General features: G+C 30.9%; 47 protein-coding genes and 1 other RNA gene (1 of these 48 only partly in view). 2 read left to right on the forward strand and 46 right to left on the reverse strand.

The features are described 5' to 3' along the window. The 31 genes from yajC to RRB46_RS01940 all read right to left on the reverse strand — a co-directional run. A protein-coding gene (gene yajC / locus RRB46_RS01790) for a preprotein translocase subunit YajC (RefSeq protein ID WP_296126451.1) crosses the window boundary here: on the reverse strand, positions 1 to 226 show its 5' portion. The gene continues 35 nt to the left of window position 1, outside the view; the window shows 226 of its 261 coding nt (coding positions 1-226); it begins with the start codon at positions 224 to 226; its stop codon lies beyond the left edge, outside the window. Further along, positions 226 to 1,344 (reverse strand): tRNA guanosine(34) transglycosylase Tgt, encoded by a 1,119-nt coding sequence (gene tgt / locus RRB46_RS01795; RefSeq protein WP_311537268.1) that lies wholly within the window; start codon positions 1,342 to 1,344, stop codon positions 226 to 228. The genes yajC and tgt overlap by 1 nt, the downstream gene beginning before the upstream one ends. An 8-nt stretch (positions 1,345 to 1,352) precedes the next feature. After that, a complete protein-coding gene (gene queA, locus RRB46_RS01800) occupies positions 1,353 to 2,375 on the reverse strand; it encodes a tRNA preQ1(34) S-adenosylmethionine ribosyltransferase-isomerase QueA (RefSeq protein ID WP_311537269.1) in 1,023 nt (340 codons plus the stop codon). Beyond that, positions 2,376 to 3,383 carry a Holliday junction branch migration DNA helicase RuvB gene (gene ruvB, locus RRB46_RS01805; protein ID WP_311537270.1) on the reverse strand — a complete coding sequence of 336 codons (1,008 nt, stop codon included), beginning with the start codon at positions 3,381 to 3,383 and terminating at the stop codon, positions 2,376 to 2,378. Between the two features lie 10 nt (positions 3,384 to 3,393). Then, positions 3,394 to 3,981 carry a Holliday junction branch migration protein RuvA gene (gene ruvA / locus RRB46_RS01810; RefSeq protein ID WP_296126443.1) on the reverse strand — a complete coding sequence of 196 codons (588 nt, stop codon included), beginning with the start codon at positions 3,979 to 3,981 and terminating at the stop codon, positions 3,394 to 3,396. Beyond that, on the reverse strand, positions 3,981 to 4,475 hold the full coding sequence (gene ruvC / locus RRB46_RS01815) for a crossover junction endodeoxyribonuclease RuvC (RefSeq protein ID WP_296126545.1): 495 nt from the start codon (positions 4,473 to 4,475) through the stop codon (positions 3,981 to 3,983). Before ruvC ends, ruvA begins: the two co-directional genes overlap by 1 nt. Before the next feature lie 28 nt (positions 4,476 to 4,503). Further along, positions 4,504 to 5,217 (reverse strand): hypothetical protein, encoded by a 714-nt coding sequence (locus tag RRB46_RS01820; protein WP_296126441.1) that lies wholly within the window; start codon positions 5,215 to 5,217, stop codon positions 4,504 to 4,506. 183 nt (positions 5,218 to 5,400) lie between these two features. Further along, positions 5,401 to 6,144, reverse strand: coding sequence for an HAD family phosphatase (locus RRB46_RS01825; RefSeq protein ID WP_296126439.1), 744 nt, complete (start codon positions 6,142 to 6,144; stop codon positions 5,401 to 5,403). Beyond that, the gene (locus RRB46_RS01830; RefSeq protein ID WP_311537271.1) at positions 6,137 to 6,538 is read right to left on the reverse strand and encodes a hypothetical protein; all 402 of its coding nucleotides are present in this window, start codon (positions 6,536 to 6,538) and stop codon (positions 6,137 to 6,139) included. Before RRB46_RS01830 ends, RRB46_RS01825 begins: the two co-directional genes overlap by 8 nt. An 11-nt stretch (positions 6,539 to 6,549) precedes the next feature. Next, positions 6,550 to 7,020, reverse strand: coding sequence for a metallophosphoesterase (locus tag RRB46_RS01835; RefSeq protein ID WP_296126436.1), 471 nt, complete (start codon positions 7,018 to 7,020; stop codon positions 6,550 to 6,552). Continuing rightward, on the reverse strand, positions 7,001 to 7,597 hold the full coding sequence (gene rdgB, locus RRB46_RS01840; RefSeq protein ID WP_296126435.1) for an RdgB/HAM1 family non-canonical purine NTP pyrophosphatase: 597 nt from the start codon (positions 7,595 to 7,597) through the stop codon (positions 7,001 to 7,003). The genes RRB46_RS01835 and rdgB overlap by 20 nt, the downstream gene beginning before the upstream one ends. Before the next feature lie 49 nt (positions 7,598 to 7,646). Next, entirely contained in the window at positions 7,647 to 9,131 is a 1,485-nt protein-coding gene (locus tag RRB46_RS01845) for a hypothetical protein (RefSeq protein WP_296126433.1), read from the reverse strand. Further along, positions 9,115 to 10,581: a HAMP domain-containing sensor histidine kinase gene (locus tag RRB46_RS01850; protein ID WP_296126432.1), complete on the reverse strand. Its 1,467-nt coding sequence runs from the start codon at positions 10,579 to 10,581 to the stop codon at positions 9,115 to 9,117. Before RRB46_RS01850 ends, RRB46_RS01845 begins: the two co-directional genes overlap by 17 nt. Continuing rightward, on the reverse strand, positions 10,572 to 11,267 hold the full coding sequence (locus RRB46_RS01855; protein WP_297688875.1) for a response regulator transcription factor: 696 nt from the start codon (positions 11,265 to 11,267) through the stop codon (positions 10,572 to 10,574). The genes RRB46_RS01850 and RRB46_RS01855 overlap by 10 nt, the downstream gene beginning before the upstream one ends. Then, a complete protein-coding gene (locus RRB46_RS01860) occupies positions 11,260 to 12,159 on the reverse strand; it encodes an ROK family protein (RefSeq protein WP_296126428.1) in 900 nt (299 codons plus the stop codon). The genes RRB46_RS01855 and RRB46_RS01860 overlap by 8 nt, the downstream gene beginning before the upstream one ends. 8 nt (positions 12,160 to 12,167) lie before the next feature. Then, positions 12,168 to 13,070, reverse strand: coding sequence for an RluA family pseudouridine synthase (locus RRB46_RS01865; RefSeq protein ID WP_311537272.1), 903 nt, complete (start codon positions 13,068 to 13,070; stop codon positions 12,168 to 12,170). A 55-nt stretch (positions 13,071 to 13,125) separates the two neighbouring features. Then, complete coding sequence (locus tag RRB46_RS01870) at positions 13,126 to 13,671, reverse strand: DUF6648 family protein (protein WP_296126424.1); 546 nt, start codon at positions 13,669 to 13,671, stop codon at positions 13,126 to 13,128. Positions 13,672 to 13,703: 32 nt separating this feature from the next. After that, the gene (locus RRB46_RS01875; RefSeq protein ID WP_296126422.1) at positions 13,704 to 14,132 is read right to left on the reverse strand and encodes a hypothetical protein; all 429 of its coding nucleotides are present in this window, start codon (positions 14,130 to 14,132) and stop codon (positions 13,704 to 13,706) included. Beyond that, positions 14,129 to 15,082: a TIGR01212 family radical SAM protein gene (locus tag RRB46_RS01880; RefSeq protein ID WP_311537273.1), complete on the reverse strand. Its 954-nt coding sequence runs from the start codon at positions 15,080 to 15,082 to the stop codon at positions 14,129 to 14,131. The genes RRB46_RS01875 and RRB46_RS01880 overlap by 4 nt, the downstream gene beginning before the upstream one ends. Continuing rightward, complete coding sequence (locus RRB46_RS01885; RefSeq protein WP_296126415.1) at positions 15,082 to 15,435, reverse strand: DUF1292 domain-containing protein; 354 nt, start codon at positions 15,433 to 15,435, stop codon at positions 15,082 to 15,084. The genes RRB46_RS01880 and RRB46_RS01885 overlap by 1 nt, the downstream gene beginning before the upstream one ends. Further along, positions 15,432 to 16,820, reverse strand: coding sequence for a hypothetical protein (locus tag RRB46_RS01890; RefSeq protein WP_311537274.1), 1,389 nt, complete (start codon positions 16,818 to 16,820; stop codon positions 15,432 to 15,434). Before RRB46_RS01890 ends, RRB46_RS01885 begins: the two co-directional genes overlap by 4 nt. Positions 16,821 to 16,829: 9 nt before the next feature. After that, positions 16,830 to 17,576, reverse strand: coding sequence for a peptidylprolyl isomerase (locus tag RRB46_RS01895; RefSeq protein ID WP_311537275.1), 747 nt, complete (start codon positions 17,574 to 17,576; stop codon positions 16,830 to 16,832). A gap of 2 nt (positions 17,577 to 17,578) precedes the next feature. Further along, positions 17,579 to 18,376 (reverse strand): S1-like domain-containing RNA-binding protein, encoded by a 798-nt coding sequence (locus tag RRB46_RS01900; protein WP_296126544.1) that lies wholly within the window; start codon positions 18,374 to 18,376, stop codon positions 17,579 to 17,581. A 9-nt stretch (positions 18,377 to 18,385) separates the two neighbouring features. Further along, entirely contained in the window at positions 18,386 to 19,225 is an 840-nt protein-coding gene (locus RRB46_RS01905; protein ID WP_296126406.1) for a YitT family protein, read from the reverse strand. Between the two features lie 206 nt (positions 19,226 to 19,431). Beyond that, a complete protein-coding gene (locus RRB46_RS01910; RefSeq protein WP_311537276.1) occupies positions 19,432 to 20,325 on the reverse strand; it encodes a kanamycin kinase in 894 nt (297 codons plus the stop codon). Between the two features lie 27 nt (positions 20,326 to 20,352). After that, positions 20,353 to 22,059: a phosphoenolpyruvate--protein phosphotransferase gene (gene ptsP / locus RRB46_RS01915; protein WP_296126400.1), complete on the reverse strand. Its 1,707-nt coding sequence runs from the start codon at positions 22,057 to 22,059 to the stop codon at positions 20,353 to 20,355. Between the two features lie 68 nt (positions 22,060 to 22,127). After that, positions 22,128 to 22,388, reverse strand: a complete 261-nt coding sequence (locus RRB46_RS01920; protein WP_265212348.1) for an HPr family phosphocarrier protein — start codon at positions 22,386 to 22,388, stop codon at positions 22,128 to 22,130. 62 nt (positions 22,389 to 22,450) lie between these two features. Then, entirely contained in the window at positions 22,451 to 23,455 is a 1,005-nt protein-coding gene (locus RRB46_RS01925) for a LacI family DNA-binding transcriptional regulator (protein ID WP_311537277.1), read from the reverse strand. Positions 23,456 to 23,502: 47 nt separating this feature from the next. Then, the gene (locus RRB46_RS01930) at positions 23,503 to 23,946 is read right to left on the reverse strand and encodes a DUF948 domain-containing protein (RefSeq protein WP_106460191.1); all 444 of its coding nucleotides are present in this window, start codon (positions 23,944 to 23,946) and stop codon (positions 23,503 to 23,505) included. Positions 23,947 to 23,964: 18 nt separating this feature from the next. Continuing rightward, positions 23,965 to 24,570 carry a YtxH domain-containing protein gene (locus tag RRB46_RS01935; protein WP_296126389.1) on the reverse strand — a complete coding sequence of 202 codons (606 nt, stop codon included), beginning with the start codon at positions 24,568 to 24,570 and terminating at the stop codon, positions 23,965 to 23,967. A gap of 274 nt (positions 24,571 to 24,844) precedes the next feature. Next, positions 24,845 to 25,687, reverse strand: coding sequence for an RluA family pseudouridine synthase (locus RRB46_RS01940; RefSeq protein ID WP_311537278.1), 843 nt, complete (start codon positions 25,685 to 25,687; stop codon positions 24,845 to 24,847). A gap of 40 nt (positions 25,688 to 25,727) precedes the next feature. On the opposite strand from RRB46_RS01940, the gene RRB46_RS01945 reads away from it, so the two are divergent. Continuing rightward, entirely contained in the window at positions 25,728 to 26,513 is a 786-nt protein-coding gene (locus RRB46_RS01945) for an NAD(+)/NADH kinase (RefSeq protein ID WP_296126386.1), read from the forward strand. On the opposite strand, the gene RRB46_RS01950 is transcribed toward RRB46_RS01945, so the two are convergent. From RRB46_RS01950 to RRB46_RS01990, 9 genes are all read right to left on the reverse strand, one after another. Continuing rightward, a complete protein-coding gene (locus RRB46_RS01950; RefSeq protein WP_311537279.1) occupies positions 26,514 to 28,037 on the reverse strand; it encodes a penicillin-binding protein 2 in 1,524 nt (507 codons plus the stop codon). Further along, positions 28,024 to 29,295, reverse strand: a complete 1,272-nt coding sequence (locus RRB46_RS01955) for an FtsW/RodA/SpoVE family cell cycle protein (protein ID WP_311537280.1) — start codon at positions 29,293 to 29,295, stop codon at positions 28,024 to 28,026. The genes RRB46_RS01950 and RRB46_RS01955 overlap by 14 nt, the downstream gene beginning before the upstream one ends. Beyond that, positions 29,288 to 29,791, reverse strand: a complete 504-nt coding sequence (locus RRB46_RS01960; protein ID WP_265212356.1) for an FHA domain-containing protein — start codon at positions 29,789 to 29,791, stop codon at positions 29,288 to 29,290. The genes RRB46_RS01955 and RRB46_RS01960 overlap by 8 nt, the downstream gene beginning before the upstream one ends. Positions 29,792 to 29,885: 94 nt before the next feature. After that, a complete protein-coding gene (locus RRB46_RS01965) occupies positions 29,886 to 31,580 on the reverse strand; it encodes a phospho-sugar mutase (RefSeq protein ID WP_311537281.1) in 1,695 nt (564 codons plus the stop codon). Next, positions 31,570 to 33,477, reverse strand: a complete 1,908-nt coding sequence (pulA, locus tag RRB46_RS01970; protein ID WP_311537282.1) for a type I pullulanase — start codon at positions 33,475 to 33,477, stop codon at positions 31,570 to 31,572. The genes RRB46_RS01965 and pulA overlap by 11 nt, the downstream gene beginning before the upstream one ends. Then, entirely contained in the window at positions 33,464 to 35,719 is a 2,256-nt protein-coding gene (locus tag RRB46_RS01975; RefSeq protein ID WP_311537283.1) for a glycogen/starch/alpha-glucan phosphorylase, read from the reverse strand. The genes pulA and RRB46_RS01975 overlap by 14 nt, the downstream gene beginning before the upstream one ends. Positions 35,720 to 35,727: 8 nt before the next feature. Continuing rightward, a complete protein-coding gene (glgA, locus tag RRB46_RS01980; protein ID WP_311537284.1) occupies positions 35,728 to 37,158 on the reverse strand; it encodes a glycogen synthase GlgA in 1,431 nt (476 codons plus the stop codon). 2 nt (positions 37,159 to 37,160) lie between these two features. Continuing rightward, positions 37,161 to 38,285, reverse strand: coding sequence for a glucose-1-phosphate adenylyltransferase subunit GlgD (gene glgD, locus RRB46_RS01985; protein ID WP_297688888.1), 1,125 nt, complete (start codon positions 38,283 to 38,285; stop codon positions 37,161 to 37,163). 1 nt (position 38,286) lies between these two features. Further along, positions 38,287 to 39,420, reverse strand: a complete 1,134-nt coding sequence (locus tag RRB46_RS01990) for a glucose-1-phosphate adenylyltransferase (protein ID WP_106460179.1) — start codon at positions 39,418 to 39,420, stop codon at positions 38,287 to 38,289. 147 nt (positions 39,421 to 39,567) lie between these two features. On the opposite strand from RRB46_RS01990, the gene ssrA reads away from it, so the two are divergent. Continuing rightward, positions 39,568 to 39,923: a transfer-messenger RNA gene (gene ssrA / locus RRB46_RS01995) on the forward strand. Positions 39,924 to 40,067: 144 nt separating this feature from the next. Here ssrA and RRB46_RS02000 read toward each other — a convergent pair. The 6 genes from RRB46_RS02000 to RRB46_RS02025 all read right to left on the reverse strand — a co-directional run bounded on the left by RRB46_RS02000 (position 40,068) and on the right by RRB46_RS02025 (position 43,026). Continuing rightward, complete coding sequence (locus RRB46_RS02000; RefSeq protein ID WP_311537285.1) at positions 40,068 to 40,967, reverse strand: hypothetical protein; 900 nt, start codon at positions 40,965 to 40,967, stop codon at positions 40,068 to 40,070. Between the two features lie 16 nt (positions 40,968 to 40,983). Further along, positions 40,984 to 41,175: a hypothetical protein gene (locus RRB46_RS02005; protein WP_311537286.1), complete on the reverse strand. Its 192-nt coding sequence runs from the start codon at positions 41,173 to 41,175 to the stop codon at positions 40,984 to 40,986. A 179-nt stretch (positions 41,176 to 41,354) separates the two neighbouring features. Further along, a complete protein-coding gene (locus RRB46_RS02010) occupies positions 41,355 to 41,726 on the reverse strand; it encodes a hypothetical protein (RefSeq protein WP_311537287.1) in 372 nt (123 codons plus the stop codon). A 61-nt stretch (positions 41,727 to 41,787) separates the two neighbouring features. After that, on the reverse strand, positions 41,788 to 42,063 hold the full coding sequence (locus RRB46_RS02015; protein ID WP_311537288.1) for a hypothetical protein: 276 nt from the start codon (positions 42,061 to 42,063) through the stop codon (positions 41,788 to 41,790). A 332-nt stretch (positions 42,064 to 42,395) separates the two neighbouring features. Continuing rightward, positions 42,396 to 42,797 carry a type II toxin-antitoxin system HicB family antitoxin gene (locus tag RRB46_RS02020; RefSeq protein ID WP_265213384.1) on the reverse strand — a complete coding sequence of 134 codons (402 nt, stop codon included), beginning with the start codon at positions 42,795 to 42,797 and terminating at the stop codon, positions 42,396 to 42,398. A 46-nt stretch (positions 42,798 to 42,843) separates the two neighbouring features. Then, positions 42,844 to 43,026, reverse strand: coding sequence for a type II toxin-antitoxin system HicA family toxin (locus tag RRB46_RS02025; RefSeq protein WP_265213386.1), 183 nt, complete (start codon positions 43,024 to 43,026; stop codon positions 42,844 to 42,846). Positions 43,027 to 43,341 lie beyond the last annotated feature (315 nt).

Genomic DNA, 43,341 nt, shown 5'->3' on the forward strand with positions numbered 1-43,341 from the left:
TGGTGATATAGGATATCTTTGCTCCTTCACCACTAATTATTGTAATAAGATTTTTATCAATATTTGTAACGTAACCTATTATTCCAGATTTGGTGATAATTTTATTAGATTCTTTTAGATTATTTTCTATATATCTATTTTTTTCTCTTTCTTTCCTATATTCTTTCACATTTGTATAATAAAAACCTACAGCTAAAAGAATTAAGATTAAATATTCTAATTTCATCAGTAACCATATTTACTATAAAATTCTTTCTTATAGTCTAGGAAAGAATCATTCATTATAGCTTCCCTTATATTTTCACACATTTTTAGTAAGAAATATAGGTTATGGTAGGATAGAAGTCTTGCTCCTAGAATTTCATTGGCATTTATTAGATGTCTTATATAAGCTCTTGAATGGTTTGAGCAAGTATAGCAATCACAATCAGGATCAAGTTTAGAAAAATCTTCCTTATAAGTCGCATTTTTCACTACCAGTCTGCCCCTAGATGTAAGTGCTGTACCATTTCTTGCAATTCTTGTTGGAAGGACACAATCTGCCATATCAATGCCAGCTTGGAATGATTCAAATAAATAATCAGGGGTACCTACGCCCATATTATATCTTGGCTTATCTTCTGGTAATAAAGGAGTTGTGAAATTTAAGATATCAATCATCTCTTCCTTAGTTTCTCCAACAGATAGGCCACCTATAGAAAATCCGTCAAAGTCCATTGCTGTTGTTTCTCTTGCAGATATTTCTCTTAGGTCTTTAAACATTCCACCTTGGACTATACCAAACAGTGATTGGTCAGAATGGGAGTGCTCTTTATGATAATCAAGCCCTCTTTTAGCCCATCTAAGGGTTCTTTCCATTGAATTTTTCACATAATCATAATCAGCCCTTGCATCTACACATTCATCAAAACTCATCATGATATCAGAATGTATGGTATTTTGAATTTCTATTGCCTTTTCAGGTGTAAAGAAGTGTTTTGATCCATCTATATGAGACCTAAACATAACTCCTTCTTCACTTATTTTTCTATTATCAGCTAGAGAAAATACCTGAAATCCACCTGAATCTGTAAGTATTGGTCTATCCCAATTCATAAATTTATGAAGGCCACCAGCTTTTTCCATTATGTCCATACCTGGCTTTAGATATAAATGATAGGTATTACCTAAGATAATTTTTGCTTCCATTTCTTTTAAGTCATCTACAGTCATTGTTTTTACAGTACCTAGAGTTCCTACTGGCATAAAGATAGGAGTAGGAATATCTCCATGGGCTGTATGAATCACACCAACCCTTGCATTTGTGTATTTATCTTTTTTAATTAATTCGTATTTTAAAGGCATCTTTCCTCCTATTTTATGAACATACAATCGCCGAATGAGAAGAATCTATATTCTTTATTAACTGCTTCATTGTAGGCGTTTAATATAATTTCTCTGCTTGTGAAGGCCGCTATTAACAATATTAGAGTTGATTTAGGTAGGTGGAAATTTGTTATAATCGCATCTACTACCTTAAATTCAAAACCTGGATATATAAAGATATCTGTCCAACCAGAATCCTCACAAACTTTATTATTTTTCTGATAAACTGATTCCAGAGTCCTAATAGATGTTGTTCCTACCGCTATAACTCTGTTTCCTTTATCTTTTGCATCATTTATGATATCTGCAGTCTCTTGTGAGATTGTGTAAAATTCTGAGTGCATCTTGTGGTTTGTTGGATCATCTTCACTTACAGGTCTAAAGGTTCCCAGGCCTACATTTAGGGTAAGATAAGCTAATTTTATGCCCTTTTCTTCTATTCTTTGTAGAAGATCTTTAGTAAAATGTAAACCGGCTGTTGGTGCTGCTACAGAACCAGGGTTTTTAGCGTAAACTGTCTGATAATCTTCATTATCTTTTAGTTTTTCCTTTATATAAGGAGGGAGTGGCATATTGCCAAGCCTATCTAGGATTTCATTAAATATTCCTTCGAAATAAAATTCTACAATCCTATTGCCATCTTCCTTTATATCTATAACCTTGCATGATAATTCTTCGGAAAATACAACTTCTGTTCCTATTTTCATTTTCTTTCCAGGTCTAACTAGGACTTCCCACTTACTGCCTTCAGTATTATTTAGTAAAAATACCTCGATTTTCTCAGACTTACCTTGTCTTGCCCCAAATAATCTAGCTGGTATTACTCTTGTATCATTCATTACAAGGACATCACCTTCTTTAAGATAATCGATGATATCATAAAAATACTTATCGCAAGTTTTTCCAGTTTTTCTATCTAAAACCATCATCCTAGCTTCATCTCTTTGGGATGAAGGATGTTGGGCTATTAATTCTTCTGGTAAATAATAATCAAATTCGCTTGTTTTCATTTAATCCTCATATTTTAAGCCATAGTGCTCGTAGGCTTTTCTTGTTAAAACTCTTCCTCTAGGTGTTCTTGATATAAATCCTATTTGTAATAAATAAGGCTCATAAACATCTTCTATTGTTACATTTTCTATACCAGTTGATGCTGCTATTGTGTCTACTCCAACTGGTCCACCCCCGAAATTATCATAAATGGTGTAGATTATTTTCTTATCCATATTGTCAAGACCCATCGGATCTATTTCAAGTAGCTCAAGACCCTTTTTACTTGTCTCATAGTCAATTTTTTCATCTGCTTTTACTATTGCATAATCTCTTACTCTTTTTAAGAGCCTATTGGCAATCCTAGGAGTTCCTCTAGATCTTTTAGCTATCTCTACAGCTCCCTCATCATCTATTGGTATATCTAGTATATTTGCTGATCTTTTTACAATAGTTGTTAAATCTTTGCTATTATATAAATTTAAAGCAAGTAAAACACCAAACCTATCACGGAGAGGAGCTGATAGCATCCCAGCTCTGGTAGTTGCTCCAATTAGGGTGAATTTCTCTAAGTCTATCCTTATCGATTGAGCATTTGGACCCTTTCCTACAATTATATCCAAGACAAAGTCTTCCATAGCAGAATAGAGGATCTCTTCTACAGAGCGATTAATCCTATGAATTTCATCTATAAATAAAACATCACCTTGTTGAAGATTTGTAAGTATACTTGCAAGATCCGATGGCCTTTCTATAGCCGGACCACTTGTAACTCTTAGATTTACTCCAAGTTCATTAGCAATAATTGTCGATAGAGTTGTTTTACCAAGTCCTGGAGGTCCTTGTAAAAGTACATGGTCAAGAGGTTCTTGCCTTGAAAGGGAAGATTTAATAAATATATCCAATTTTTCTTTTACCTTATCTTGCCCTATATAATCACTTAGCCATTTAGGCCTTATAGAATTTTCAAGGCCTATATCTTCAACTTGTTCATTACTTCCTACAATCCTTTGATTTTCATCATACATAAAAAATCACCTATATTAGCCTTTTTAAACTCTCTTTTATCAGTGCTTCAAGACTTAAATTTTCATCTTTTAATTCTCTTAAAACCCTTGCTATTTCGTTATCTATATAGCCTAAGTTTTTAAGTGCCTGTCTTGCCACTTCATAATCATTAGTAAAATTATCTTCAGTTTTGCTAGCAGGTATCTCTGGAATTGCCATCTTTTTAACCTTATCAACTAACTCCAAGATAATCCTTGATGCTGTCTTTTTACCAATCCCCTTAGCCTTTGTTAGCTTGTCAATGTCATTATTTACTATCGCAAGTTTTATTTCATCTGAAGATATTGATGAAAGCATGCCAATCGCGATCTTTGGTCCAATACTTGATACAGATATCAAGAGTAAGAACATCTCTAATTCTTCCTCAGATTCGAAGCCAAAAAGAGATATATCATCCTCTCTTACCTGCATTGAAGTATATATTTTATATTCATTATTTATTTTAATATTAGCAAGAGTTGTAAGTGAAGAGTTTATAAAATATCCTATGTTATTTGCTTCTAAAATAAAGCCATCATCACTTATTGCCCTTACATCACCTTTTATATAAGAAATCATTATTTCATCCTAAACTGTTCTTTAAATCTTTGACTAAGTACATGACAGAGAGCTACTGATAAAGCATCAGCAGCATCATCTGGTTTTGGTATAGACCTTAGATTTAGTAAACTTGTTATGGTCATTTGCATCTGCTTTTTGCTTGCTCTACCATAACCAGTAATCGCCTGCTTGATTTGAAGAGGTGTATATTCATAAATATCTATATTGTTTTGCTGAGCGCAGAGAACTTGAATTCCCCTTGCATGTCCTACAGTTATAGCAGTCTTAACATTTTGATTGAAAAACAATTCCTCAATTGCAAACTCATCAGGCTTATATTCTTTAATAATATTATCCAAATTATCATAGAGAATCTCTAATCTTTTTGGAGTATCTGTCTTTGACGAAGTTGTAATAACTCCGTTTTCTAATACTTTAACTTTATTTCCATTAAATTCAATAACACCATAGCCCATGATGGCTATGCCTGGATCTATTCCTAAAACTATCATAAACAAAATAAAAAGGGCTACTTAAGCCCTATTGATACCTTTCAAATACTTCTCTTATCAAACCCCTATAATAATATTCAGCATAAATATCAACCATGGACCTAGAAAGGTAGTTAATTGTTTTTTCATATATTTTTTGGGTTTGTTTTATTGTAATATCTTCTGTAAAAATACTCTCCCTATTGAAAGTAAGCTGTTTATTTGTAGATAAATCTAAATGATATATCTTATCCTTCAAAACTAAATCAGAAAAATTGTAGACATCTTCTTTAATTTTTGCTAGCAAGGCTTTATTGTCAAATATCGATGATTTGAGATTATCACCAATTTCAACCATAATCTTATCTTCTCTATTATAAAAATAATTCCTGCCTTCAATTAAATATTCTACACCCAGGGCTTCAATCATCAGTAATTCGAGTTTATCAACATCTTTTTTAGTGTTGAAAGCCCTATACTGAGCTTTGATTGAAATCAAATATTCATATCTGTCGATGTCCTTACCGATATTTCTACTTAAACTATTGATTATCTCATCAATATCTACTAAGTTCCAAAAATATTTTTTAAGATTCCTAAAGCAGTAGTCCTTAGCATAATAAGAATGCTTAGAAAAATTAGCTAGACATCTATCGTACAATAAAGACATAAGTGTATTAAGTGAGTATACATCTTTATCAACAAGATAATTATATTCAAGTTTTTCAATTATTGGAAAAGATTTACTTAATTCTGCCTTCATCGTCCTACCTCAGTTACTATTTTACCATAAATTAAAAGTCTTTTATTTAGATATATTTTTCAAGGAAATAAAAAAAGCTAAAATTTCAGTAAAAATATACATAATTCATTAATTATTGTATATAGGTCTAGTTGTTTTAGCTTTTTAAAAATATCTTATTTAAAAAAATTCACAAGATTTTTTTTAGAATTTAGTAAAATCTACTTTTAAATCATTTAGTTTAAAAGAATAATTTACATCCTTCCTTTCGATATTAATCACTGACTTTTTTCTCAAATCCACATCCTCATATAATTTTTCAATTAATTCAAAGGATGGGTTTATAGCGTGTGGGTTGCCTACTAGTTGAAACATTGTAATATCGCCATTTGTATCACCATAAGCATAAGAATTATCAAGGTCAATATCATATTTTTCTTTAAGAATATTGACAGCTGAAAACTTACTTTTGCCATCCCACATAGGTAATACTTTACCTGTAAATTTATTTTTTTCATCAAATTCATAGATTGTTGAAATAGATTCTGTCGCATTATAAAGCTTTGAAAATCTATCCACCAAAAAGTTTGGAGAACCTGAAATGAAAAATATTAAATATCCATCTTGATAGTGCTTATTCACAGCATTTTTGGTAATATTATAAATTTTATTTTTATTTTCATTTATAACTATTGTAGAATATTTATCTATTATTTCTTTATCCAAGCCAATCATAGATCTCTGGTATGCTAGGGCTGACTTGTCTAAGTAGTCCTCATAGGCTCCCTGTCTATTTTCATACTTACTATAAAGTGGACCAATTTCTTCAGTCCAAATTTTTTCATTCAAAATACCATCTTCAACTAACTTCAAAAAATGCTCTATTAATAGTGAATTTCTAAAGAGTGTACCGTCAATATCAAAGAAGGCTGCTTTTTTCTTAGTCATTTAAGTTATCCTTGTCCCTACGTCTTCTAGCTTTAAATTGTTTTTGCTTGCCAATACTTTCTTTAACAATCTCATTGTTAAGACCTAAATTACTTCTTATTGAAATAAATAAATCTATTATAAAACCTGTAGCTATTCCAACAATAGCAGTAGTCATCAAAAATATAGCTATCCATGCTGTATTTAGTCCCATTGGGCTTGTAAATATAGCAATTGAATATATACCTACCAAAATTGATACTAAACCAATAATAATAGATGGAAGGTATTTTAGAATTTTTCTGTTGTTTATAAAGTAAATAATTATAGTTATGATCACATTCATCAAGACTAAAATCGGCAAAATAAATAGGCTTGATGAAAATTCACTTATTAAATTAATTAGACCTGACATTATTACTCCTTTTATAAAGATATCTTCTCAATATCCATTTTTTCTTTATCAAGGGTCATAAGCATCATGCTAGCTTGCCCATCTCTAGGTAGGCTTACAGAACCTGGATTTAAAAATAATATACCTGATTCTTTTATTTTAGTATAGGTATGGGTATGGCCAAATATTACTAGATCGCACGATTTATCAATAGCTTTAGCTAAAAGCCCCCTAAGTGAGAAGTCAACTCCATTTTTGTGACCATGGGTTAAAAGTATTCTTATTCCTTCTAAATCAATTATTTTCTCATAAGGTTCATTGGTAAAGAAGTCATTATTTCCCTTTACAACATAATAGGCTACTCCAGTTTCGTATCCTATATATTGACAATCTTCCACCCCATCTCCTGCATGAAGCATAAGGTCTATATCTCCTCTTTCAATAATAAAATCAGAAACTTTACTATAGCTTCCATGTGTGTCGCTAGTTATTAAGATTTTCATAAGTATTTACCAAAAACTTTTTAAATTCTTCTACTGCTTTTGCCCTGTGACTAATTGTATTTTTAAATTCTATGTCCATCTGTCCAAGTGTTTTTGAAAATTCATCAACATAGAATATCTTATCATAGCCAAAACCACCTGTCCCATATTCTTTATCAGCAATCCTTCCATCAAGCCTACCTTCAAAATAATAGTCTTTTCCATTTTCATCTATAAAACAAACGACTGTTAAGAAGTAAGCTTGTCTGTCGAACTCATCTTCTAGCTCGGATAAAAGTTTATCTCTATTATCCTTATCACTAGCATTATTTCCGGCATACCTATGAGAATATAAACCTGGTCTGCCATCTAAACTTTTTACAAAAAGTCCTGTATCATCAGAAAATACTTTCTTTCCAGTTAACTTATATAATTCAAGGGCTTTCTTATAAGCATTTTCCTTTAAAGTATTACCATCTTCAATAGGGTCAAAACCCTCAATTCCTATATCTTTAGGCAAAAGTACATTTTCATGATCTAGCAATAGCTTAACTTGCTCTAATTTATTTATATTATTGCTCGCAAATAATAGTTCCATATAATCTCCTATTAACATGATAACAAATATCATTGACTTAAGTCAAAATTTATTTTTCTATGATTAAATTATATTTATTAAAGGCTTCCTCTAGGTCTAAGGCATTTGATCCTAGATATTGGTCTACACTTATAATGGTGGCTGGCATTCTTGTAGCTATTGCATAAACTGGTGATTTTTCAATTAATCCGTCCTTTATTCTGTGGATTAAAATTTCATCGGGAGTCTGTATTGCTATATACCTCTGATTAGCTAATACTACATAATCCTTAAACTGAGTATTGATATTATAAACCTGATCTCTTGTTATAATTGAATTTGTTGGATTTAGTAGTGAATCTCCTATTGCAATATCTAAATTGAAGAAGTTTTGAACAAAACTATCTCCTTTGCCAGCAAAAATTGATGATTGAAATGCCCAATAACCCTGGTTTCTTATTATACCAAAATTTGTGTTATCAAAAGGGATTTTTTCTGTATTTGCATCTGGAATAGCTTTTTTTAACTCTTCTTTAACTTTTTCCCTAAATATCTGATCACTTTGCTCTTCACCAGTAAATTCCTCAAGTGAAATATACTGCTTGCTAGCTATATTGTCTGTTTCCATAAGAGCGTATTTTCTGATTGGATTTTCATTATTTTTGTTAGTGTAATCAATAGATATAAAATCTTTGGAAACAAAATTTATTCTTGTGTTTAAATCTATATCTTTGAAAGTATATTTTTGTAATACATCATCAGAATCTTTATTATTTTCCAATTTGATTGGATAAGCTTTAATTTCATCATAAATATCTGTAAAATTATTTATATCTGAACTTACCTTCCAATATTCATCTTGGTTTTTAATGAAGATATTTTCACACTTCATATATTTTATAGTGTCATCAGGCTCTACCCTTATTAAATATGTGTAATACTTATATAAAGGTTTATCACTTTCTGGATCTATCCTCTCCCTTACCCCTAGAAGCAAGGAAAGGTCTTCAGCTATATCTTCACCCGTCTCTGTTGTAGTTCTTTCCTTAGAGGCTAATTTAGCGTAAGAATCGACCACTTTAGAGTCAACCTTATCTGATATTTTTTTTAGAGATATTAAGTTCTCATCTTTAATTAAAAATAAATTATTTTCATCAGTTATTATCAAATCTCTAGAGAATAATTGACCCTGGGATGCATTGATTACAATTACATTCCTATCCTTAAACTCAGGCCTTGTTTGTATACCTCTATTATTTAAATAATCAGATAGTTTTACAAATTTTGAACTAAAGCTAGGTGGAAAGGCATAAGAACCATTTATAGCAACTAAATTTTTATTTATATATAATTTATCACCTATATTTATTTTACCAGAACTATCTTCAGAAATCTCACCAGCAATCTCAACCACTTCCCATGTTCCTTCGACTATTGGAGAGTCTTGTTTGGGAGTTTGAATGAGATCTGTGAGGTCATTTTTGTTAGAATTAATGCAAGAACTTAGTAAAATCATACTTAGGCTTAATAAGAGAAATTTAAATATTTTTTTCATCTTCTACCCTCGGTAATACTACAGTTACAACTGTACCTACTCCATATTTGGATTTGATAATTAACCTACCATCATGAGCCTTAACTATTTCTTCACAGATTGAAAGTCCTAGGCCAGTTTGAGATTTCGATGATGAACCTTTAAAGAATTTACTAGCTACAAAGGCGATTTCGTCTTCTTTTATTCCTTCTCCATCATCCCTTATGCTAATTTCTATCTCATCTTCGTTTAAGTCAATTACTATGTCAATATTTCCTGCCAAATCAGTAAATTTGATAGCATTATCGATTATATTTATAAAAACTTCTTTCATCCTGTTTTTATCAGCATAAACATATAAAACCTTATAAAAACTGGTAAAGCTAAAGTTAATCCCATCTGATTGGGTCCTTGGGTAAAGCTGAGTGTGAACTTGTTTTACAAGCTCAACAATATCTATCTTTTCCTTATCATATTTGAAATTACTTGACGATAGTCGAGAGAAATCTAATAAGTCTTCAACCATCATTGATAGTCTATCTCCTTCAGATTCGATTATTTTAAGACCTTGGCTTACCATGTCAGGATCTTTTTGTATAGCTTCTGATTGTAAGGTAATTGCCCAACCCTTTATGGATGTTAGTGGTGTCCTAAGTTCATGAGATACAGAAGATATAAATTCATTTTTCATATCTTCTCTTTTCACTATATTTTCACTTAGGAGGTTTAGGGTTTGTGCTAATTCACCTATTTCATCATTACTTGAAGCATCTGCTTTTATAGTGTAGTCTCCTTGGGCCAAAACCTCTGATACACCGATTAGTTTTTTTAATGGCCTAACATATCTGTTAGCAGCTAAAAATGATAATACAAAGGCAGCAGCACTTATAAAGACACCAAATAAAAAATAAAATAAACTATCCTGATTAATTTGTCTATTAACCCTATTCATAGAACTAGTTAATCTTAAAATACCCACTTGCTGGTCTGATGCCTTAAGGGGATAGGATACAGATAGGACTTGCTCTTTTGAATCAACATTTACACCCTTAAAAATTCCAGTTGAGCCGTCTTTAGCTTCAATTACATCATCATTTTCAATTACTTTTCCAATCATCGAAGAGGCAATTGAATCAAATAAGACTACTCCTGAATTATCAAGTATTTGTACCTGGCTATCATTTTGCCTATAAAATAAGTTCTTATCCCCTATGATTACCTCTTCAAGGTCATAGCGAGACATATAAGATGAGTATTGTAGTTGACTTATCCTAGCCTGGTTTTTCATAGATGATATAAGTGATGACTCATAATAATTTTTAATTGAGTTATAGGCAAATATTTCAAAACCAATTACCGTTGTTAAAACAAAAAGCATAATTATCTTGATAAAAGTATATTTAATACTTTTAGATTCAATTATGTCTTTAGTTGTTTTTTTAGTTGTTTTAAATTTTTTTCCTATTTCCATCTATATCCTGTGCCCCAAACAGTCTCAATAAACTCTGGCTTTGCGGGGTTCTCTTCTATTTTTGCCCTAATCCTTCTGATATTTACATCAACAATTTTAGTGTCATTGCTATAATTATCACCCCAGGTTTCTTTCATTATTTCATCCCTAGTCATGGCTTTGCCCTTATTTTTAATAAAATATTCCAAAATAGTAAATTCTGTAGGCGTCACATCTATTTCAATGTCATCTTTATAAAAAGTTTTAGAATATATATCAAGAGTAAATGGCCCATCTTTTAAACTTTTGTTGTTTTCACTTTCAGTTGAGACAGGATTTAAATTTACCCTTCTCATAAGAGATTTAACTCTCAATATTAATTCTTGAGGATTGAAAGGCTTGATTATATAATCATCAGCGCCTTTTTCAAGCCCTAAAATCTTGTCAATATCTTGACTTTTAGCTGATACCATAATAATTCCTGTCATAGGATACTTATCTCTGATTTTTTCACATACCTCAAGTCCGCTGATTCCAGGTAACATGATATCTAGTATTGCAACTGCTGGATTTTCTTCATCAACTAATCTTATGGCTTCTTCACCACTAGAAGCCTCGATTGTTTGATAGCCTTGATAATCAAGGTTAATTTTCATAAATTGTCTAATAGGATCTTCATCATCTAGAATTAGTATCTTATTATTCATCAGTCATCCTTTCAAAGGCGATTTTGGCTGCACCTATGACTCCAGCATCATTTAAAAACTTGGCTGGAAGTATTTCGATATTATATGGCTTGTTGCAATAATTTTTGAAATTATCAATCATGCCATCCCACCAAATATCTTTTGAATGTATGATGCCACCGCCAATTACAATTGCATCAGGATCGAAAATATTTCTTAAAGATGTTAATAGATAAGCTAGATTCGATTGATAATTCTTAAGAACTTCCATAGCTTTTTCGTCAGTATCAATCCTGGCAAATATTTCCTTACCTTCTAATCTTTTACCTGTAAGTCTAAAATAATCTTCACTTATAGCTGGACCTGCACAATAACTCTCAGCACACCCATATTGGCCACAAGTACAGTAATTTCCACCTGGATGAAGCATAATATGACCAAGCTCTGCCCCTTGGAAATGTGCCCCAGTTAAAAGTCCGCCTTCTTTTGTATAGATAGCCCCTCCTAAGCCAGTACCTAAGGTAATCATTACTACATTATCATAAGATTGGCATGCACCTATCCATTTTTCTGCAACTAAGGCAATATTTGCATCATTTTCCACAAATACTGGTACATCTACAAATTCTTCAACAGCTTTTTTTAGATTTAAACCTGTCCAGCCTGTAATATTTCCAGCAAAGGTTACAATACCATTTTCAGAATCAATAAAACCAGGTGTTCCAATTCCTATGGCACTTGCTTGCTTATAGTCTATCGCATAAATTGATTTTTTAATGTTATTTAATACAACTTCTCTACCCTCAGATGCCTGAGTATCAGTTGTATACATGTCTAATATAATTCCTTCTTCATTTACTAAGCAAGTATTAATTTTTGTTCCACCAACATCTATTCCTATTACTTTTGTCATAATTCTCCTCACATAGCCATTATTTTTTCTGATAAATCTATTATATCAGTATATTTTCTTGAAACTACTTCTAAACCTCCCAAATATTCTAAACCTTCGATTTTAGGAAAAATAATTTTATAAGCAAGTAAAACTTGATTACCAATATTATATTTTTCCTTCATAATCTTATTCACAGATGGATTTCCATATTTGCGATCTCCAATAATTGGAGTCCTATTCTCTTTAAGTGAAAACCTAATTTGATGGGTCCTGCCTGTAATCAATTTACACTCTAGTAGAGAGTAGTTATCATTTGATTTTAGAGGTTTAAAATATGTAAGTATTTCCTTTCCTTCTGAAGATTTTTTAACCTTATTTCTATCTTCATTTTTCGAAATCTTTGTATCTATTTTAAAATCTTTACTGACTTTACCAGCAACAATTGTTAAATAATATTTATCCAGCTTATTTTCTTTGATAGCTTTATTTAAAAGCCTCAGTGCATTTGAATTTTTAGCACCAATTACAAGACCTGCAGTATTTCTATCAAGCCTATTAACAACTGCTGGCTTAAATGTTTTATCAGACATATCAAATGATTGTGTCTTGTATAAATAAGATAGCATATTATCAACAAGATTATTTCCATAATCTTTCTTAGAAGCTGAGTGAGTCAATTGTCCTGCTTCTTTATCCATAACCACTATATTATCATCCTCATAAATTATATCTAAATTAAAATCTTGAGGCATAAAATCGGTTTTGCTTAGCCATTTTTTATAATTTTCATCGCTAATGTACATTAAAACTTTATCGCCTTCATATACAAAATCATTATTCTTGGCTCTTTTGCCATTTATTTTGAAATTTTTCTTTCTAATATTTTTAGATATAACCGATAAGGGTGCATTCTCAAAATATTTTCTCAAAAATCTATCAAATCTCTGATTTCCTTGGTTTTTACTTATAACAATCTCTATCATATTAATAACTCTTATTCACATAAGAATCTATTAAGGATTCTCTAATTTCTTCATCAAAGGCATTATTACGCCTAAGTTCTTCTAGTATTTTTTTACTTTTTGAGTGGAGTATTAAATCCTTGCAACATTTAACAGAAATCTCAAAAATTTGACCTGTTAGTCTCTTGGATTTTAAATTAATAAAATAAGAATCTATATTTTCATAACCTACTATTTCTAGAAGAGCACAGGTGGCCAGATCTTTGAGATAATAATAATTTTCTCTATCATTAATTAATTTAGAATATAACTTTTTCTTTTTTGTAGAGTTTTGGCACTTAAATGCCTTTGAATTAGCGAGTTTTGCCATTATATTATAATATTGATAATTATATATCGCTTCTTCAAGAAGGACAATTTTAGAAAAAGGCTTTAATCCTAGCTTTACAATAAATTCATAATTTCTATCTAAAAACTCGTCTTTATCTATTTTTTCTTCTGTCAATAATTCTATTGAATCCAATCTCCAATTTTCAAATAAGTCTAATTTATTCTTCTCTAATAACATAATAAAAAACCGTCTCAAAGAGACGGTCTAAATTAATCCTCTAATTTCAATTCAATGATTTCTGATTGGCCGGATTGTGGAACGTCTTCTTTTTTCCAATCTAGTCCTAAATAAATATCTGATTTAGAATATTCTGATAGACCACTTAATCTTTCAATTAGATTATTAATATTATCATTATTGATATCAACTACATCATATATACCATCGATGTAAATCTTTCCAATATCATAGTCTCTTGCAAGAATACCTGAAACAAATCCTACAAGTGAATCTACTGATGCAACTTTGTATGATTTAGCATTTATAAGTCTAATCTTATGATCTAGTATTCTTACTTGGCTGTCTTCTGTATCGATAAATACAATATTTGAATTACCTTTTTCTTTTTCTAGGTTTGCTTGCTCAACTAGATATTTTGTCTTACCTATTCCTTGTGCTCCAACTACTAAATAAATCATAATATTTCCTCCTTGATTTTATTATAAATTTCTTTTTTACTTTTATCACCCTGTTGGATATTATTTTCTTGCATATAGTGGACGATCTCATCTCTAATAAGCCACCACGACCTATCCCAATTACAGAAGATAGAGTCTTCCTTTGGTGCTCTCCCAACAATCCTTGCTATTGCACAATCAGGGCTAATATATCTTAAAAACTCAACTACGTTTTTTTGATATTCTTCTTTTGTTTTCAAGCTAATTTCATTATTCTCATAAATCTTTGCTAGCTTGGTATTCTTAATTATAAATAGCGAGTGAATTTTGACTTCTTTTACATTAAGAGCGTTCAAAATTCTTGCAGTTTCAACTGTATCTTCCATATCATCCCAAGGTAAAGCAAGAATGACGTGAGTTGATATCCTAAAACTATACTTATCTATTAACTTACAAGCACTTATAAAATCTGCTAAGGATTCGCCCCTATTTAAGATTTTTAAAGTTTTATAATTTGCAGTTTGTAGGCCTAGTTCGAAAGTTATATCAATGCCAGTTTCTTCATGAAAATCTTTTAAAAATTCTAATTTATCCTCACTTATGCAATCACTTCTAGTTGCAATCGCTATACCTACAATATAGTCTTTTTTACAAGCATTTATAATATCTTTAAATACTGAAAGACCCATATAAGTATTTGAAAAGTTTTGAAAATACGCTATAAATTTCTTTGCCTTATACTTTTTACTTATATAGGCGTAATTTTCTTCAAGCTGCTCATCTACAGTCATTGATGATGGTAGGTTTTCAAAAGAGCCTCCACTTTCTGAACAATAGATGCAACCACCATATCCACATGCCCCATCTCTATTTGGGCAGGTTAATGATAGTTTAATTGGTAACTTGTATACCTTTTGCCCGTAGGTATCTTTATAATAAGAACTAACTGAATAATAAGGAATTTCTACCATTATTCTTCTACGTTTTCTTGATTTATTTCCTCGTTATATTCATCAATTAGATCATCAATCATCTCATCAGTCCAATAATGAGAGAACAAGTGATAGACTTCATCCATCTCATCATCATCTTCAATCATTGATAAGTCAATATCCTCACTATCATAGATATCAGTATAATTAAATATATAAATATCTGAAGATTCTCCTGATAGCAAAGCTATGTATTCCTTTTGATCAACACTAAATATATCTATTAAAAGACATTCATCAGTATCATCACCTAAATCGATTTCAATTACAGCTTTTCCTTTATTTTTATTAAAGATTACTTCATGACCATGAAGATTTAAAACCTCAGTCATACATTCTCCTTACTTTTTCTCAAATTAGATAACACCTTTTCAATTAAGTCTATGATTTTTTCTATATCATCTATACGACTATGAAAATATTCATCATCTTGCTTATATTTTACCCCTAATGATACAATGTTCACATTTACCTTATCAAATATTATACTTGAGTCTAGTGAATATTGAGTTTTAACCACATCTAGATTATCATCAAAAAGCTCTCTATAAGAAGCTTTAAAACACTCTTTAAGTCCATCACTAGTATTTTTCCATCTTGGTATCAAAAGTTTTTCCATAAATTTTGAACCAGATATTTTTGTTGCTAGTATAGTTTTCTCTAGCATTTGATTCATGCTTTCCTCTGTTAATGACCTCAACACTAAAATTAAATTTATGGAATTTTTTATAGATTTTGTTGTTGCTAGGTTAGCTGATGAAATAGTTTGATTATCGATACTATTTACGGCAAAGGTCCCTGTCGGTAATAGTTCAATCAAAGATGCTAAATGATTATATGATTCTGTATTTATAGGGTCTATGTTTTTATTATCAATCTTATGACATATAAGTTGCATATCTGGTTCATACCTTAGATTTTTTTCTATAACTTCATTTTTTATTATCTCAAAGATATTTAAAAGCTCATTTTCATAAGATGAATTTATCACAAAATCAATATCAGCATAAGAGGGTATATTATCATACCTATCTCCTGCTGTAATTGTTACCATCTCAAGGTCAACTTTCGCCTTCATCTTCCTAAATATACCCATTATTAACTTGATAGAATTAAGTCTTAATTTGTTGATATTTTCTCCAGAACGACCACCTATAAGATCACTTATAGATAACCTATAAGTGATAAAGTCATAGTCAACCTTAAACCTTTTAATAGGTACTTTGATTACAGACAAAATAAGCGATGAAAATTCATCAGCTAGGCAATCATCTTGCCTTAAATTAAGGTTAATTATATTATTACACCTTAAACTTTCTCTAACTAGTGCATAGTCTGTTGACTTATCCTGAATGTTATTTGTTGTAATTAAAACGTCAAAAGATTCTTCCGAAAATTTTAACATATAATTAATTAATACAGCTGAAGCAACAATATTAATATTAGATTTACTAACTATAGATTCCTCATCATCTACATCATAGATATCAAATAATACCCTCGCTTGGTTATCTATGTTCAGATGTAAAAGAGCTATGGGCTTATCTCCCTTTTTTATATAGTAGGAATCTTCAAGTTCTTCAACTATGCATGCATTTTTTCTTGCAGTCTGAACAATTGCATCTAAAATATTTGGAAGTTCTTCTTTATTTTTAATCTCAATTTTTAATTGATCTATATATTTTTTTAGATTAGAATTTCCACTTTCGTTTCCCATAAGAACTTCCTAGTAATATTTTTTTACCTCAACTTTTTTTGCAAGGTCAGCTATTTTTTCAAGATATTTTTCTTGTCTTTTCATCATAGTATATGTTTGATATACTTGGTCCTTTACTTCTTCAAAAGCTTTTTCTTTTTCATTTTCAACATCTTCAAGTTTTATAATGTGATACCCAAATTGAGATTTAACTGGCTTAGAAATCTCTCCAACCTCTAGGGCATCTAATCCATCTTGGAATTCTTTTACCATGACTCCTTCAGGGAATTTTCCTAAAGAACCACCACTAGCTGCTGAAGGATCCTTAGAATATTTCTTAGCCGCTTCTTTGAAATCTAATCCTTCAGTTATTTCATTATATACATCATTAGCCTTATCTTCAGAGTCAATCAAAATATGACTTGCTTGATATAATTTATTAGGTGAAAATAATTTTTTATTATCTTCATAATATTTTTCCACTTCATCTTCATCTACATTTATGTTGCTAAAAATTTTATGCATAGCATAATTTTTTAGCATATTATCTTTTACTAAATTAAGCTCTTTTTGAAACTCTTCATCTTCTTCAAATTTGTTTTCATAAGCATCTACTAAAAGTATTTCTTGATTTACCATTTCATCAGTAAGAATTTTGATGCCCTCTTCATTTTGAAATCTTTGATTTTGTTCAATGTTGGCCATGAAATTATAAACATCTTGTTCATAAATCTTTTTGCCATTTACTTCAGCTAATAATTTGTTGTTATTTTCCATATTTACCTTTCGTTTAGTTCAATTCTATCTTTGTATATTATTATATCTTTATTTTTATAAAGCCTACCTATCGCTCTTTTGAAGGAAGCTTTGCTCATTGCAAAATATGAGTAAATTTTCTCAGGTGATGACTTATCAGAAAGTGCAACAGATTTATTTTCATACAAGTAATCTAAAATTTTGTCGCTATCATTATCTATTTCAAGATAAGCTCTTTTTCTTAGTGATAATTCAATTTTTCCATCACTTTTCACTTCTTTTACTCTTGCCTTTACTAGCTCACCTTCTATATAGACCCCTGATAATTCTTTAATTCTAATAAGACTATCGTATTTTTCATCTATAGCCACAAAAGCACCTATAGACTTATTTATGGAGTAGATTCTGCCTGTTACTGTATCATTTTCTTTAAAGTCATGATCAGTGGTTAATAAGTCTCTGATTTTGCTTGTTAAGTAAACATAGCCATCTTTTTCTTTAAAAGCTACTGGATAGGTCATATCCTTTATTATTTTATAAGTTCTTTCTTCAAAAGGTAGAAATATATGCCCTCCTTTTATCTCAAAGTAGACTCCTTTTTTGTCAATTTCTACAGCTTTTAATGAGTATATCTGATCAATCTTATAAGCTAAACCCCTTGTAGCCCTTAATACATTGTTTAAATCTCTATAAAGAAAAGCTTCCACTGAATCATTTTGTTTTAAACCCTTTAACTGGTCCTTGTCGATTACTGCATCTCCCATTCTTGTTTGCAAGTAGGCTTTATTTTTTGTAAATCTTTTTATTTTAAATTGTTTTATATCATTCTCCTATGTTAATGAGTCAAATGTAAAGCCCTCACCCAATACTTCAGAAACTGAATAGGTGAATATAAAGGCCCTATCATCAATTGTTAATATATCGTCTTTTATTGAAGGAAATCTCCTAACTGTGGTTACAGTCATAATGACTTCTTGATTTCTATGAGAGAAACCACCTTCCCCTTTTAGTATGGTCACTCCTCTTTCGTGTTTATTGATTATACAGTCATTTATTTCTTTGTATTTTTCAGAAATAACAACAATTGCAATCTTCCTTCCAAAACCTTGGATAAAATAGTCTAGTCCTACAGATTGAATCATTATAGCTAAGGTTGCATACAAAGCCATCTCTATACCAAATAAGATAGCTGAAAGAGATACAACTACAAAATCGGCCATAAATAAACAAGCATGTAGAGCTAAGCCAAACTTTCTATTAAGTATAGCCGCTATTAAGTCTGTTCCACCAGATGAAGCCTCATGATGAAAGACAATTCCTAAACCTAAAGAAACAATTATAGATCCAAATATTATATTAATTATTTTATCATCACTTAGGGATACATCTGGTACAAGCATTTCAAAAACAATGATGAATGCTGATACTGCAAGCGATGAAACTAAAGATTTTTTAGCAAAGTCAAAATTAATAAATATCACACCTGCAATTAAAACTAGAATGTTTAAAATCAAGTTTACTATACCTAGATTTAAAACTGGAAATGCAGTTGAAATAACTAGGGCAAAACCAGATAAGCCACCTGCTGCTATATCATTGCTTAATAAAAAGAAATACAAGCCGCCTGCAATCAGAAATGATCCCAATAAAATTAATAGGTATTTTTTCATTTTTCACTCCATTTATTATACTAAAATCGTATCACAAATTGAAGAATTATTCAATAAATAATAAAAGAGCTATTGCAAAATATTAATAAACTATAGCCATCCCCATTTCCTGAAGAAAATTAATCTTAAAGCTTAGTTGCTAGGTTTTAATTTTTAGAAAATGTCTGAGTATAGGTTTACAATCTCTATTTTACAATAGCTCCTATCTAAATAGCCCAGTCAGGGACTATATTATTAAAATTATCATACATAGCAAATATTGCTTTAATCTCTTCATCTGTTAATCTAGAGTCTTTTTTATTTCTAATATTTATTAAATCTTCCAGAATAGCAGTTGCTTGATAAAGGCTTAATAGCCTGAAAAATTTTCTTGGTGGTTTTTTATAATCATGATATGAATTAAGGGTAGCTTTTGCAAATTCTGGATAATCAATTGCAATTCTATTTATTTCAACAAAATCTACAATTCCATCCCCATACTCTAATTTTTTAATAGCTCTTAAATCTAGCTTGTTTTTGTCAAAAACTCTTATATTCTTATCACTTATATTTTTATAAAGCAAATTAACTGCCGTATTTTCCGTAAGATGTCTATTTCCATTTATAAAATCAGTTAAAATATAGTCATCATCTTTTATTTCACCAAGACCATGCCTATAGAAAATTTGATTTGATTTAATTAGAAATTCTTTTTTCCAATCCACATTTTGGTCAGATTTTATGGAATGAAGTCTCTTTAAGGCCCTACCAAATTTTTCACCAAGATCTTCTTTAAATTCTTTACTTGAATTTGAAAGAACATCTTTAAGGGCTATCTCATCCCTAAATTCATATATCTTATATGACCTTTCGATATCAGGCATAATACCCTTCTCGTATATTTTAAGAGGATTAAGGCCAGCATTTTCTAATATTTCATTGACATAGGTCTCGTTGTTAATGTTATCATATTCTTCTAGCCCATAAAGAGAAAAGACATATGCCCTTCCATCCATAAGAACCTTATATTTACTAGATCCTATTTGCTCTATGTGTTCAAGTTTATTTAATTCTTTGAAAATATTAGTGTGTGCTAATGTATTTTTTATGTCATTAGGCATGAGAAATCACCTTCGTTTGCTTTAAATCTATTTGTTATGTTCTGTTACCATCTTTTCTACTTCACATGTTAACTCTTGATCTATTGCTTTTTTTGCAAACTCCTCTTCTTCTGAAAGACTTGATTTTAAGATAGTATCTTTAATTTCAGCTATCTTTGCAGATGAACCAGAAAACTCATCTAAGCCTAATCCAAGAAGTAGTTTTGTTGCTTCTGTATCACCAGCAAAGGCGCCACACATTCCTGTCCATTTACCTGCCTCATGAGATACATCTATAACATGTTTAATTGCTCTTAAAACAGCAGGGTTGTAGTTTGAATACATGTGAGCTATATTTTCATTTCCTCTATCTACTGCTAAAGTATATTGGGTAAGGTCATTGGTACCAATTGAGAAGAAATCGGCATATTTAATAAATTTATCTGCCATTATTATGGATGCAGATGTTTCTACCATTATTCCGACATCTAAATCTTTATTATAAGCTATGCCTTCTTGATCTAGGTCTTTTTTGATTTCTTCAATTAATTCGATTGATGACTTAAGTTCATCTATGTTTACCACAAATGGAATCATTATCTTTAGATTTCCATATGCAGAAGCTCTGACTAAAGCCCTTAATTGGGTCCTGAAAATATCTTCTTTATCTAGACAAAGTCTTATAGCCCTGTAACCTAGGAATGGGTTTTCTTCTACTGGGAATTTGAAATAATCAAGCCCCTTATCTCCACCTATATCAAGTGTTCTTATGATAAGTGGTTTTTCACCGAGCATTTCTGTGGCTTCTTTGTAGACTTCGAACTGTTCTTCTTCAGTTGGGAAATTAGTATTTTCCATATATAAGAATTCAGTTCTAAATAAGCCAACGCCATCACAACCATTTTCTATAGCAAGTTTTAAATCTTCAATATTTCCAATATTAGCTGATACTTCTATATGTTTTCCATCTTTTGTGATAGCTTCCTTATCTTTTATAGTCTTTAGTCTTTCTTTCTTCTCAGCTTGTTCCTTGATTAGACTTTGATATTTTTCTAATTCTTCTTCACTTGGATTAACTATAAGAATTCCCTTATGGCCATCTAGTATAGCTTTTTCTCCGCCTACAACTTTTGTAGAAACATCTCCCATTCCTACTAAGGCAGGCATGTCTAAAGTTTGAGCTATAATAGAAGTGTGGCTTGTTTTTCCACCTAAGTCGGTTGCAAAACCTACTACAGCTTCCTTATCCATATTTGCTGTATCACTAGGTGTTAGCTCTTTTGATATAATTATTGATTGTTTTTCAAGCTTTGATAAATCTTTTGGTTTGATTCCCTTTAATTTATACATTACTTGGTAGCCTATATCTTGGTAATCGCTCGCTCTTTCTTTTAAGTATTCATCATCAAGAGCACTCATTATTTCAACCATTTCCCTAATTGTTTCATCAAGGGCTTGTTCTTTATTTTTTAATTCATTTTTGATTTTAGATTCAATTGTATCTGAAAAATATGGATCTTGAAGCAATTCTTTGTGGGCATTCGCTATATTAATTTGAGCTTCTGTAGGATTATCTAAATTACTTAAATCATCCACATATGAATTTATAGCATCCTTAACCTTTTCAAATTCAGAGGCTTTTAATTCTTCACTAATACTACTTTTGTCAATTTCAATTTCTTCTCTGGTAAATAAGTATATATTACCAATTGCATAGCCTGTACTGGCTTTTAGACCTTCATATGTCTTAGTCATATGCTATTTCTCCTTTGTCTTATTCTAAAAAAAGGATACTACGAAAGTATCCTTTTATAGATTTTATATTATTCAGCTAAGTTTTCTACAAATTCAACAAGCTCATCGGCGAATTTTTCATCATCATCGCCATCAACAACAAGCTTGATTTCTGTACCTTTAGCAATGCCAAGGCTCATAACGTTGAAGATGCTCTTTGCATTTGCTTCTTTATCTTCTTTTATGATTGTTACTTCACCTGGATAATTTTTTACGAATTGTACTAATGAAGCTGCTGGTCTTGCGTGTAAACCTGTTTCATTTGTAACTACTACTGTTCTTTCTGCCATTAAAATCCTCCTAAAAATTTATTCATATATATTGTACTTTATTTTGTTGTTTTAACAATTAATTAATTTATAACTTTTGATGATTCTCTTTGATGAATTTGAGCATCAATAACCCAATCATCCTCTAGAATCTCGCCTTCTTGCTTAATTCTCTTAATTAAAGCTCTTATAGATATTGCCCCTATATCGTAATAAGGAATAGATACTGTTGTAAGCTTTGGCCTATATACACTTGCAATTTTACTATCACCAAATCCAACTACTGATAGGTCGTCAGGAACTTTTATTCCGTTATCTACACAGTAGTTCATAAATCCAATAGCTATTTCATCGTTTACACAGGCAACTGCACTAATTGATTCTTTTTTGATTAAATCTACAGCCTGATTTGCCATTTTGTATCCATCATCACTTGTAATTCCATCGATTCTTAGAATATGAGAATTGCCTGCTCCTACTGCACTTTCATAACCTTTTACCATAGAATCATTAATAACGTTTTGCTCTTTATCTGCAATAAACAATATTTTTTTATGACCTTGTTGGATTAATGATTGTATAAGCTTGTTTTCTTCAGACTCATAGTCAATTTTAACTGTCTTGATATTCTTATAAGAATGATACTTATCTAGTAGTACAAAAGGAATTTTTGTCTCTCTTAATTTCATCAATACTTCTGTAGATATATCTTCAGTTATTATAACAAGACCTTCTACTTGCTTAGTTGCAAGGAAATCTATAGAGTTTTCTAGTTGCTTATCTTCTCCATAGGAAGATGATAGCAAGATATCGTATTTATACACCCTTCCTATTTCCTCAATACCTCTAATAAGCTGAGCCATGTACTCGATGCCTATATCCTTTACAATAACCCCTACTAAATTAGACTTTCTCATTACTAAAGATCTTGCTAATTCATTAGGTTTGAAATCTAGTTTGTTTATAGCATCAACTACTTTTCTCCTAGCCTCTGGGCTAACAGGTTTTGAATTGTTCATAACCCTTGAGACAGTAGATATTGATACCCCTGCAAGCTTAGCAACGTCTTTGATTGTTGGTTGTCCCATAACTCCTCCATTCAGCACAAAAGCCATCAACTTTGATGGCTTAAATCTTAACCTGCAATTACATTCCTTACAATATCGATAACATCCATTATCAATGATGAATAATCAGTAATTGATGCAACACCTGCTCCAAAAGTATCGACACTATCAACAGCAGTTATTCCAACATAATTAACGGTATCTTTTATATCATCAGTTATGCTATTTACGCTTGTCATAGTCTCGTTAACTTTTGCTATTGCCATTTTTAGATTAGGATCTGTAACAATGCCATTTACATTATTAACTAAATCGTGTGCTTGGTTAGTTAAATCAGGTAATTTTTCAATTACTTGATCTATGTTATTTGAGTTTTTATCTAAAACTTTTTGAGCGCTTCCTAACAATTTATTCACTTTAACTAGTACTAATACTAAGAAAACTAGGGCTAGTATAGCTAAGATTGTTATGATAATATTGCCGAGAAGATTAAAATCTATCGTTACTTGCATTTATGATCTCCTTGACTTTTATTTGTTTTGGCTTACTTTTTTATCGTTTTCTTTTACCTTTTGAGCTGTTTCTTTTGCTTCGTCCTTAACTTCTTTAGCATCTTCTTTAACTACTTCTTTTGTTTCTGATGTTTCTTTAGAGATTTCATCTTTCTTTTCATCAGCAACTTTTGATATTTCTCCGGCGCTTTCTTTTACTATTTCTTTGACATCTTTTGCGCCTTCTGTAAGTGAATTTTTGACATTTCTAGATGCATCTTTTATTTGTCTGCCTGTATCTTTAGCTACTTCAGCACTATATTCTATACCATCTTTGATTGGTTGAAGATCTGTGTAAGCTCTATATTTTAAATCTTCATAACCATCTTTTGCTTGATCTATAACATCACTTGTAGTTTCTTTAACTGTATCTACAGTATCATTGAATGCTTCCTTGATGTCTTCTCTTGTTTCTTTACCTGATTTTGGGGCAAGTAATAAACCAGCTGCAGCACCTACCAATAATCCTGCTAAGGCTCCTTGGCCTCTCATTCTGCTATCACGGTTTTTTGCTTTCCAAATTTCATATTTTATTTCTCTTTGTTTAGCTTTCGCTCTACTTTCAATATAATCTGCTATTGACATATAATTCTCCTTTGTATTTTAGTCTTATTACTTATTACCCAAATATAAGTTTTTTAAAACAAAAAATTATCCTAAGGTGGCCCTTACTTTAAGACCTTCCTGTATGTGAAGGTGGGCAAGCTGTCTAAAATCATCTGACTTCCACTCTAAGGAGGCTTGTCATAAAAGTTAGAACTCCGCAATCCCTTATCAAAGTTGTAGGTTTAAATTGGACCTTGTCCTTAGGATAACCCTATTATAATATATTTTCGATTTTTTTGCAAGAAAAATATTTTCATATTTTCTCAACAAATCCCTCAAATTCAGGATAATCTTTAATGGTAATACTTTCCTTTTTTAAAAAGACATTAAATTTTAAATAATAAGAATGTAGTAAAAACCTATCATGATCATAAGTTGAGCCATATAATTTATCACCTATTATCGGGTGGCCTAAATATCTAAGTGAAGATCTGATTTGATGAGTCTTACCAGTTTTTATATCACATTCAATTATAGAATATTTTTCATTAGTCTCTAAACTTTTGAAGTAAGTTATAGCCAATTTCCCGTCCTCTGCTTGATCATATCTTTTTGAATTTTCGTCATAAGTAAGCTTAATTTTATAAAGCTTATCAATATTTAATTTTCCTTCTACATAAGCTAAATATTTTTTTGTAATCCCGTTGTCTTCTATTTCTTTTTGGTAGAAAGATTGTGCATAGGCATTTTTTGCAATCATTATAAGTCCTGATGTATTCATATCAAGCCTATTTATAAACCTAACTTTCGCTTTTATATGATTTTCCTTAAAATAATAAGCAATATAGTTTGCAAGATTAACTTGTCCATTAGAATTTACCGTTATGTTAGAGTCTTTTGAAATTATCAATAAATTTTCATCTTCATATTTTATATTAATTTTTCCTTTGATAGGTTCATAATCAAGATTTTCTTCGTCTATTGGTATCTTAATAAGATCATTTTTTTCGATTTTTAAATTTGATTTAATTTCTTTATCATTCAATAATATTCCATCTTTTAGCAATCTATTAATGGCTCTCTTAGAAAATTCATTCTTTTTTAGTAAAGTTTTTATAGTTTTTTCATTAATATTCTTAATTTCTATATATCTCATGGCTACTCCTATGTTATAATGATATATGAGAGGACATCATATGACAAATATTATTAACATTTTTAAAAACAAATCAAAATATAGTAATGCAATTTTTCACAAAACAAGAAAAATTTTTCAAAAGTATGGATATACTATAAGCACTTCTTATGATGACAGGGCTGTTTTAAATTTGGTTATTGGCGGTGATGGAACATTTTTAAGCGCTGTCCACCAATCCGAGTTTTCTGAAATACCTTTTATTGGAATAAATACTGGACACTTAGGATTTTATCAGGAAATAGAAGTAGACCTTATTGAAGATTTTGTTAAAAGATTTACCAAAAATGACTATTTAATTGAAGAGCTTACTGTGCTAGAATCAAAGGTAAATAATAGGTCATTTAAGGCTATAAACGAGGTTGTCGTTAAATCCAATAAAAACCAAATTGTAAGGCTTAAGGTCTTTATAGATGGAAACTTTATCGAATCTTATGCAGGAGATGGTCTTATAATTTCTACTCCTCATGGGTCAACTGCCTATAACCTATCAAGCAATGGAGCTATTTTACACCAATCCCTAAACGGTTTTCAGCTTACACCTGTTGCACCTGTTTATTCCAATTTGAATAATTCATTAAAATGTCCAGTCGTCTTACCTAATGATGCCAGCATTGATATTGTAGTTTCTAAAAGAGACAATTACCATACTGTATTTATTTTTGATGGTAGAGAATTAAATACTAAGGACTACAAAATTAGGATAAAAGTTTCTTCTAAAAAAATAAATAAGCTCATTCTTAATAAAAATCACTATTGGACTAATATTAAAAATAAGCTTATGTGATTAATCAAGAGATATGGTATTGATAATATCTCTGATAATATTTCTTGATATTGGAGCAGCTATGTCTCCCCCTGTGCCCTGACTATCTTCAACTAACAAAGCTATAGCCAATTTAGGCTCATAGGCAGGAGCAAAGCCAACAAACCAAGCATCTAAATTCCCATCACTTTTATCAGCAGTGCCTGTCTTACCAGCAATTTGGGTTGAGTCAAGATAGGCTTTTCTTCCTGTTCCTTCATTTACAACTCCGACCATCATTTCCATGATTTTTTCTGCTGTGTCCTTACTTGTAACCTTAGATAAAACTTCATCTTCAGCTTCATAGACTGTTTTCTTGTCTTTATCTGTGATTTTATTTACAAGTCTAGGCTTAAGCATCACACCTTCATTTGCAATAGCTGATGTAATCATAGCCATATGAAGTGGGGTCATCTGTGTTTTACCATAACCAAAACCTGTCATGGCAAGGTCCGCTTGATTTAAATCATCAAAAGGTATTATGGACTTATTTACATCTAAATCGAAATCATATTTTTTATTAAACATATACTTTTCGCTTGTCTTTGCAAGATTTTCTTTGCCTAAGTCATTCGACTTAGCGGCAAAATAGGTGTTTGAAGAGTATATAAAAGCACTTCTTAGGTTAAGGTGTCCGAATACTTGATCGCCAAAATTTTTAATTTCATAGCCTTGGACTTCCTCATTACCTGTATCGTCGTACTCCTGATTTAATTTATTGTCTATTATAGAAGTTGCTGTAATAATTTTATAGGCAGAACCCGGTCTATAAAGACCTTGAGTAGTTCTATTTATTAACCTACCATCGTCAGTTTGTATCAAATTATTCCAATCAGCATCTACAGAATTCGGATTAAAAGTAGGTGTTGAAACCATTGCTAATACTTCTCCAGTGTTAGGTTTCATTATCACGCAAGCTGCCTTATAATTTGATAGATAAGCATAAACAATATTTTGTATATGTTGATCTAAACTTAAATGAAGGTCGTTTCCCGTGTCATTTTTTACGACCATTTTTCTAAATTGGCTGAAGTTTTCATCTGATAAGGCTAGTAACTGTCTATTATATGATTTTTCTATACCAGTCTTTCCATAGGTTTTAGATGAATATCCAGTGACACTTGCGCTGGCTAAAGGATAATTATAAATTCTTACTTGTTTTCCTTGACCGTCATCTTGACTATAAACTAGAAGATTTTCATTTCTATCAAATATACTTCCCCTATGAATCAAATCTTCATTTAGCCATAACCTTCTATTATTAGAATTATCCGCGATTTTTTTCGCCTTAAACAGCTGAAAATAAACCAAATATAAGGCCAGTAGCATAAACAATAGGACAAAGACAACCATTATAAAAATAAGTCTCTTATTTAAGGTTGATTTTGACAAAACTTTTAGCCTTGAGTTATCCTTTATCCTTTGATCTTGCTCTATTTTTTTTATTTTATCAATAATAGATTTATTAGAAGATCTTTTTTTCTTAATATTTTTATCGTTTGACATTTTTAGACCCTCCAAGATTTATTTCTTCCCCACAATATTGCAAGCATCCTAAAAGAATAAAACCTGCGAGCATTGAAGATCCACCTTGACTTATAAAAGGTAGGGTTACGCCTGTAAGTGGAATTATCTTAAGCACTCCACCTAATATTATTAATGTCTGTAAAGCAAATAATACTCCTATGCAAAAAGCAAGGACTGAGTAGAATTTTACCTGCTGGGTCAAAGAAATTTTTAAGGCCCTGTATACTAGAATCATAAATAATAGAACAACACCAATCCCCATGAAAATACCCATCTCTTCACAAATTGCAGAAAAAATGAAATCAGATTCAGCAACTGGAACATAATCAGGATGACCTAAGCCTATGCCAGTACCAAATAGACCACCGCTTGCTGTCGCAAAGAGAGCTTGGGTTATCTGATAACCTGTAACATTTATATCTGACCAAGGATCAAGCCAAGTGCTTACTCTTATCCTAACGTGACCAAATAGAAAATAAGCCACGATTGAACCTACAATCATAAAAAACATGTTAATAAATATTAATCTTCTATCCTTTTCATATACAAACTGACTTACTATAAGTGTACCAAAAAATATAAGCGCAGTTCCCAAGTCTTTTTGAAGGAATAGGAATCCTATAAAGACGTAAATTATAAAATTCATAAAGTATCTACCAAATGGTTTTAAACTGATTTTATTAAAATTCGCATAAAAACTTGCTATAAAAAAAGCCAAAGGTACTTTTATAAATTCTGATGGTTGTATTGTAATTATATTTTTAATAACTATCCAGTTCTTTGCTCCACCTAAGTAGGTACCAAATACAAGAGTAAGAATGAACAATATTATTGATACTCCAGCATAAAACAAAATTAATTTATCCCAAAACTTAAATAATTTTAATATAAAGTAAGTCAAAAAAAACAAAACTACTCCAGCTAAATAAAATTGTAATTGTCTTCTTCCAAGCTTTGGGTCAAGTCTATATATTATTGCAACACCGATAGAAAATAGCATATTTACAATCAATAACAATATATTATCAGACTTTGTAAACCTATCTACTAAAAATGATACTAGCAAGGTAACTATCAATATGGCTATATAGGTATAAAAATCAATATTAGTCAAGTTTTCTATATTAAAAATCATAGCCAATGATAAGCTTAAAAACTCAAATATAAATAATAAGATGTTTGCCTTGGCTCTGGAGCGTACCATTGATTTTTCTGGATTATCTAATTTCTTAAACATCTTTTTCATCCTGTTCAAACAAGAATTTTAGAGAGCCAAGTCTGATTACGTCTCCCGATTTTAGTTCTATGGCATCTTCAATTCTCTCATCATTTAAATATGTTCCATTAGCAGATTTTAAATCTTCTAGGAAATACATATCCTCATCTTGTAAGATTCTAGCGTGAAACTTAGAAAGATATTTATCATTTATTTCTATTGTATTTTTCTTATCACGCCCTATTGTATTATTCTCTCCTAAAAAATAATATTCTTGCACTTCAAAGTTGAAGCCATCATATTTATTTATTAGGTTTAGATATGCATCATATTCTTGCTCTTTTTTTAGTGTTGTTCTTACATCGTAATATATAATTCTGATAATAGAATATATGAAATAAAAAACAACAAAAACAAAGAGATACTTCAATATTGTTGATAATAATTGATATAAAGTTAAATTTCCAAATACATTTATTGAAAATATTTTGTCAATAAGATTAAAAAAGTTTTCCATATATTTAATACTCCTTGGCTATATATTATGATATTTTAATCTTAATTTCAAGTATAAAATAGAAAAACCTCAGGATAAACCTGAGGCCTTATATTTAATGGATAGAATCTATTATATCTTCCATGAATTTAATAATAGTATCTTTTTTGGCTTTTGCCTTATCCATACTAGAAGCTATAGAGTTAACATAAATTTTAATTTTTGGTTCTGTACCTGATGGTCTAAGTGTTACCCAAGATCCATCTTCGAAAAAGTATTTTAATACGTTAGATTTTGGTAGGCCTGTATCATCGTTTTGATAATCAATTAGGCTATCAATCTTATCTCCACCAATTTCTTTGATAGGATTTTCTCTAACTTCAGACATTATTCTAGCTATTCTTTCTTGACCATCAACACCTTCAAGTGTGATTGATACAACTTCATTTGAATAATATCCATGTTCTTCGTAAATTTCATTAATTACGTCAATTAAAGATTTACCTTGGCTCTTGTAGTAAGCTGCCATTTCTGTTATCAACATAGCAGAGTTAACAGCATCTTTATCCCTTACAAAATCTTTGTAGTTATATCCAATTGATTCTTCAAAACCAAATACAAATTTACCTGTATTTTCTCTTTCTAGTTCATTTGCCTTATCATAGATATTTTTAAATCCTGTTAGGACATCGTATTTAGCAACTCCATATTTTTTTGCAATTGGTGCAACTAAATCTGTAGTAACTATTGATTTTACAACTGCAGGATTTTCTGGAAGTTCACCTTTTTCAGATAGGCCAGATAAAACATAATTTGTAAGTAATGAGCCTATTAGGTTACCAGTTAAGAACTTATAGCTACCATCTTTATCTAATACTTCTACAGCACACCTATCTGCATCTGGGTCTGTAGCAAGTAATAATTCAGCCTTAGTTTCTTTTCCTAATTCTTCAGAATATTTGAAAGCTTTTGGATCTTCTGGGTTTGGATAACCTACTGTAGTAAAGTCAGGGTCAGGATTTTCTTGTTCTTTTACTACGTGAATATTTGTAAATCCTCTTTCTTTAAGTATTCTTCTAACTAACTTATTTCCAGTACCATTAAGTGGAGAATATACAACGCTGATATCCTTATCAATTCCTTCATCATGGATTGTACAATCTTTGATTAGTGATACATATTTTTCTAGTAATTCATCGCTTACATACTCAATTATTCCATCTTCAAGGCCTTTTTCAAAGTCTAGTCTTTTTATTTCAAAAAAGTCTTGGTGGTCAGCGATGTAGCCTAAAATTTTATTAGCAGTCTCATCCATTATTTGGCTACCTTCTTCATTATAAGCCTTGTAACCATTATATTCTCTTGGGTTGTGTGAAGCTGTTACCATTACACCAGCAACACAATTAAGCTCTCTTATAGTGAATGAGCATACTGGTGTTGGTTGGATTTCTTTGTGGATATAAACTTTTATTCCATTAGCAGCAAATACTTCAGCAGTAATCTTAGCAAATTCTTTTGACATGTGTCTAACGTCATAAGCAATTGCTACACCACGTTTTTTAGCTTCTTCCCCACCTTCTGCGATTGTATCTGCAAAAGCTTGGGTTGCTTGAGCTACCATATAATTATTCATCCTGTTAGTACCAGCTCCTAGTTTTCCTCTAAGACCTGCTGTACCAAATTTTAAAGATTGATAAAACCTATCTTTAATCTCTTCATCATTATCTTTGATAGCTTCAAGTTCTTTTCTTGTTTCTTCATCAAACCTATCATCATTGTACCAAGTTTCAAAATTTTTCTTATAGTCCATCTGCTTCTCCTATTTTATATACATTTACTGACAGTGAATCTAAACTAAGTCCACTTTCTATATCAATACCTATATTATTCTTACCCTCTTTATCAAAAACTTTTTCAATTTTTTTAGAATTTATATTATCAATAGATGATCTTAAAATATCCGAACTTATATGCATATCATTACAATTAGCGTTAATGAATACTAAATACTTATTATCCAGTAAATAACCAACTATAGAATCATCTAGACCATCAATAAATTTTAGCTTCTCCCTTATTAGATCTTCGCTTGTATAAGAAAATACATCTATTGATTTTCTTAAGTTTATTAGCTCCTTTGTATACTCAAACAAGTCGTAATTTGCTTCCTTTTCTTGCCAGTTGATAGCATTTATAGACAATGGCGAATTATATGAGTTTGCATCATTTTTCTTGCTATGATTAAACTCATTTCCTTCATATATAAATGGTTTACCAAAAGATAGCATAACTATGCCCATTGCTAATTTGACATATGAGTCAATATTTTCTGTACTGTCCAGCGAAATTGATAATTTGTCATATAAAATCAAATTATCATGACAGTTAAAGTAGTTGATTGTCTCATTAGCATCATCTGCAAAACCTATCCTGTCTTCAGAATAATTTATTGATCCTGCTATTCCTAATTCAATTTCCTTTTTAAGAGAATAAATACCTTGGATATATCCCTTACCATAGGAATTTACATCACCCTTTATTGCATCTCTAAAAGTATCATTGAAAACACCAAAGTTATTTGACCTTTGTGCCCCCTTCCAAATTTGCAAATCATAGCTTAAAGTTGAACCTAGTGCCATCCAAGGCTCACCATATATTAGAATGTTAGGGTTGATTTTTTTAAGTTCTTTAATTGCAAGTTTCATTGTGTCTAAATCAATCAGAGCCATTAAATCAAACCTAAAGCCATCAATCTTATATTCCTTGGCCCAATAAACTAAGGAATCTATTATTAACTTTCTAACAAAGGGATTCTCACTTGCAACTTCATTACCACAACCTGATCCATTTGAAAATGAACCATCAGGATTTGTCCTATGATAATAATTAGGAGCAAGTGTATTCAAATTTGAGTCTATTGTCTTATAAGTGTGGTTAAATACCACATCCATGATTACCCCTATTCCATTTTCATGGAAGGACTTAACCATATTTTTTGCTTCTCTTATTCTTGATTTTGGATCCCATGGGTTGGATGCATAGGACCCTTCTGGTGCGAAATACAATTCTGGGTCATATCCCCAATTGTAGTTGTCATCATCAAAAAATGCATCACTTCTTTCATCAACTGTTATGAAGTCATAAAAAGGTAATATCTGAACATGACTAATTCCAAGTTCAAGAATATTATCAAGACCTGTTTTAATATTTTTATATTTAGTGTTTTTCTCACTAAGACCTAGGTATTTTCCTCTGTTAAAAACTCCGCTTGACTTATCTGCTGTATAATTTTTTATACTCATTTCATAGATAATAGCATCATTTTCTTTGATACTAGGTATTTCAAGGTCTCTAAATCCTTCAGGATCAGTATCTTTTAAGTCTACTACAGCAGAATAGATCGAATTTATAGATGCTGAGTATGAATAAGGATCTGTCACCTCAAATTCATCTTCTACAATATAGTTATAAAAGTATCCATCAAAATCACCTTCTAGTCTTAGAGAAAATATTCCCATTTCATCTTTTTTTAGGGGATAAATATCTCTTCTGACTTTCTTATAGTCATCAGTTAGTACTAGGTCAATCTTATTTCTATCTGGCGCAAATACCCTAAATTCAGTGTAGGACTTGTTATAATTTGCTCCTAATTTTATATCTTTTATATCTTCATAAGTTAATTTTATTTTTTCTTTAGTTAAAGTCATAGGCTTTATTAATTACATTATCCAATCTAAAATTATTCGCCCATAATATATTTTCAAGTTCGTTGTTAACCCACTTATTCACATCCAAGTAATCTTCCTCCATGATTTTTCTTGTATTTATTAAATCTTCTAAATCATAGAAAATTTTAAAAGAATCATTATACATAAGAAGTTGGTCATAGATTAGTTTAAAATTATATGGGAAATTCGAATAATCTTCATTGAGAAGATTGTCTATTGTGAATTTAACAACTTCACTATTATAGTAAAATTCATTTGCATTATAGGAATTTTCTTTATTTATTTGTTCTAAGGTCTTAAATTCTGGTCCGAACTTATAAAAAGCATTCTCCTCTTTAAGATTGTCTACTATGCCACCCTTTGATGTTAAAATGTTTGACATATTGAATATAGAATTTAGTATATGGAAATTTTGATTATCAAGACTTGCTAAGGTTAGATTTGTATAAATATCTGCACTTGCTAGTAAAAATTTAACTTTTTCTACATCCAAATCCTCAAAAAATACAATCTTTATCTTTTCCCTAATAAATTTATCCTTATCAATCATCTTCTTTAGGGCTAGTATGAACTTAATAGTTTCTTTCGCCATGAAGTAGCCTTCATTGGCCTTACCTGAAAATACATATGTCGTAGGTGTAAGTCTTAAATTGCTATTATATTTAAGCATATAATACTTATATGCTATTGCGAGACAATTAAGTATTTGCCTTTTACTTTCATGCATTAGAGAAATCTGAACATCTACCATTGAATATGGATTAATTAGGTCAGAAGTTGATTCTTCTGCAATTTTCGCAAGCTTACCTTTATTACTATACTTTACTTTATCCAAAGACCTAATGAAGTAATCATTGTTTTTAAGTTTATTAATTTTTTTAATTTCTTCATAAGAAAGGGAGTTAATACCAAAGTCTCTTAAAGTATTTAATAAGCCAGTATTGCCTGATTCACTATATAAAATCCTATCTGTGCCATAGTTTAAATAAGAATGGTTTATATCATTTTTCCTACTATCAGATATTATTTTTGAAAGGTAGTTATATTTATTAGATAGATATTTATTAATATTTCTAAAACTAACCTTGCCATCTCTTATAAGACTAGCTTCATGATTTATTATTTGAAGGTACTTTTGTATTTCAAAAATCATATCCATTATTTCGGGATTTATCCTTCTAAGCATCTCTATGTCATAATTTTCCACTCCATCATCTGTAATGGAGAAGGCAACATGATCAAAAACTATTCTAGAAATACTTATAGCTTTATCTAAAGAATAATCATATTCTTTTGTAAGTAATCTAATAAATTCAACCAAAGCAAGTGTAGGATGAATGTCATGAGAAAATATTTTTATATTTTTTTCTATGTTTTCTACAGATCCATGTTTTTTGATTTGTCTTCTAAAAATATCTCTAATTGCACTTACAGAATAAAAATATTCTTGCTTTAATCTAAGAAGCTTTCCTTCGTAAGTAGAATCGTCTATATAAAGAAATTTGTTAATAGAGTTAATATTTACATAGTCATCATAGGCTTTTAGAAAATCACCTCTAGAGAAGTCTTCGATATTTATAGCATCTAGGGCTTCTGATTTAAAGAGTCTAAGTGTATTTACGAAACTTGAATCATCACTTAATATAGGCATATCATAGGCTATAGATTTATTTTTTCTCCCATCTATATTAAGTATATAAGAGAATGATTTCTTGTGCTCCCAATTTGAACCTTGTTCAAGCCAGAAATCAGAGTACTCAACTTGTCTACCATCGACAATTTTTTGCTTCAAATTCCCATTTTCATATCTTAGAGCGTAAGCTACTGCTCGTTTTTTTTGATTTGCTAATTCATTTATTAAGGCAGATGATCCTATACCGATATCACCTATGCCCAGGTCAGCTTCCTTTTCGCAAGCAAGTACTTCATCAAAATCAAAGCCCATCTCTTCAAGGGCTTCAGATATTTCATCTTTAATTTTTAATCTATGAATATTTCTATCTATTAATTTACCAGGTAGGTACTCAAAGCTTAGGATATAATAATCCAAATCACCACGTATTTTTTTTGATTTAACCCAGGTTTTTCCGATTATCTCCATCATATACCTGCACAGGCAATCATAAACTTCATTAACTCTTGCGTTTTTAATGTTTTTCGCATAAAGAGAATACAAAAAACTTTGTATCCTCTTTATAATTAATTCCTTATTCGTCTTCATCTTTTCTCTTAAGCTTTAATCTCTTCGTATAGTTTCAAATATTTTTCTGATGACATTTCCCAGTCATTGTTTTGACTCATAGCATTTGTTATTAATTTCCTATGGGCTTGCTCGTTTGTATTATAAACATTTACAGCATTCTTTATAGCAAATAACAACTCATGAGCATTAATATTTTCAAAGGAATATCCTGTTCCTTCGCCTGTATATTCATTATAAGGTATAACTGTATCCTTTAGTCCACCCGCTTCTCTTACAATTGGCAAAGTACCGTATCTCATAGCTATGAGCTGGCTTATACCGCATGGTTCAGATACTGATGGCATCAGGTAGAAGTCACAACCTGCATAAATATCATGTGATTCTTTATCAGAATAATATATTCTTGCTGCTACCTTGTCAGGATATTTCCATTCAAAGTATTTAAACATCTCTTCATAAGTATAGTCGCCTGTACCTAGGACTACTAGCTGAATATCTTCTTGCAATAACTCATCTAGTATGTATCTTACCAAGTCTAGACCCTTCATTTCGTTAAGTCTTGATACAATACCTAAAACTGGAACGTCTGCTCTAACTGGAAGACCATAAAGCTCCTGTAAATAAGCCTTATTAGCGTATTTATCATCAATTGAATCAACATCATAATTCTTTGCTAGATTTTGATCTGTTTTTGGATTCCAAACATCAAAGTCTATTCCATTTACTATACCATCTAGCTTGTAATTATATTGTCTAATGACCCCGTCAAGGCCCTCGCCATAAAATGGATATTGGATTTCCCTTGCGTAATTTTCTGATACAGTATTTACATGGGTGGCATGGATTATACCTCCCTTAATAAAGTTTATAGCATCGTAAAATTTAAGGTCATTTTCATTAAAATATCTTCCATCAAGACCAGCTAGTCTTAGGTTTTCAGAATCAAATACACCTTGGTATTTGAGGTTGTGGATTGTAAATAGGGTTCTTATATCATCATAATAAGGATCGCCAATCCTATAGTCATTTACAAATACATTTACCATAGCTGTATGCCAGTCATTTGAATGAATGATGTCTGGTTTGAAGTTTATTTCTTTAGGTAATAGGGTGCAGGCTTTTGAAAAGAATATAAATCTTTCGGCATCATCGCCAAAACCATAGAGTCCATCCCTATCAAAATATTCTAGGTTATCTATAAAGTAGTAAGTAACTCCATCCCATTCAAGTTGATAAACACCTGCATACTGGTGCTTCCAATCTAAATCTACATAGAATTCTGTAATTTTTTCCATCTTTTCTCTGTAGCTTTCAGAGATTTTCTTATAAAGAGGTAAAACTACTCTAATATCTACGCCTTTTTTCTTAAGTTCTTTAGGAAGGGCACCAGCAACATCTGCTAGGCCCCCTGTCTTTATGAATGGTACTGATTCACTAGTAAGAAAAAGTATATTCATCTTTAGCTCCTTAGTTCAAGTGATTCGTTTTTATTTGTTAGGTAAGGATTTGATCTATTACCAAATAGCCTTACATCATGTCCTATTTCTGTTCCCTTATCTGTTATTACAAAGTTAAGAATAGCGCCATCTTCTATGGTTGTATCTTGGAAAATAATTGAATTTCTAATTATTGCTCCCTTACCAACCTTGGCTCCTCTAAAGATTATTGAGTTTTCTACTTCACCTTCTATAATAGCTCCATTGGCTATAAGTGAATTTTTAACTTCGCAATTTTTAGTATAAGATGTTGATGGTTCGTCTTTAGATTTAGTATAAACTAGGCCATCTTCATAGAATAGTTTATCAAAAATTTCTTTATTTAGCAATTTCATATTTGCTTCATAGAATGAATTTATATCTTTTATGATTTCAAATTCTTTTTCTTGTCTGTAGAAATCAATATTTAATTTTCCTGGATAATCAAAGATAGCTGCAAGCATAGAATTTGCACTATTATTTTGCATAGCATGTCTTAGAACTCTTAAGAAGCTATCTTTTTTCATCATTATAGAACCAAGGAAAAGATCTATCTCATCGGTAATTCCTAAGTTTAGACCTACATTTACAGGTTTTCCTTCATCATCAGAATTAATTATAGCTTGATTTAGGTATTCCCCATCTTTATCTATTATTTTATTTGAAAAAATTAGGCAATCCAAGTTTTCTTCTGCCATTTTTTCCTTTGCATCATTGATATCTGGTTTTGATATATACATTGGGTTTTTAATGTATACATAATCAAACTCATGGTCTTGGAAATATTTAATAGTGTCATAATATGTCTCAACTTCACTATTAGGATGTTTAGCATCAGGATTTACTGGATTTAGCATCAAACCGCCATTTCTCCTATTTAATTCCCAGCTTTTACCATTGCCTATATGATCTAGAGGACTTCTTAATTTACTTCCAGCATAAAGAACAACCCTATTTACATCATAGTTTGCTAAGTTTGATAAAGCAAAGTCAATTATCCTATATCTACCGCCAAATGGTAGCATATAATCAGGTCTATATTTACACAACTGTCCATAATTTTGTTCATTAAAATCTGAACTATATACTAATGCAACAACACTTTCCATATTATTCCTCCTCTATGCCTTCACTGCTGACTAGATAAACTTTATCATCATTTTCTTTACCTATATCTTCAGAGATTTCCATATCTTCTGCTACTACAGAATTATATATTTTCACTCCAGATTTTACCTTTACACCGTTAAGTAAAACCGAATTATAAACTTCTGCACCCTCTTCTATTACAACATCTGAGAATAATACAGAGTGATTTACCTTTCCATCTATTATGCATGCTTCATTTACTAGTGTATCTTTAAGATCAGCCTTTAATCCAACTCTGTGTGGTGGAAGGTTTTGTGATTTTGTATAAATTCTCCAATTATCATCATAAATATCTAGCTCGTTGTTAGGATCAATAAGATCTAGGTTTGCTTGCCAGTAACTTCTTACAGTACCAACATCTTTCCAGTATCCGTCAAATTTATAAACATATAGAGGAGATCCTTGGTTTAGCATTTTAGGTATAATATCATGGCCGAAGTCATTTGTAGATTCTTTATTTTCATAATCTTCAATTAATTCTTTTCTTAATACCTTCCAATTGAAAATATAAATACCCATTGAAGCCAAGTTAGATTTTGGATTTTCTGGTTTTTCTTCAAATTCAACAATTTTATCATTTTCATCGGTATTCATAATACCAAATCTGCTAGCTTCATCCCAATCAACTTCCATTACAGCTATAGTTGCATCTGCGCCCTTCTTTTTGTGAACATCAAGAAGTTTTCTATAGTCCATCTTATAAATATGGTCACCTGATAAAATAAGTACGTATTCAGGATTTACTTGATCAAGATAATTTATATTTTCATAAATAGCTGAAGCAGTTCCTTCAAACCATCTACCACCTTCTTCTGTATAGTAAGGTGTTAGTATTCTAAGGCCACCAAAGTTTCTATCATAATCCCAGGCTGTACCGATTCCTAGGTGTTCGTTAAGTAGTTGAGGTTTATATTGTGTTAAAACACCAATGTCTTTAATCTCACTATTTGTTGAGTTACTTAGGGCAAAATCTATAATTCTGTATTTACCACCAAAAGGTACAACAGGTTTTGCCATTTCCCTTGTCAAGGCTTTAAGCCTTGAACCTTGACCACCAGCTAAAAGCATTGCTGCGGTATTATTTGCGTTTCTCATAAGACCTCCTAGATTTATGATTTAAGTTCTTTTTCTATTTATACCCATTTTTTTGAATTATAACTAGAAAACCTTTTCTCTACTTATATTTTACATAAAATCCCACTTTTTGACAAGACTTATATTATTAGTATAATTGTAGTACATGGGGATGCCTTGGTTTCGACGTGATTGAAGAGCTTTTGATTGCAAGTCGTAAATCAAAACGTAAATTGATAATTAAATATAAACGCAAATAACAATAGCGAAGCAAACTTCGCACTAGCTGCCTAGTCAATAGGATAGCAATGAATATTAGGCTTGTCGTTGGTTTAATATTCGTTTCATAATTAAACGGCAACTGATATAACAAAGCTTTGAGTTATATTTAGTATGATGAAGCTAGCATAAAAGCTTTTTGTAAGTTTTTTATTTTTTATGCGAAAACTTAAAACTTAATAAACTTGTAGATGTCTTAAGTGAGGCTATCACGGACACGAGTTCGACTCTCGTCATCTCCACCAAACAAATCAAGAGACATCAGGAGGCGTAAAATTAACCGCTTCTTGATAAGTCTAAAATCATAAGACGTCATAAAACATCAATTAAGCGTAACAATAAGACGTAACAAAAGAGGAGGCTCAAGCCTCCCTTTTATTTATTCATTTTTACTGTTTAGATTTTTTTGGACCTCTAAGATGACCACATGATTTAGATTTATTGTACTTTAAGTTTATGTCATTAACTTCCTTTACAGTACCGCATGAACACCTACAGAGGCTATATCCTGCTTTGCTCCCTTTATCAATAACAGTCCGCTCATTATATTGATCGCCTATTTTGATTTCTTTCTTTTTACGCTTTGCTTTCTTTTTCTTTTTTCCAGAATCAGAATTTTTAATCTCAATCTTGTACTTTGCTTGCTCATTAAATTCTTCGATTATAGGGTAAAAGTACTTCTTTTCAGCCTCACGCCTAGCCTCTTTAGCTGCTTCAAGGGTCTTATAAGTTCCTAAATATCTCTCTTTACCTTGAAAGGTTATCTTAGCTGTGTAAGTTCCAGCCTTAGTTTTAGATACTCCCTTGACTCCAGACCTGCTTTTACTTTTTCTTTGCAAATTGCTAACCCTGGTACCCTTGTATAAGTAAGTATCTAACACCTTTGTACCTGATTTGCCCTGATAACATCCACATGATACATTTTCAGCACTCTTGCCTACCACGGCTTGCATAAAAGGATTAGTCATATTGCCACAATCACACTTGCAAGATAGCCTATAAAATAATTGCTTACCTACATACTCCGTATAAACATCAAGTATCGTAAGCATCCCATATTTTTTGCCAATAAGTTCTTCTTTAAGATTTTTCAGCCTTTCAGCATTCTTCTCTTTCATCAACTCAGACCTACTTGGTCTGCTCTTCTCCGCTTCATCTCTAACTTTTCTAGCCTCTTCTAAAGTTTCATAAGAGCCAAAATTTACAAGCTTTCCAGCGATACTACACTTGACATAGTATCTATTATTAACTTTAACTATATTTCTTTCTACTGTTTTTGCTTTACTCACATCTACCAATACCTTTTTAAAGTTTGTAGTTAGGATTTTCTTTCTTAAAGATCTCCAGCAACTCTTCTATATCTTCTTCATCTGCATAATGCCTAACAAAAGTTCTTGCAGCAGTTCTATTTCTTAAATACTTCACTCTCTCAGGATTGTTCTTCTCCCATCTCTTTGTTGCTCGCCTTTGAGCTTCACTTGCTTTTCCTTCAGTCAAAATTCACCTCCTTGACATTTTTTATTTTTCGTATTATAATTAAGTTATAAGTTATCCGCATTAGCGGAGGTGACCCTAATTTTTATAAGTTAAGGGTAATAAATTTTATACCCGCATTAGCGGGGCAATTAAGCTCTCCATGTGAGAGCTTTTTTTATACCAAATTCCCCACCACTGCTTTAATAAAAAGCAATCCACAATCTTTTATGTTCTACAATATACTCTTCTTCGTTTTCTTTAGTGTATCTGTCTGTACCTATCTCTATAGGATTGTGGCGATAAAATTCATTAAGTGCATGTACCCAATACTCCATTATAACTTCTTCGTTAGGGTCTTCTAACCACTCACTTCTTTCGTATATTTGAGTATAAATTGTATCATCATCTTCGTCCCAATTATCATCAACAAAGTGGTATTCGCCATCTTCATTGATTTCAAGCCTTACTGATTCGTGTTCAGGTTTTCCATCGTAGTCAACCTCTCTAAACATATCTAACAAATCTTGACCACTTACATTTACATCAATATCTTTATAAATATCTTTTGTCATTTTAATCTCCTTTATGTTTATATATGTACTAACTTTCTAGCCCCAATTAAGGGGCTACTATCTATGCAAATTGTATATTTATTGTATAATCTTCTACTTCTATTTCTTGTCTAAAAGAATCATTTAGCCACTCTTTATAATTTTCTACATCTTCACATTCTTCAAAATCATTTTTTTCTAAATCGAATTTATAAATTGTATCTTCATAGCCAGCTGCTTCATTTTTTAAAACCGCATTCCAACCGTCTTTATCAATTTCTACTCTTACAATTTCTTCACCATCTTCAAATAATTCAATTATGTCTTCTACTTTTACTACTGCTTTAATTTCTTTCATTTTGATCTCCTTTATTTTTTTATTTATTTTGTATCTCTTATCTTAATATTAGTATACTACTAGTAGTATATATATGTCAAGACTTTTTTGCTAGTTTTTACGATAAATACCACACAAAGCCAATATATATAAAAAAATAAATAAACATAAAAAATAAACATTGAAATTTCAACAATGCTTCGTATTTTGCGTTTTAAGGCCTTTAAATTTCTTAGGTATATAATTACCCCTCTAAAGAAATTAACTTAGCCCCTATATATCAGCAATTTAAAAATAAGCACAAAAAACCACCCATTTCTGAGTGGTTTAGTGGTATTGCCTTTGTCTTTATTCTATACTAACTTTAATTCTTTTTCAAGAGCATAAGTTAAAATTTTTGAAAAATTAAGCCCTCTGCTTTCTCCAGCTTTAGCTAAAAATTCTGGTATGGTGCAATTCTTTTTTACTTTAGTGTCATTTTCTAATCTAAAATATCTTCCTAAATCACAAACAACAAAATTTTTAAAGTCGTATTGATCTTCTGTTCCCTCATCTTCATCAGGCTCAATAATCGTTTCTCCATTACAGAAAGCATCATAAGCCATCAATTCAATAGCATCCTTAGCCATATACAAAGCTTCTTCTAAATCTTCACCTTGTGTAGCTATTGGTATACTATCATTCCATACTGCGTACCCTTTATTCGTTTTTTTAAGGTAAATCGGATATGCTTTAACATCTTGTGCCATTGTCATAAATCCTCCCTATATAATTATATTGCCTTACCCCTAAGGGTAGCAATTAGGGTCTAATCCCTAACTGCTTAAGAATTTTTTTAGCGGTGATTTCATTTATTTCATTATGTCTAGGTAATTGTGTTTTTTTATTACCTTGAGCATTTTGATAAATATCGTGGTCTGAACCATGTCTAACAAAACTTCCGCCATGACTTAGTATAATTTTTATTAAGTCTTTCTTCTTCAAAGGCAATACCTCCTTTCTAATAACTACTATACGCCCTTTAATACGCCTGTCAAGAAAAATAAAAAGAAAAAAGCACCCCAGGTGCATAGCATTATCTGCTAGCATGATTCCTTCACAAGTGCTTTTTCATCATCAACTCCCACTCTTTATGGTAAAACCATATAAAAAGGTCGCCCAGGTAGACACCTCTACCGTTCTGTACTCACGAAGGGACTTTTTCGCTTTCCGACTAGTCAACATTATTGTACCCCAAATCCAGACACAAAAACCTGCTAACAAAAGTCAAGGAGAAAAGGAAATTAATTTTACTTTTCT

This window comes from uncultured Anaerococcus sp. (assembly GCF_963512375.1).
GTDB lineage: Bacteria > Bacillota > Clostridia > Tissierellales > Peptoniphilaceae > Anaerococcus.

Excerpts from the sequence above, each read along its gene's own strand:
- tgt (WP_311537268.1), bottom strand. The coding sequence starts at position 1,344 with ATGCCTTTAAAATACGAATTAATTAAAAAAGATAAATACACAAATGCA.
- queA (WP_311537269.1), bottom strand. The coding sequence starts at position 2,375 with ATGAAAACAAGCGAATTTGATTATTATTTACCAGAAGAATTAATAGCC.
- ruvB (WP_311537270.1), bottom strand. The coding sequence starts at position 3,383 with ATGTATGATGAAAATCAAAGGATTGTAGGAAGTAATGAACAAGTTGAA.
- ruvA (WP_296126443.1), bottom strand. The coding sequence starts at position 3,981 with ATGATTTCTTATATAAAAGGTGATGTAAGGGCAATAAGTGATGATGGC.
- ruvC (WP_296126545.1), bottom strand. The coding sequence starts at position 4,475 with ATGATAGTTTTAGGAATAGATCCAGGCATAGCCATCATGGGCTATGGT.
- RRB46_RS01820 (WP_296126441.1), bottom strand. The coding sequence starts at position 5,217 with ATGAAGGCAGAATTAAGTAAATCTTTTCCAATAATTGAAAAACTTGAA.
- RRB46_RS01825 (WP_296126439.1), bottom strand. The coding sequence starts at position 6,144 with ATGACTAAGAAAAAAGCAGCCTTCTTTGATATTGACGGTACACTCTTT.
- RRB46_RS01830 (WP_311537271.1), bottom strand. The coding sequence starts at position 6,538 with ATGTCAGGTCTAATTAATTTAATAAGTGAATTTTCATCAAGCCTATTT.
- RRB46_RS01835 (WP_296126436.1), bottom strand. The coding sequence starts at position 7,020 with ATGAAAATCTTAATAACTAGCGACACACATGGAAGCTATAGTAAAGTT.
- rdgB (WP_296126435.1), bottom strand. The coding sequence starts at position 7,597 with ATGGAACTATTATTTGCGAGCAATAATATAAATAAATTAGAGCAAGTT.
- RRB46_RS01845 (WP_296126433.1), bottom strand. The coding sequence starts at position 9,131 with ATGAAAAAAATATTTAAATTTCTCTTATTAAGCCTAAGTATGATTTTA.
- RRB46_RS01850 (WP_296126432.1), bottom strand. The coding sequence starts at position 10,581 with ATGGAAATAGGAAAAAAATTTAAAACAACTAAAAAAACAACTAAAGAC.
- RRB46_RS01855 (WP_297688875.1), bottom strand. The coding sequence starts at position 11,267 with ATGAATAATAAGATACTAATTCTAGATGATGAAGATCCTATTAGACAA.
- RRB46_RS01860 (WP_296126428.1), bottom strand. The coding sequence starts at position 12,159 with ATGACAAAAGTAATAGGAATAGATGTTGGTGGAACAAAAATTAATACT.
- RRB46_RS01870 (WP_296126424.1), bottom strand. The coding sequence starts at position 13,671 with ATGTTATTAGAGAAGAATAAATTAGACTTATTTGAAAATTGGAGATTG.
- RRB46_RS01875 (WP_296126422.1), bottom strand. The coding sequence starts at position 14,132 with ATGATTTATTTAGTAGTTGGAGCACAAGGAATAGGTAAGACAAAATAT.
- RRB46_RS01880 (WP_311537273.1), bottom strand. The coding sequence starts at position 15,082 with ATGGTAGAAATTCCTTATTATTCAGTTAGTTCTTATTATAAAGATACC.
- RRB46_RS01885 (WP_296126415.1), bottom strand. The coding sequence starts at position 15,435 with ATGACTGAGGTTTTAAATCTTCATGGTCATGAAGTAATCTTTAATAAA.
- RRB46_RS01890 (WP_311537274.1), bottom strand. The coding sequence starts at position 16,820 with ATGGGAAACGAAAGTGGAAATTCTAATCTAAAAAAATATATAGATCAA.
- RRB46_RS01895 (WP_311537275.1), bottom strand. The coding sequence starts at position 17,576 with ATGGAAAATAACAACAAATTATTAGCTGAAGTAAATGGCAAAAAGATT.
- RRB46_RS01905 (WP_296126406.1), bottom strand. The coding sequence starts at position 19,225 with ATGAAAAAATACCTATTAATTTTATTGGGATCATTTCTGATTGCAGGC.
- RRB46_RS01910 (WP_311537276.1), bottom strand. The coding sequence starts at position 20,325 with ATGCCTAATGACATAAAAAATACATTAGCACACACTAATATTTTCAAA.
- ptsP (WP_296126400.1), bottom strand. The coding sequence starts at position 22,059 with ATGACTAAGACATATGAAGGTCTAAAAGCCAGTACAGGCTATGCAATT.
- RRB46_RS01920 (WP_265212348.1), bottom strand. The coding sequence starts at position 22,388 with ATGGCAGAAAGAACAGTAGTAGTTACAAATGAAACAGGTTTACACGCA.
- RRB46_RS01925 (WP_311537277.1), bottom strand. The coding sequence starts at position 23,455 with ATGGGACAACCAACAATCAAAGACGTTGCTAAGCTTGCAGGGGTATCA.
- RRB46_RS01930 (WP_106460191.1), bottom strand. The coding sequence starts at position 23,946 with ATGCAAGTAACGATAGATTTTAATCTTCTCGGCAATATTATCATAACA.
- RRB46_RS01935 (WP_296126389.1), bottom strand. The coding sequence starts at position 24,570 with ATGTCAATAGCAGATTATATTGAAAGTAGAGCGAAAGCTAAACAAAGA.
- RRB46_RS01940 (WP_311537278.1), bottom strand. The coding sequence starts at position 25,687 with ATGAGATATATAGAAATTAAGAATATTAATGAAAAAACTATAAAAACT.
- RRB46_RS01945 (WP_296126386.1), top strand. The coding sequence starts at position 25,728 with ATGACAAATATTATTAACATTTTTAAAAACAAATCAAAATATAGTAAT.
- RRB46_RS01950 (WP_311537279.1), bottom strand. The coding sequence starts at position 28,037 with ATGTCAAACGATAAAAATATTAAGAAAAAAAGATCTTCTAATAAATCT.
- RRB46_RS01955 (WP_311537280.1), bottom strand. The coding sequence starts at position 29,295 with ATGTTTAAGAAATTAGATAATCCAGAAAAATCAATGGTACGCTCCAGA.
- RRB46_RS01960 (WP_265212356.1), bottom strand. The coding sequence starts at position 29,791 with ATGGAAAACTTTTTTAATCTTATTGACAAAATATTTTCAATAAATGTA.
- RRB46_RS01965 (WP_311537281.1), bottom strand. The coding sequence starts at position 31,580 with ATGGACTATAAGAAAAATTTTGAAACTTGGTACAATGATGATAGGTTT.
- pulA (WP_311537282.1), bottom strand. The coding sequence starts at position 33,477 with ATGACTTTAACTAAAGAAAAAATAAAATTAACTTATGAAGATATAAAA.
- RRB46_RS01975 (WP_311537283.1), bottom strand. The coding sequence starts at position 35,719 with ATGAAGACGAATAAGGAATTAATTATAAAGAGGATACAAAGTTTTTTG.
- glgA (WP_311537284.1), bottom strand. The coding sequence starts at position 37,158 with ATGAATATACTTTTTCTTACTAGTGAATCAGTACCATTCATAAAGACA.
- glgD (WP_297688888.1), bottom strand. The coding sequence starts at position 38,285 with ATGGAAAGTGTTGTTGCATTAGTATATAGTTCAGATTTTAATGAACAA.
- RRB46_RS01990 (WP_106460179.1), bottom strand. The coding sequence starts at position 39,420 with ATGAGAAACGCAAATAATACCGCAGCAATGCTTTTAGCTGGTGGTCAA.
- RRB46_RS02010 (WP_311537287.1), bottom strand. The coding sequence starts at position 41,726 with ATGACAAAAGATATTTATAAAGATATTGATGTAAATGTAAGTGGTCAA.
- RRB46_RS02015 (WP_311537288.1), bottom strand. The coding sequence starts at position 42,063 with ATGAAAGAAATTAAAGCAGTAGTAAAAGTAGAAGACATAATTGAATTA.
- RRB46_RS02020 (WP_265213384.1), bottom strand. The coding sequence starts at position 42,797 with ATGACAATGGCACAAGATGTTAAAGCATATCCGATTTACCTTAAAAAA.